This window comes from Caryophanon latum (assembly GCF_001700325.1).
GTDB lineage: Bacteria > Bacillota > Bacilli > Bacillales_A > Planococcaceae > Caryophanon > Caryophanon latum.
Genome location: NZ_MATO01000005.1, coordinates 1 through 47,024, shown reverse-complemented (window position 1 = coordinate 47,024; position 47,024 = coordinate 1). Strand labels below are relative to the sequence as shown.

The 47,024-nt window shown below is 42.3% G+C and carries 26 protein-coding genes; 17 read left to right on the top strand and 9 right to left on the bottom strand.

What is annotated here, in order from left to right:
- The first annotated feature begins 568 nt into the window (after positions 1-568).
- The 4 genes from A6K76_RS01565 to A6K76_RS01550 all read left to right on the top strand — a co-directional run bounded on the left by A6K76_RS01565 (position 569) and on the right by A6K76_RS01550 (position 5,262).
- Complete coding sequence (locus A6K76_RS01565) at positions 569-886, top strand: sigma-70 family RNA polymerase sigma factor (protein WP_066461418.1); 318 nt, start codon at positions 569-571, stop codon at positions 884-886.
- 1 nt (position 887) lies between these two features.
- Complete coding sequence (locus A6K76_RS01560) at positions 888-2,384, top strand: YcdB/YcdC domain-containing protein (RefSeq protein ID WP_066461416.1); 1,497 nt, start codon at positions 888-890, stop codon at positions 2,382-2,384.
- A gap of 182 nt (positions 2,385-2,566) precedes the next feature.
- Positions 2,567-3,409: a DMT family transporter gene (locus A6K76_RS01555; protein ID WP_066461414.1), complete on the top strand. Its 843-nt coding sequence runs from the start codon at positions 2,567-2,569 to the stop codon at positions 3,407-3,409.
- A 551-nt stretch (positions 3,410-3,960) separates the two neighbouring features.
- Positions 3,961-5,262, top strand: coding sequence for an NCS2 family permease (locus A6K76_RS01550; RefSeq protein WP_066461412.1), 1,302 nt, complete (start codon positions 3,961-3,963; stop codon positions 5,260-5,262).
- 49 nt (positions 5,263-5,311) lie between these two features.
- On the opposite strand, the gene A6K76_RS01545 is transcribed toward A6K76_RS01550, so the two are convergent.
- The gene (locus A6K76_RS01545; protein WP_066461409.1) at positions 5,312-5,926 is read right to left on the bottom strand and encodes a hypothetical protein; all 615 of its coding nucleotides are present in this window, start codon (positions 5,924-5,926) and stop codon (positions 5,312-5,314) included.
- Between the two features lie 424 nt (positions 5,927-6,350).
- Between A6K76_RS01545 and A6K76_RS01540 the strand changes: the two genes are divergently transcribed.
- Both A6K76_RS01540 and A6K76_RS01535 read left to right on the top strand, forming a co-directional pair.
- Entirely contained in the window at positions 6,351-7,205 is an 855-nt protein-coding gene (locus A6K76_RS01540; RefSeq protein WP_066461406.1) for a DegV family protein, read from the top strand.
- A 274-nt stretch (positions 7,206-7,479) separates the two neighbouring features.
- Positions 7,480-8,043 carry a 3D domain-containing protein gene (locus A6K76_RS01535; protein WP_066461421.1) on the top strand — a complete coding sequence of 188 codons (564 nt, stop codon included), beginning with the start codon at positions 7,480-7,482 and terminating at the stop codon, positions 8,041-8,043.
- Between the two features lie 59 nt (positions 8,044-8,102).
- Here A6K76_RS01535 and A6K76_RS01530 read toward each other — a convergent pair whose 3' ends face one another.
- Together A6K76_RS01530 and A6K76_RS01525 are read right to left on the bottom strand one after the other, a co-directional pair.
- Positions 8,103-9,851, bottom strand: a complete 1,749-nt coding sequence (locus A6K76_RS01530; protein WP_083995174.1) for a methyl-accepting chemotaxis protein — start codon at positions 9,849-9,851, stop codon at positions 8,103-8,105.
- A gap of 947 nt (positions 9,852-10,798) precedes the next feature.
- A complete protein-coding gene (locus A6K76_RS01525; protein ID WP_066461402.1) occupies positions 10,799-12,547 on the bottom strand; it encodes a methyl-accepting chemotaxis protein in 1,749 nt (582 codons plus the stop codon).
- 395 nt (positions 12,548-12,942) lie between these two features.
- Between A6K76_RS01525 and A6K76_RS01520 the strand changes: the two genes are divergently transcribed.
- On the top strand, positions 12,943-13,419 hold the full coding sequence (locus A6K76_RS01520; RefSeq protein ID WP_066461401.1) for a hypothetical protein: 477 nt from the start codon (positions 12,943-12,945) through the stop codon (positions 13,417-13,419).
- 44 nt (positions 13,420-13,463) lie between these two features.
- Here the strand turns inward: A6K76_RS01520 and A6K76_RS01515 are convergent, their stop codons facing one another.
- Complete coding sequence (locus A6K76_RS01515) at positions 13,464-14,654, bottom strand: trypsin-like peptidase domain-containing protein (RefSeq protein ID WP_066461399.1); 1,191 nt, start codon at positions 14,652-14,654, stop codon at positions 13,464-13,466.
- A gap of 60 nt (positions 14,655-14,714) precedes the next feature.
- A complete protein-coding gene (locus A6K76_RS01510; RefSeq protein ID WP_066461398.1) occupies positions 14,715-15,221 on the bottom strand; it encodes a DUF4085 family protein in 507 nt (168 codons plus the stop codon).
- 240 nt (positions 15,222-15,461) lie between these two features.
- Between A6K76_RS01510 and A6K76_RS01505 the strand changes: the two genes are divergently transcribed.
- Complete coding sequence (locus tag A6K76_RS01505) at positions 15,462-17,171, top strand: ABC transporter ATP-binding protein (RefSeq protein WP_066461396.1); 1,710 nt, start codon at positions 15,462-15,464, stop codon at positions 17,169-17,171.
- A gap of 294 nt (positions 17,172-17,465) precedes the next feature.
- Here A6K76_RS01505 and A6K76_RS01500 read toward each other — a convergent pair whose 3' ends face one another.
- Positions 17,466-17,858, bottom strand: coding sequence for a hypothetical protein (locus A6K76_RS01500; RefSeq protein ID WP_066461394.1), 393 nt, complete (start codon positions 17,856-17,858; stop codon positions 17,466-17,468).
- A gap of 816 nt (positions 17,859-18,674) precedes the next feature.
- Between A6K76_RS01500 and A6K76_RS01495 the strand changes: the two genes are divergently transcribed.
- The 5 genes from A6K76_RS01495 to A6K76_RS01475 all read left to right on the top strand — a co-directional run bounded on the left by A6K76_RS01495 (position 18,675) and on the right by A6K76_RS01475 (position 24,603).
- Complete coding sequence (locus tag A6K76_RS01495) at positions 18,675-20,231, top strand: GGDEF domain-containing protein (protein ID WP_066461393.1); 1,557 nt, start codon at positions 18,675-18,677, stop codon at positions 20,229-20,231.
- Positions 20,232-20,866: 635 nt separating this feature from the next.
- Positions 20,867-21,439, top strand: coding sequence for a LemA family protein (locus A6K76_RS01490; protein WP_066461386.1), 573 nt, complete (start codon positions 20,867-20,869; stop codon positions 21,437-21,439).
- Between the two features lies 1 nt (position 21,440).
- Positions 21,441-22,274 carry a TPM domain-containing protein gene (locus A6K76_RS01485; protein ID WP_066461385.1) on the top strand — a complete coding sequence of 278 codons (834 nt, stop codon included), beginning with the start codon at positions 21,441-21,443 and terminating at the stop codon, positions 22,272-22,274.
- A 273-nt stretch (positions 22,275-22,547) separates the two neighbouring features.
- Positions 22,548-23,177, top strand: a complete 630-nt coding sequence (locus A6K76_RS01480; protein WP_211271717.1) for a DedA family protein — start codon at positions 22,548-22,550, stop codon at positions 23,175-23,177.
- A 247-nt stretch (positions 23,178-23,424) separates the two neighbouring features.
- Positions 23,425-24,603 (top strand): lysophospholipid acyltransferase family protein, encoded by a 1,179-nt coding sequence (locus tag A6K76_RS01475; protein WP_066461383.1) that lies wholly within the window; start codon positions 23,425-23,427, stop codon positions 24,601-24,603.
- 51 nt (positions 24,604-24,654) lie between these two features.
- Here the strand turns inward: A6K76_RS01475 and A6K76_RS01470 are convergent, their stop codons facing one another.
- Positions 24,655-25,566: a DUF4145 domain-containing protein gene (locus tag A6K76_RS01470; RefSeq protein ID WP_066461381.1), complete on the bottom strand. Its 912-nt coding sequence runs from the start codon at positions 25,564-25,566 to the stop codon at positions 24,655-24,657.
- A 15-nt stretch (positions 25,567-25,581) separates the two neighbouring features.
- Positions 25,582-26,295, bottom strand: coding sequence for a TcaA NTF2-like domain-containing protein (locus tag A6K76_RS01465; RefSeq protein ID WP_066461379.1), 714 nt, complete (start codon positions 26,293-26,295; stop codon positions 25,582-25,584).
- A gap of 200 nt (positions 26,296-26,495) precedes the next feature.
- Between A6K76_RS01465 and A6K76_RS01460 the strand changes: the two genes are divergently transcribed.
- Positions 26,496-27,113 (top strand): LysE family translocator, encoded by a 618-nt coding sequence (locus A6K76_RS01460; RefSeq protein ID WP_066461377.1) that lies wholly within the window; start codon positions 26,496-26,498, stop codon positions 27,111-27,113.
- Positions 27,114-27,233: 120 nt separating this feature from the next.
- Here A6K76_RS01460 and A6K76_RS01455 read toward each other — a convergent pair whose 3' ends face one another.
- Complete coding sequence (locus tag A6K76_RS01455; RefSeq protein WP_066461375.1) at positions 27,234-29,192, bottom strand: S-layer homology domain-containing protein; 1,959 nt, start codon at positions 29,190-29,192, stop codon at positions 27,234-27,236.
- Positions 29,193-29,716: 524 nt separating this feature from the next.
- On the opposite strand from A6K76_RS01455, the gene A6K76_RS01445 reads away from it, so the two are divergent.
- From A6K76_RS01445 to A6K76_RS01435, 3 genes are all read left to right on the top strand, one after another.
- Positions 29,717-31,564 (top strand): SLC13 family permease, encoded by a 1,848-nt coding sequence (locus tag A6K76_RS01445; protein WP_066461370.1) that lies wholly within the window; start codon positions 29,717-29,719, stop codon positions 31,562-31,564.
- Positions 31,565-31,716: 152 nt separating this feature from the next.
- Positions 31,717-33,408, top strand: a complete 1,692-nt coding sequence (locus A6K76_RS01440; protein ID WP_066461368.1) for a methyl-accepting chemotaxis protein — start codon at positions 31,717-31,719, stop codon at positions 33,406-33,408.
- A 975-nt stretch (positions 33,409-34,383) separates the two neighbouring features.
- On the top strand, positions 34,384-47,024 hold a 12,641-nt coding region (locus A6K76_RS01435; protein WP_083995172.1), incomplete at its 3' end, for a collagen binding domain-containing protein.

Below are 47,024 nucleotides of genomic sequence, written 5' to 3'. Positions count from 1 at the left end.
AACTGGCATTTCGCGTATGGTGGCTCGCTTTCCTGGGGCTCGGCTCAAGCCTCCGCGCCTCTCCTATGTGGATGCTTACGGGGTCTTGAGGCACGAGCTATTCCCCAAGGAGTCTCGCCACCCGCTCCATGCCACAAAAATGCAGCGTTCATCTCCGTCTTGCTACTAAAAACAAGCAATTCAGCTGTATAAAAATAGCTAATCAACAGACCTGCTATTCCTACAAAAGTTTCGGCGCACACGCTAGCCATGACAAAATCGCTTTGATCTCCGTTTTGCAGCTGAAACAACCGATTCAGCTTTAGAAACACGGCGTATTAACACACTTAGTAATATATATAAATATTTACATACTAAAATATATGTATATAAATATATGTATATATCTCGAGTGCATCGTTTCTTTCGATGCGCTTTTTTTCGCAAATTTTTGGCGAAACGAAACCTTTTATCGTGTTGGCATGCTCTAATAAGTAGAGGAGGTGAGCGCATGGCAACGATCGTTCAACGTGCGTGCGATGGAGACGAGCGAGCGTTTGAGGAGCTGCTTCAGTTGCACTGAGCGAAATTGATTGCGACGGCATGTTCCTATACGAAAGATTATATGGCAGCGCAGGACGTTGTGCAGGAGACGAGCATGAAAGCTTATAGCGCATTGTATCAATTAAAGGAGCCGGCGTATTTTGCAACGTGGCTATATAAAATACTTATTCGTGAATGTTTGCATTACATGAAGAAGGAAAAGCGAGCGGCGCAGATTGTTGTCGAGCTACAGCAATTGCAGCATGACGAGCCGACGCCGCAGTTTCATGCGCTATACGATGCATTAGGCGAGCTGAAGGAGAACTATCGCAGCGTGCTACTACTCCATTATTTTTACGATTAACATGATTGGCAAGCCGTTAAATACAGTGAAAACGCAGCTGCATCGTGCGCGACTACAGCTGAAGGCGAAATTAGAAGGAAGCATGCAGCGCACAATTCAACAACAGGAGGTAAATGGAATGTTTCAACAAATGGCATTACAATACGTATCGGTTCCTGCTTCGTTTTCGTTAGCGATTGAACATATCGATGAAAATGAGGCGACGTTCGTTTGGAAACAGAATGATATAGAAGAGGGGTATTACATTAAAGTGAATCGACAAGGTAAGCTATTGTCGCTATCGCAGCCAGTACAGTTAACCGAGGAACGTAAATCAACAGACGAGCTACAGATGATTGCCGAGCAGTTTATGACGACGCAATACGCAGACGCGCTCGATTATTTTACGCTACAGGAAGTGAAAGCGAAGGAGACGAGTGATCGATTTTATTATAAGCAGCTCGTTGCCAGTGTGCCGTTACTCGGTTCGTGGTGTACGATTGAAGTGGCGCATGACGGACAGCTAATAAATTTTGAATATCGTCCGTATGTCGTGACGCCGCCGCACGTACCAGCGACGCTTGCAGAAACAGCACCGATACTTCAGCAGCTACATAATGCCAATTGGACGACCGAGCTACAGTACATATCGAGCAATTATTATGACGTGGCGCAATCAGGCTTATACGTCGTGTATCATAGTACGTTTTTGTATCATTCATTCGACGCACAAACGGGTAATGATTTATCGCATCACGATGAGGAAATAGAAGAAATCGAGGAAACGTACGTGCCGCTTCGAGTCGTTGCGTGTGATGAGCGTCATACAACGCTTGAAAATATAATCGGTGTGCCGCCATCGATGGTGCGCATTCGTGAGACTGATATCGACGACGATTGTATCGGCATCGTATGGCGCGATGAAACGTATGAGCAGCCTACGGATAAATCGATGGAGCAATTTTTGTTTGACCGCTTCGAGGAGACGTTGAAGGCAACGGTGCATAAAGAAACAGGTGAGCTGCGCGGCTTCGTTTGGTTTAAAGAGCGTGCTGGCAACTTATCGCTTCATTACGCGCAATGTGAGGACATCGCACTTCGCTTCATTCAAACGTATTACGCGCCGTTCGTACCGTATTTGCGCATGGAAGTGAAGGAGTCGACGGTGGAACGACGTCATGCCTTTTTCCATTTTGCGTTGTTTGTTGATGAGACAATTGTGCAAGGTGAGTTTTTCCGATTGTCGGTGAATAAAAAGACGGGATTCGTTGATATGCTTATGGCGCCGAGATTGTCAGCGAGCGTGTTGCATGCATTTTGTAAGCAGCCACTTATGCCATTAGAAGAAGCGAAACACGCATTGTGCGACGTGGAAGCTCAGCTTGAATGGGATAAGCGTTATGAATTGGACGATCCAGTCGATATGCTCATTTATCGCTTCAAGCATCGCGGAAGTGGCAATCGTGTGCAGTGCATCGATGCGGTGTCCGGGCAGCTGATCGTATCGACGGAATGGTAGTTTACACATATTCATAGTTTAATATGTAAATATTTTTGTATATTCATATATGTATATGTCGTTCATAAGGACAAATAATTGCTACAATAATATAAAATTGTGCTAATAAATGTGAAAACGATGCTAAAAGACGTCAATGTCCATTACAATAAGTAAGATTTTTTTAGAGAGAAGGTAGCAGGATGTGGGCGTTGGCGGCAGTTGTCACGATGATGTGTTTTGGCATTAACAATTTTATTTTTAAACTGACAGCAGGGAAAAATGTTTCGAAAGTACATATGCAATTTTTCTTTTATGTTGTCGCATTTTTACTGATGCTGACGTATGGGCTTATGACGTCGATCGGTACAGTGCAGCTCGTGCCGGTGTTGATTGGAGCAATGATTGGTATTTTAAATGCAAACGGTAACATTCAAATGGCAAAAGCGTTTGAGAAAGGACCGGCGAGCTTAACGTCTCCACTCATTAGCACGAATGCGATTGTGCCGATTTTGAGCGCGGCGATTATTTTTCATGAGGAAATTACGCTCTTGCAATGGGGCGGCATTTTGCTCATGATGTTTTCAGCAGTCGTTATTCAATACACACCAGCGGCAGCAAAAGGCGCGGCGGTGCAATATAAGTCGTGGCTATTTCATGTTGCGCTGTCGTTTAGCTCATTCGGTGTGCTCGGTATTTTAATGAAAACATCGACGCATCATCATTATGATACGATCGTTGTGTTAATGAGTATGTATGCAGGTGGGGCGATCTATTTATTTATAATGAGCTTGCTGCAAAAGGAGGAGTGGCATGCGCTTGAGGCAAAATGGGGGGCGGTCATCGGTACGATTAGCGTCGTCGGTTATAGCAGCTACTTTTTTGCGCTTAGCACAGGTATTGCGAGCATCGTCTTTCCGATTGTGAGTTTAAGCTGTCTTGTCGTCGTTGTGGCGAGTTGCTACGTATATAAAGAGCGGCTGAAGTTTTATCAGCTCGCTGGTATTATGGCAGCGATTGTTGGCATTGTGCTGACGAAAATATGAAGATGAACGGAAACTGTGCTAAAGGTCGAAATGGACGATTAGCACAGTTTTTTGACGTTAACGTGACCGAGATTCGGTTTGTTCATACGCTACTTTTCTATAGCACAATCGGTTGTTTTCAGCAGCAAAATAGAAACTAATAGGAGCGTGCGGCGAGACTTTTAACGGAATAACTCGTGCCTCAAGAACGGCAGACGCGAGGAGGCTTGAGGAAGGCAATAAGCGCCACTACACAATATAACAATTCCTCTTCATGACCAACATCGTGTTCGCCGCCTAGCGATAGAAGATGGATCTGTCTCGAGTAATCGTAGAGGTAAAACGAGCTGCAATACGTGAATTGTCTAGCGCCCACACACTCGTGAGAAGTCCATAGCTAATCAACATTGTTGGTTAAAGATGTATGAATGCATGAATTTTTAAGTTGTGCATAAATTCCGATAATAAAGACTTTTTTATTTTCGTGAAAAATAGTTGCAACGACGGATTAAAACGAATAATATGTTTAATGTTCTTGAAAATGTTCGTGTTTTATAGGGGGAGTGCAACTAATGTTTCAATTACAGCAAAATGGAACGACTGTGAAGCGAGAAGTGCTAGCAGGTATTACGACATTTTTAACGATGGTGTACGTCGTCATCGTCAATCCGACTATTTTAGCAGAAGCAGGTGTACCGGTCGACCAAGTGTTCATTGCGACAATCATTGCGGCAGTGTTTGGGACGCTTTGGATGGGACTAGTGGCGAACTATCCGATTGCGGTCGCGCCAGGAATGGGCTTGAATGCGTATTTTACGTATACAGTCGTGCTAACGTCAAATGGTGAAATTGATTATTTAACGGCGTTTGGTGCAGTATTTGTTGCTGGTTTAATTTTTATGATTATTAGCTTAACGCCGTTTCGTGAAAAACTCATTGCGGTCATTCCGAACAATTTAAAGCTTGCGATTACAGCAGGGATTGGGCTGTTTATCGCCTTTATCGGATTGCGCATGTCGAAAGTGATTGTGGCGAACGAGGCGAATTTAGTTGGCTTAGGTGATTTACGTTCGGCAAGCGTGCTGCTAACGGTGTTCGGTTTAGCGGTAACGGTATTGTTAATGGCGCGCCGTGTACCGGGGGGCATTTTTATCGGCATGCTCATTACAGGTATTGTAGCGGCGATGACAGGTCAGCTAAAGGTGACGGACGTTGTACAAACGCCGCACATTCCAGAAGGCATTTTAGTATGGAATCCGATTCAAGCAATTGGAGATGTCATGACGTACGGCTTATACGGTGTCGTGTTTTCGTTCATTTTAGTGACGCTTTTCGATACGACGGGGACGTTAATCGGGGTAGCGAAGCAAGCAGGTTTAATGAAAGACGATGAATTGCCGCGTGCGCGTAAAGCATTGCTAGCGGATTCGATTGCGACGACGACAGGGGCAATGGTTGGAACGAGCCCATCGACAGCGTATATCGAATCGTCAGCAGGCGTTGCAATCGGTGGACGTACGGGCTTAACGGCAGTTGTCGTTGCAGTGCTGTTTATCGTGGCGTCATTTTTCAGTCCGCTTGTCGGCGCAGTATCAGGAGTTGCGGCCATTACTGCACCTGCGTTAATCATCGTCGGTAGCTTAATGATCGGTGCGGTGAAGGACATTAACTGGGCGGATATGGACGAAGCGTTTCCTGCATTTTTAGTCGTGCTTGCAATGCCGCTGACGTCGAGCATTTCAACAGGTATTGCGGTCGGCTTCATTAGCTATCCGTTATTAAAGCTTGTTGTCGGAAAGCATAAAGAGGTGCATCCACTTATGTATGCGTTTGCGATTTTGTTTGCGCTACAGCTCGTGTTTTTACCGCATTAATGAAAAAAGGACGTGCAACGAACAGCACGTCCTTTTTCTGTTTCTTCTATTATATATGTACATTCAGTTTATGATGCGTATCGCGAATGGCATTGTTGATTGCCTTTTGGAAGTCATCTGTTTGTTTAGCGTTCACAATCATCGTCTGCAAATACATACGCTGCATGCGCTGGTGCTCATCTTCGTGCTGTATATCCATGTTTTTATTAAAGTTTGCTTCTTCTAAATAGTAAATAACGCTTTCGTTTTCATCGACTGTTTCCATCACACGTACAACCCAGTCCATCACATAATAGCTTAAATAGTATGCGAGAATTATCAGTGTGTCGTCGGTCGTACTTTCGCGCTTTACGAACGCACTAATGATGCGATTACGTTCAATATATTCGAGCTGAAAAATGGCCGCACTGTACGCAAAGCGCTTCGTTTCATCGATAAAAAATCGTTTGTGAGAGGGGCTGTCATGTGTTTTTAGTGCAAACCATATATTGGCCGTCGTAATGAATGGATTTAATAGATCGAGCTTTTCGTGCAAATGAATTGTTGGAAATTGCTGTGCATATGCAAGTTGTTTGAATTGTTGAAGGTGGCTAGTATCGATTGTATATAAAATCATTGGCTCTGTAACGGCATTAATTTGTGCGAAACGTCGTATAACAAACACTCCAATTCAATTATTTTGATAAACTAGGTTCTGTCTAAAAATGATTTTATAACCGTCTGGACTTTGTTCGTCACTACAAATTGGGATTGACACATAAACGTTGCTTGAAACGAGAGCAGGACATTTACGTGAAAAGCTATCCTAAGTTATAGGTGAGAACCATTATTTTACTTTATTATATGCTGTTTGATTTAACTAAGCAACAACTGATTTTATCATCGGAAGCGCCAAAACAAAACATGTACATCAAAAATATAGTGTGGTGAACAAATTAAAATGCCTATATAATCCTTTTACATAACTCATGTCAAAATTATGTCGAACATCGTAATTATTATACTGAATATGACATTTGTCACTATATGAATGACAGTGAATCTATTACGATTTTTACAGAAATATTGTTACATGAAGGAGAATTTTCTTGAGTAAAAAAGTAGCATGGGTAACAGATACAGCAGCCCTATTAACACGAGATTTTATTGCACAGCATAACGTTCACGTATTACCATTAGTAATGGTTTTTGAGGATGGTTCATTTAAAGAGACGGTCGATTTCACACATGAGACGTTTTACGATAAATTACGTAATGCGAAGTCACACCCGAAAACGTCACAGCCGAGCTTCGGTGAACATGTTGCATTGTATGAAAAGTTGAAAGCTGAAGGGTACGATTACGCGATTGCGGTACACGTATCCGGTCAGCAGTCAGGTACAGTAGCATCATCACCTATGGCAGCCGAGCAAGCAGGGTTTAAAGTGTACGCAATCGATTCACGCATCGGCTCATATACGATGCAAAAAATGCTTGAGCATGCAATCGATTTACATGCACAAGGTGTTGAGCCAGAGGAAATTGTAAAGTCGGCGAACGCATTGCGCGATCGTGCTTCATTATCGTTCATTCCAGCAAGTCTTTCACAGTTGCACAAAAGTGGTCGCGTATCAGGAACAGCGATGTTTATTAGTAATTTATTGAACATTAAGCTCGTTATTTCATATGACGATGCAGGTGTTTGCTTCGTAGAAAAAAAGGTGCGTGCGGATAAACGTGCGCGTAAAGAAATTATTGATTTATTCGAAAAAGATGTAAAAGCAAACGGTGTAGACGAAGCGGCAGTCATTAACTGTAACGATGAGAAAACAGCGAACGAGTGGAAAGCGGAATTAGCAGCACAATACCCGAATACGAAATTTATTACAATTCCGTTATCAGCAGCAGTTGGTGTACATGCTGGTGAAGGAACAATCGGTTTAACATGGGTGCGTAACCCGTAAAGAAGTGGCAAGCATGCGGCAGTTGTCGTATGCTTGCTTTTTTTATTGAATAGTCAGATTGTTTTAATGGGATTTAATCCCTTTAATATCCATTAGTTGGATTTTTTAAGGCTTCTATGTTACAAACGATGTCCTATAACTGTAATGTAACAAATAACGTAATACTTTTGTAACATAGTTAACGCAGCTTTGTTACACAATTGAAACATAGGAACGGTAACATAGTAACTGTGGAATGAAAAAACAACGAAAATAACGGAGGAACTTCATGCCGATCCAAAAACTATTCACTTTTCTTAGTGCCGCATTAATTGCTTTAACACTTTTTGCTGCACCGACAGAAGCAGCTACGTACCAAGTCGTAAAAGGTGAGACTTTATCGACAATTGCACAAAAGCACGGTACATCTGTAGCAAAATTAAAAACGACAAATAACTTAAAATCAAATACAGTGCAAGTAGGTCAAAAATTAATTGTACCGTCAGCGAAGGCGTCAACAGCTACTTCAAAGCCTGCGACAGCACAAAAACCTGCGGACACACGTAAATTCAAAACGTTACGTGTAACAGCAACAGCGTATACTGCATATTGTGCAGGCTGCTCAGGCGTAACAGCAACAGGTATTAATTTACGTAAAAATCCGAACAAAAAAGTTATTGCTGTAGACCCACGTATCATTCCATTAGGCTCGAAAGTATGGGTTGAAGGGTACGGGGAAGCAATCGCTGGTGATACTGGTGGTGCAATTAAAGGGAACAAAATCGATTTATTTATGAAATCGAAAAGTTCAGCATACAAATGGGGTCGTCGTACAGTGACGATCAAAGTGTATCAATAAAAAAAGGTGTGTAGCAAGTCAACTGTTGACTTGCTACACACTTTTTTGTTTCAAGTAAGTTAATCTAAGTTATATTTCTTCAACATACGCTCTAAATTCGTTACAATTTTCGCCATTTCGGCAACGGAAAGCGTTAAGCCAGCAACTGCTTCGTCTTGTACTTGTGCCGTTTCACCGATTTGCTCTGAACGTTGTAAAATTTGCGTCGTAATGTCGTACGTTTGCTGAATCGAATCGTTTACTAAATCTGCTTGTGAACGAATCGCTGTTGAGCTGCTTGCAACGGACTCGACATTTGTCATGACGCGCTTTGATGATTGCAAAACGTTGTGTAGCTCGGTTTGGATATTTTTTACGAGTTGTGCGCCGTCTTGCACTTCGCCTGTACTTGCGTTAATTTGCGTTAGCACAAGCTCCGTTACTTTTTTAAACTGCTCAATTTCTTCGCGAATATGTTCAGCGGAGCGATGCGTTAGCTCAGATAAGCTTTTTACTTCGTCAGCTACGACCGCAAAGCCTTTTCCTGCGTCGCCTGCACGAGCTGCTTCGACGGACGCGTTAAGCGAAAGTAAGCTCGTTTGCTCGGCAATTTGTTGAATGACGCCAACCATATCTTCAATTTTGCCGTATTTCGTCGCGAGCAATGTCACGTCGTTTGCTGTTTTTTCAGCAGACTGTGCCATTTGCTCAACTTTTGTGCTAACGAAGCTTGCATTTTCGGCATTTTGCTCAATGAGTGAAGTCGTTTCTGATAAGCTGTCGATGACTGAATCAACATGTGTATGAATGTGATCGAGCTGCGTTTCCATTTGCTCGAAATTGCTATTTGCGGTTTTTACGAGCGATTGCTGCTCGCGAATGTTTTCATCGATTGATACGATCGATTGTTTCAGCGCGACGTTAGACGTTTTGACCTTTTGTGATACGTCTTGAATTTCATCTGATGTGCTAAGTAATGTCTTTAAAAATTTGCTTAAGTTGTCAATCATGCGCGTGAACGATTGTAACGTCGAACGGAATGCACGAGCAAAATTGACGATTGCAGATTTTTTCGTCATGTCGATTTGCTGAATGATGCGTGATGCATCCATTAGCTCGCCATCATTCATAGCAAGTGTTGCGTGGCGCAGTAAAATAACTGGACGGAACATGTAATACGAATAAATTGCAGCTGTTGCGACGATAATAGCGCTTAATAAAACAATGGTCGTTAAAAACAACGGCAACGTATCTTTTAATGCACGCTCTTGGATGACACCGAGCAAATTGAATTCATCATCGACACCGAAAATCGCAAAAATGTCACCTTGGTCATTTTTGAGCGGCACGTATGACGTAATTAAGTTGCCGAAATCCTCTGTTTCCTCGTATTCAGAATAGGAGCCATCTTTTTGAAGCGCTTGAAGTACTAAATCGTAATGTACGCCTTCCATCGTTTCACCGAGCGCGTACACGTCACCTGTTGAAAAATCGCCGCCATCAACGAGCGTCATCGCATCTTCTTGCCCATTAACGGGTGGTACGACAATGTACATATATGTTAACGGGTTTAGCTCAAGTAATTTTGTGAGCTGCTCTTGAAGCTCTGTATAGACGTCATTTTCTTCAGGGTTGTTCACAAGCTGTTGCACTTTGTTAATGTCGAGTTGCTCAACTAAAAATTCAGCTGACAATGTTGACTTCTCCATATAGGATGTTTTGACAATGCTTTGTGTAGCGATAAAAAAGGCAAAGCCAATTGCGACCGTAAAAACCAAAACAATGGCAAAAAATCCAAGTGCTAATTTTTTAAATAGCCAATTTCTCATAATATTCGCTCCCTTTAGGAAAAGAAATAATTACCAATGGATTACTACTGAGGAAAGAAAATAGTTAGTTTTATACTATTTCTCTCTATATTAAACTAAAAAATGGTAAAGTGGTATAAAAATAATGATAGAATAGACGGAAATAGTCCATTTAGTCTTTTTACTGAAAATAAAGCATAGTCAAGTTTACTAACGATCGTTCGTTAATTATGAAAAAAGCGTGTTGATTCGCAGGAGCGTAGTGCGGCTCGCTTGATGCGAATTCCTATCACTTGGCGGTGAACACGATGTTTGTTTTGAATGTGGTGGCTCGTGTAATGACATTGATCGCCCTGCTCAAGCATCCTCTACGTTTTGACACACGATCTTTTCCTCAAGGAGTCTCGCCGCGCTCACAATGTCGCATTAATTTCCTTGTTAATGCTGAAAACAACCGATAGGATCAACCGATTTGAAAAAAGATGAAACCTTTCGTCGTGAAATGCGTATAATATTATATCAAGTGATAAAGGGGAAATGAATCGTTGGATCATTGAAGGAAAGTTGTTTTGTTTTTATTATATTTTATGATGTTGTTTGATAGTTACTCAGCGACATTGTTAACATTGGAGGTGAAAGCACCGTCACAGCAAGCGTTTACGCAAGCTGTTGTGCCAGCTACACACCTCGTTACTGAACTGCGGTAGCAAAACACGTCGTAAAGTAAAACAAAAGCAAAATAAATGGCCGGTTGATGCGACAAAAAAGGCGCGCACGATTGACGTTTTGAAAGTTGTTGAACAACGTATACGAAACTGTTTGCGTATGCGCTGCCATTTGCTCGTGCAAGCACCATCTGCTAATTGAAGCAGGTGGTGTTTTTTTTGCTCGATGTAGGAAAGGCATTATTCGCTACATAATTATAAAATAGGCTGTTCGACATATAATGTGCCGAGCAGCCTGTTTTGTTAGTCTATTTGATAACGTTTAAGTAAATCGTCTAAATTGTCAACGACTGTTGTGAGATCTTGTACAGATGTTGTTAAGTCGAGCACAGCGTCGTCTTGAACGTGAGCGGTTTTGCTAATCGTTTCGGAGCCGTGTAAAATTTTGTTCGTAATAGTGTACGTTTGTTGAATCGAATCATTTACGAGCTGAGCTGTCGAGCGAATCGTATTTGAGCTTTCTGAAACTGATTCGACATTTGTCATAACGAGCTTGGATGATTGAAGTACTGTTTGTAGCTCGGCTTGAATATTTTTCACAAGCGTTGCGCCAGCTTGAACGTCGCTTGTGCTCACTGTAATTTGTGCTAGCACATGCTCTGTCACTTTCTTGAACTGCTCGATTTCAGCACGAATATGTTCAGCGGAATGTTGCGTCATCGTCGATAGCTTTTTCACTTCGTCTGCTACGACAGCGAAACCTTTACCTGATTCACCCGCGCGCGCCGCTTCGATCGACGCATTGAGTGACAGCAAGTTCGTTTGCTCGGCAATTTGTTGAATGACGCCGACCATTTCCTCAATGCTGTTATATTTCGTCGCAAGCAGCGTTACTTCGTCTGCAGTTTGTGCCGCAGTTTGTGCCATTTGTTCGACTTTTGTGCTGACGAAGCTTGCGTTTTCAGCGTTTTGCTCAATAAGTGATGTCGTCGCCGATAAGCTATCGATTACTGTGTGAACATGTCCATGAATATGCTCAATTTGCGTTTCCATGTGCTTAAAGTTGGAGTTCGCTGTTTCGACGATCGATTGCTGCTCGCGAATGCCGTCGTTAATTTCGATAATCGATTCCTTTAGCGAGACGCTCGATTGTTTGACGTTGTGCGATACAATGTTAATTTCTTGTGACGTGCTAACGAGCGTTTTTAAAAATTTGCTGACATTTCCAACGAGCCGTGTAAATGATTGCAACGTCGAGCGGAAATCGCGAGCGAAGTTGATGACTGCTGATGTTTTCGTCATGTCGATTTGTTGAATGACGCGTGTCGCATCGATTAGTTGTCCTTCATTCATCGCAAGTGTCGCCTCGCGCAGTGAAATGATTGGCTTAAACATACGATAAAGTGAAAATGCGGCAACTGTAACGATGATGGCACTTAATACAATAATCGTCATTAAAAATAGCGGTAACGTGTCGTTTAACGCGCGCTCTTGAATGGTACCGAGTAAGTTGAATTCATCGTCGACGCCGAAAATGGCGAAAATATTGCCGTGCTCATCTTTTAGCGGTACGTATGAGGCGATTAAATTACCGAAATCTTCAGTTTCTTGATATTGTGAGAATGAGCCGTTTTTTTCAAGCCCTTCTAATACGACGTTGTATTCGATTCCTTCAATTGTTTCACCAATTTTGTATACTTCACCAGTGGAGAAGTCACCGCCATCGACAAGCGTCGTCGCCTCTGTTTCACCAGGAAGCGGTGGGACGATAATGTACATGTACGTTAATGGGTTCAGCTCTAATAAGTCGGTTAGCTGCTGCTGAAGCTCTGTATATATTTCGTTTTCGACTGGATTGCTCGCGAGCTGTTGTACTTTATTAACGTCGATTTGATCTACTAAAAACTCTGCAGATAACGTTGATTTTTCCATATACGATGTTTGGACGATACTTTTCGTCGCAAAGAAAAATGCAAAACCAATTGCGATTGTAAATACGATAATGATACCTAAAAAACCGATAAATAATTTTTGTAATAGCCAGTTTTTCATGAAAATGGTTACTCCTTTATAAGTAAATGTAATATCGCTCGGTATATGAACTGCCGAGTGTTCGTAATTAAACAAAATGCTTTACTTATTATACATGTTTTATATAGAATAAACGCATATATTACTAAATATTTACTAAACGTGTAACTTTTCAGCTAATCAAACGCATCATATTATAGTAATATATAAACGAGAAATCCATTGTTTTTGTTAAATAGAAGTGGTCGAAATGACTTGAAATTATTGTGAGATGTGGAAAGTATAAGGTTCATCACCGTAATCTGGGGTTGACGTGAAAAGCAACCCCAAGTTATGGTGAAGAGCCAAGTATAATGTAAATGTTTGGAGTGACATAGTCGATAATGCTATGCTTATCGGAAAGGGGAAGTTTTTCATTGAGCTACTGTACATTTATTGCGACTAATTGTGAACTACCTGAGGTGAAGGGGAACGAAACATACATAACGGTGCGCGAGGCAATCGCACGTAATATGACAGCGCATGAATTTTTACCGTGGGAGGACATGGATCCGGAGGCACAGCTGCTCGTCATTGAGAATGAAGAAGATTTGTATGAGCTGACGATTACAGAAGGTACATATTATGACGTGAGCGATTACACGAAGCAGCCGTTCATTTACGAGTTGAGCTTTCGCTACACAGCCGAGCGCGTGCAGCAGCTATTTGACTACATAAAAGCGCATCAGCAAAGCGGGCAAGTGATTGAGTTACAACAAGTGTGGCTTGACGAATATGATGTGCCGACAACGACGCTGCATGCGGATGATTTGACGCTTGCACATTTACAGCAACTATATGATGACGCGCACGAGCAGCACGCCCCAGTGTATCGTTTAATAATAGAAAAATAAAAAGGTGTACGATGAGTCGCAACAGAACTCGTCGTACACTTTTTTCAGTTAGAAATGCCAATGCTTGCAATACGGAACGCGCCGTACTCATCGATTATGAGCGTGTACGTCGTGTTTTGGTTAAAATATTGGCTCTCTCCATGAAGCGGGTATAAATAAAACGTTTCATTCGTGTTGACATAATACATATTGTTGTCATACGTGACGTTTAGCACGTCGTTTGATAAAAATTCAAACACGTGCCCACCGTACGCTAAATCGAAAATGTAGTTATTAATTTCGGTATAAGCGGAGCCCGTTAGCAGCGCACTCACTAATGAAAAATCGCTATTGTTTAACGCTTGTTCGTAGGATGAACGAAATGATTGCACGAACTGACTAGCGAGCTGCTCGTTCGTCTCAGCTTGTGCAACAGTGTATTGTACGTATGCGCCACCTGCTTGCAATACAGCATCGCGTGACATCGGCTGCTTGATCCATTCATCGAAATACGGCATCATCGTATAAAGCGGAATGGCAAAGCTGAAATTTGTACTCGTTTCGGACGTGTATAAAAGTGAGTTAATGCCAATTACTTTACCAGTCGTCACATCGACGAGCGCGCCACCACTGCTGCCTTTATCGATTTGTGCGTCTACTTGATACACTTGCTCGTAAATGAAGTGCTCGAATGAAAAGTCGCGGTTATGCCCTGTAATGTAGCCGATCGATGCGCTATTTTCGAAGCCTTGTGGTGTGCCAAACGCGATTACCTCTAAGCCAATAGGAGATTCTGCTGTTTCGACGACGAGTGGTTCATGCTCGGTATAATGCGGCACGTGTAGCAGCGCAATGTCGTAAGCATCTGAAATGCCAATGACAGTCGCGTTATGTTGCTCGCCGTCTGAGTTGCGCACCGTTACATCGACGACACCTTTTACGACATGTGCGTTCGTCACGACGTAGCCACCGCTTGCATACAAAAAGCCAGAGCCTTGACCAGTTGGCGTCTCGACGGTGAAAATGCCGCGCTGAATTTTTTGAATGAGGGAGACGCGATCGGTAGTATGAGTTGCGGTTTCAACGTTCGGCTCATTGTTCGACGTTGCGTAATACGTACTGCTAATCGCAACAAGTACAATAAGCGCAATGCCCCATTTCCAGCTAAACAATTTTTTCGTCACGAGCCGCTCGCTACATTCGGCACAGAAGCGGCTCGTTTCGCTATTTTTTGCGCCGCATCGTTGACAATACATAAGCTGCACCTCCGTTAAATTTTACATCTGTTGGCATCATTATACATGAAAAATCGTCATTTATTCTATTGGCGTCATCGTGACACCGTGATTCGGGAAGTGTATTAAAATGTTCGCACTAGACGACAGCAGCACTTCAAACGATAATGTGTTGTCATCAATCGGCAAAAACTCCTCGTAAAGCCAGTCGTCCATTTCGAGCTGGAGAACGGATGCATCGTTACGTGCGTTCAAATGCTGAAATTGAAAATGTGATACGTCTTGAAACGACAGTCGCGACAGCTTTTCGTCCTTTTTACGTGCGGCAGCGTTCGAAATGGTCAAATGCACATGTAAACGTAAAAAGCTCGTTTGCTCAAACTCAATGTTGATGATGCGCGAGTCGTGAAAGCCCCAGCCGCTAAAGTGCTGCACGATCGAAGTCGGCAATCGATCGTGAATGCTTGTAAATACATGTTCATACGCCGCAACATTTTCCTCCCACTGCGCGTCGACTTTCACTAACGCCTCACCGACAACGTCATCGCGGTTTTGTGCCTCAAAAAGCTCATATAAAAAATAACGCAAAGAAATACCCCCTTATTTTCATCATAGCATATGAATTCGTGATGTAATGAAATCGGTCAAATGTGTATGTCGATTTTGCTAAATTTTTGTTATGATAAGTTTATTCGTTTTGCGAAATAATAAAAGGGAGAAGTATTGATTCATTTTTTGGCATATTAGTTACTTTATGCGGTTTAAGTTTCCGCGCTCCTGACTATGCTAATGATGTGAATCGATACACCTTAACAAAAGGAGTTTGCTATGATTCGTCAATTTATACCGTATTACAAGCCGCATCAACGCTTGTTTTGGGTCGATTTTTTAAGCGCGATTTTTGTTGCGCTGCTTGAGCTGGCATTTCCGCTCGCGGTGCAATGGTTTATTGACAAGCTGCTGCCAACAGGTCAATGGGGCACGATCATGAAAGTCGGCGTGCTGCTGCTGCTCATCTACATTCTGAGTTCAGCGATGCACTTCGTCGTCAACTATTTAGGGCATAAGCTCGGCGTTAAAATCGAGGCGGATATGCGTGAGGAGCTGTTTACGCACATTCAAAAGCAGCCAGTCGAGTTTTTCGACAACACGAAAACAGGGCATTTAATGAGCCGCATTACGAACGATTTAATGGATATCGGGGAATTTGCGCATCACGGCCCAGAAGATTTTTTCATTGCGATCATGACGTTTTTAGGGGCGTTTGTCATTATGTTCAACGTCAACGCGCAGCTAGCATTAACGGTGCTCGTCATTTTACCGTTTTTAGCGGCCATTATGATTTACAGTAACCGTAAAATGAAAGGCGCGTGGAAAGACACGTACAGCAAGCTTGCGGACATTAACGGGCGCGTTGAAGATTCAATGTCAGGCATTCGCGTCGTGAAGTCATTTACGAACGAGGAGCATGAAGTAGCTCAGTTTAACGCACATAATGAGCGCTTTAAAGAAACGAAATTTAAGGCGTACAAAGTGATGGGTGTGACGTTATCGAGCGTCTACATTTTAACGCGCTTGCTGACGTTAATCGTGCTCGTTGGCGGTGCGTGGCTAAGCGTTAACGGCAAAATGTCGTACGGGGAACTTGTAAGCTTCGTTTTATACATGAACGTACTTATTAAGCCGATTGATAAAATTACCGCACTGCTTGAAATGTATCCTAAAGGTATGACAGGGTTTAAAAACTTTAAAGAGCTACTCAATACGAAGCCGACGATCGAGGACGCGCCTGATGCAATCGATGTGTCGGAGCTTCACGGTGACATTTCGTTAAACAACGTAACATTTGCGTACGATCAGCAGCCGACGCTCACGAACATTTCGATGAGCATTCGTGCAGGCGAAAGCGTCGCATTAGTCGGTCCATCGGGGGCAGGGAAGACGACGATTACGTCACTCATTCCACGCTTTTACGATGTTGATGGCGGCTCGATTACGATTGACGGCATCGACATTCGCAGCATGACGCAAAGTTCGCTTCGTAAACAAATTGGTGTCGTGCAGCAAGACGTATTTTTATTTGCAGGTACGGTGCGTGAAAATATTGAATACGGTAAGCTCGGCGCGTCGTTTGAAGACATTCAGCAGGCGGCAAAACGCGCGAACTTGCATGACTTTATCGAATCGCTTCCAAACGGCTACAATACCGAAATTGGCGAGCGTGGCTTGAAGCTGTCAGGTGGGCAAAAGCAGCGTTTATCGATCGCTCGCATGTTTTTAAAAAACCCGCCGATTTTAATTTTAGATGAGGCAACGTCCGCGCTTGATACTGAAAATGAACGCATCATTCAAGCGGCGTTAGAGGAATTAGCACAAAACCGTACGACGATCATTATTGCGCACCGTTTAGCGACCGTTCGCAATACGGACCGCGTGTACGTCGTGACGAAAAATGGCATCGAGGAGCAAGGCACGTATGATGAGCTCGTTGAAAAGGGCGGCATTTTTGCGAACTTGCATAAAGTACAAGTGATTTAAAAAAATAGACTGGACATAAGTACATTTCAAATGTTCAGCGAATGAAGTTTATGATAACGAATTTGATGGCGGAGCGTGTGAAGCGGCGACTCCTAGGGGAATAGAACGTGCTTTAGCAAGGCTCGAGTACGGCGGTTTCGCCACGTCCATGTGGCACCGCCCGCATGACCAACATCGTGTTCGCCGCCGTTCCCCATGGAAAGCATCCGCGTAATGAAGCGTAGTCAAAAAGCAAACAAGTGCCATCAGGGAAATTTCCTGATGGCACTTGTTTTGTTTTACGATCGCTTCTTTTTATTGCGGCACGCGCACTTCTAAAATGCTTTCTAAACTGCGCTTTGACAGCAAATAGGCGTTTTTAAATTCATTATATCGATTTGATAAGCGGTAGACGTTCATATTGCGATGTACCATGAGCTCATCAAACGATACTTTGACGTTTTTGTAGGCGACTAAAATTTTTTCAAAGTCGCTGTCGCGTAAATCGTGTGTACTAATGTAAATGTGGGCGTGCGTGTAGCTGTTATGTGCGAGACTTAAATAACTTGCGGCTAATGGGTATTGGAGCTCATTGTCGCTAAAGTTAATTAAAATGTCATATGTATTACATACGTTCGCATACATATCTTGATAAAGTTCGAGCAGCAATGTTAAATCATCAACTAGTTTTCTTCCTTCTTTTCTCATATAGAAGCCTCTTTTCTTTAAAATAGAGTGGAAATGCGAAGTAGTGATTTGCGTATTGAGTTAGAGCTTTATACATGCTACATGCGCACAACTATATGTATTCGTTCATTGTGTGCGTAACATAGCAAATTTTTTTAAGACAAAAAGACTATGTGTTTTGATTTTTTAGTTTAATTTAATGAATTATACTCCTTTCGTTATAGTTAAGTGTAGTTCAATAGAAATGAAAACGCAATAATATAATTTTGCGATGTACGTTCACAACTACAATACAAGTGAAAGCGTGTTAATGAGCTGTTTTTATACAGCTTTTTGTAGTTTTATGGCTCTTCCCGATAACTTGGGGTTGCTTTTCCCGCTGGAGTCCGCCTCTCGTTTCAAGCAACTTTTATACGTCAACCCCAGCTTACGGTGATGAACCAGTTTTATTCCAAAATCGGTGCTTGCAATATGTAAATGTATGTTCTGAAATGCAAGCGGCGAAAAAGCGAGCGCCGAAAATGTAAGGAACAAAGGCTAATTTCGTCGCGTCCATGCGACAATGCCTTTGTGACGAACATCATGTTGCCTTCTGCGAAAAGCGAGCCATCATATACGTTCAGTCATTACTACATACGTCAGGTGTTTTTTTACTTATTTTAGGGTATAGACGTGCATCACCGTAAGCTGAGGTTGTCGAATAAAGGAGGAAGATAGTATTTGTAACATCGATGTGACACCGTCTTCACCTCCACACTTGCTGAAAAGCGTGTCTCGAAACGAAAAGAAAATTCAAGTTATGGTGAAGAGCTTATATACGTAAAGGTGGTGTAATCGATGGAATTAACAGAGCACGCTTACATATTTTATTATGGTATTCCGATTGTCATTTTGCTTATTTTATCAACCGTTACATTAAAAAATAACGGACGCGCGCTTGAAAATCAGCTGTTAGCGGGAAGCTTCATATTATTTAGTACTTTATTTGGCGTGGAATGGTATCGTCACTTAGCACCGCTCGCCGTATCGCCATTTTTAACGAACTGGGTCATCGGTATTGCGACGATGCTGTCACTTAGCATGCTTATGCACGTTTGTTTAAAGCTATGCGAGAAGCATACGAAAAAGCGCATAGCTGTGCCGATGTGGCTGCTGTATAGCGGTGTGCTTGTCCATGTAATAATTATGCTAACACCGATCGCGCCGACGCTTGCTGACTTTTCGCGCAACGGCATTTGGATTGAGCGTGAGGCTCCGATTTATTTCGCGTGGATTGTATCGTTCGTCACGCTGGCGTTAACGGTTGATTTTATTATTTGTTTATATGCGTACATGAAAACGAAGGGTAAAAAAGCATCGCGTCATTTATTTATGTTTTTAATGACGATGCTGCCGTTCATTATCGTGCTGTATGTCATGTGCGTGTTGTTCGTGCCGACGACGTATATGCCGTCCATTTCAACGATTTACATGGTCGTATTTTTGGCGATGTTTTTAATGATCGGCATGCAGCGCTACAATTTATTTCCGCAATATGCAAGACGCTATGCAACGATGTTTGAACGCAGTCCGATTTGTAAGTTTATGTTAAACGAGCGCTTTGAAATTCAAGAAGCGAACGAGCAAACGATGAAATATTTAGGTGGCGCCTTTGAGAAAGCGAATTTCGTCGAGTTAATGGAGCGAAGTGGCAACATGGCACACGTGCAACGTTTATTAGACATTGTCGATGAACAAGGCGAGGTCGCTAACGAAATTGTCGCGCTCAACAATATTCATACGGGGAACGTTATGTATTTAGTCGTCAATGCGATTAAAATTCAAGACGACGGCGAAGTGTTTTATTACGTCATGTTTCGCGATAAGACGATTGAGCGACAACAGCAAGAACGCATTCGTGAGCTGGCATTTTATGACGGGCTAACGAAGCTGCCAAATCGTACGGCGTTTATGACACAAGCGGAGGAAGCGTTCATGCATCGTGACGGAAGCGGCATCGTGTTGTTTGATTTAAATTATTTTAAACGCATTAACGATAATTTCGGGCATGCGGCAGGAGATGAAGTACTGCGTGCAACAGCAGACGTGTTAAAAGCGTTCGTTACAGCACCGAACATGCCAGCGCGTCTTGGCGGCGATGAATTTGTCGTGTATGTCGATGAATCGACGCTTGATGTGCCTGTAACGCATTACGTACAACAGCTGCGCCACGCATTGGAGACGAAGCAGCTAAATTTTGAAGGGCATACGCTGCGCATTTCGCCGAGCATTGGCTACTGCAGTAAAACGGAGGTGGCGACGTTTGATGAAGCGTTGCAAGAAGCGGACAAACGTATGTATGATGACAAATCACGTATTAAACAACAAACAATCATAAAGGGGAGTATGCGATGAATTTCATTGTGTCATTAATGACGCTTAGTTTAGCGCTCTTACCAATTGTAATTAGCGTATATGTTTATAAAGGTCGTGCGCGTAAAAGCACACGTATGTAGAAGAAGTGCGTTATATGTTTTAGCGGGCATTGTATACTGGCTTTCAGAAATGAATAAAGTTAAGCGTGTTGATTCGCCATTCAACTGGCAGTTCGCGTAGTGCGGCTCGCTTTGCCTGTGCGGTTACTCGAAGTAAATCAATTCCTTAGGCTCAGTGACGAATAAAATGTTGGTCATGAAGGCGATGACTCGTGTAGTAGCGCTTATCACCTTCTTCCAGCTTCCGCACCGGGCTTACGGGGGAGCGTATTCCTTAACGAGTCTCGCTGCACGCGCCATGCCACAATCATGCCGTTTTGCTACTGGAAACAACTAATTCAGCTGTATAAAATTGGCGTATTAATAGACTTGGAATCAAATAATTCATTACAGTAAGATCAGTTTGACATGTAAAAGTTATTCGAAGCGTTTTCCTGCTGGAGTGCGCCTCTCGTTTTAAGCAACCGTTATGCGTCAATTTTAGCTTACGGTGATGACACTATTTAATAAATATTTTAGTGTATAATAGTTATAAAACGTATGGGAGGCGAACGAATGGGGAAATCTAAAGTGATGCTCGGTGGGGTTGCGGTGATCGTCGTTATTTTGGCGATCATGTGCATTTCGACGTATAACGGGCTCGTAACGAGTGAGGAAAATATTGATAGTCAGTGGGCGCAAGTGGAAAACCAACTGCAACGCCGCTTCGATTTAATTCCGAATTTAGTAAGTACGGTTGAAGGGTATATGACGCATGAGCGTGAAATTTTTGAAAACTTAGCGGCGGCACGTACAGCTTACGGTGATGCAACGAACGTTGAGGAGCAGGCGGTGGCAAATGATGCGCTGTCAGAAACATTGTCACAGCTACTAGTCGTTGTCGAAAACTACCCGACGCTCAAGGCAGATGCGCAGTTTACGCGTTTAATGGACGAATTAGCAGGGACGGAAAACCGTTTAGCTGTTGCACGAAAAGATTATAATGAAGCGGTGCAAGATTATAACGAAGATGTGCGCCGTTTCCCAGGATCGCTTATGGCAAGTATGTTTGGCTTTGAGAAGCGCAACTATTTTGAAGGTGAAGAAGGTGTAGAAGAAAATCCAGCAGTCGATTTCGGAGGCGAATGATATGAAACAAATGCTATTGATCGTGTTGCTTTGTTTACTTTCGGCGACGACTGCGGCAGCGGCAATACTTGAGCGACCGACGACGGCAGGCTTTGTGTTTGATTATTCAAACGTTATCGATGAGGATGTCGAAGCGGAGTTAAATGATTTTGCGCTTGCATTGCAGCAATCTGGCAAGCTTGAAATTTTCTTTATAACGGTTGGCACGATTGGTGATTATGAGCCGTACGAATACGGTATGGAAATTTTTAGAACGTGGGGCATTGGCGATCCGGAAAAGAATAACGGCATTCTCATTTATGTGACGACCGATATGCCAGATGAGGAAAATACGGTGCGCTTTGCAACAGGTGCCGGCGCAGGGATAAATTATCCAGATGGTCGTACAGGTGAGCTAATCGATACGTACATGATGCCATCGCTTGAAATTAACGACTATACGACGGCGTTTGCGCAAGTTGCCGAGGCAATACGACAGCAAGAGGAGCTCGCATTCGATTGGGAAAATACCGAGAAATTTACACCTGAAGATGACACAGATTATAGCGTATATTTCGTTTTCGGAGTGATTGCGCTGTTCTTCATATATAGCTGGATTAAAAAGCTCGTGCGCGGCATTCAAGGTCGTTACTATGCGCGTCACTTAAAAAAAACAGGCAAGGATATTCGCTCGCCTAGCTATATTAAATACGAGGAGGAACGTAAAGCCGCCGCGGCAGCTGCCATCGCTACGAGCTACGATTCGAACGACTACAACGATTACAGTAGCTCGAACGATTCGTATTCGGGCAGTGGCGGCGATTCAGACGGTGGCGGCTCGGATCGTCATTTTTAAATGGAATGGGGATGTGCTAAATTTAGTGCATCTCCTTTTTTGTTTGGAAAAGCATGCTATCAACATTTCCGGCATTGCCTGTTAACATTTATTTCGTAGCCGTTGTTCCAATTATTATCGAAACTGCCACAAAGTCCGTCACGTATACGAAATAAGTATTTTTTATAGCGCATGCACGCAACAAAACGTTATAATGAAAAAATGGAATGAGGAACTAAAGGTTGCGTAGTGCGTCCTACGTAGCGAGTATATAAAAGTTGGAGTTGATTTCGTTTGTTAGATACAATCATTTTGTCAATGGTTGAGTTTTTCAAAGGCTTTGGATATTTTGGGGTACTGCTTGCGCTTTGCTTCGAATTTATCCCAGCGGAAGTTGTGTTACCGCTTGCAGGCTATTGGATTTCTCAAGGTGAGTTTCAATACGTGTTAATGGTCATTGCCGGAACGGTTGGTGGCACGATCGGACCGTTAACGTTATATGCGGTCGGTCGTTACGGTGGTCGCCCAATCGTTATTAAGTACGGGAAGTTTTTCTTAGTAAACGAAAAGCAAATCGATGCAGCAGACCGTTTCTTCGCGAAGTACGGTGCAGGTGTCGCGTTTTTCGGGCGATTTTTACCAGTCGTGCGCACAGCGATTTCTGTACCATGTGGCATGACGAAAATGAACGTCGTGAAGTTTTCAATTTATACGTTTAGTGCGATGCTGCCAATTACGGCGCTTTATGTGTATTTAGGTATGAAGCTTGGCGAAAATTGGGAGCAAGCAGGCGATTTGTTTAAAGAATATTTACAACCGTTCGTTATCGTGCTTGCCATTGCCATTGTAATTTATGCAATTTATAAATACCGCATTTACTTGCTTGAGCGTAAGTTACGCATGAACGAGGAAAAAGAGAAATAAAATCGTAACCATTCAGTCGCACGTCGATTGAATGGTTTTTTGTTATGTGGACATTTCCGTCAGTTATACATATTCACAATACAATGTGTTAAAAATTATTGAAATGGCGTTGCGTATAATGAAAAAAAGATTATAAAATAACTTCATTATTGTTATAATATCAAGCGAGATAAGTAGACGGTATTTTACAGCGTGCAAGCCGTATTATAAGGCGGCAATTGCATAGCATTTAGAAAGTAGTGAAAACATGAGCATTGAAAGAAGGCTAAGCGATTTTGAAAAAAACTTGCTGTTAACGCCGATTCGAGCATATATTGAAGCAACGTATAATGTCGAGGTAGTGCGCAACGATACGATTGGCATGAAGCCACCATACATTATCGTCGGCAACCATGTGACGAACTGGGATCCGTTTTTCATTAATTGTTACGTTGAGGAACCGATTTGCTTCGTCGCCGCAGCTCCAGCGTTTCGAAATCCGATCATGAAGCGAGTGCTGGATTACGCAGGTGCTATTTCAAAAACGAAATCGCGCGCCGATAGTTCGACGGTGCGTGGATTAGTGCGAGCAAAGAAGGCAAATCGTGTCATTGGGCTGTTTCCAGAGGGTAATCGTACGTGGAACGGTCGCACTGAGCCGCTCGTCTATACGACGGCAAAGCTTGTGCAATCGTTAAATGTGCCTATCGTCGTGGCAAAAATTCGCGGCGGCTACTTAAGTCATCCGCGTTGGGCAACGTCAGTACGCAAAGGGAAGGTAACAGTTTCACTAGAGCGTTTGTTTGACGGTCAAGATGTGAAAGCGTTATCAACAGACGCGGTGCATGAAGCGTTAACGGATGCACTGACACTCGATGACTTTGCGTGGCAGCGTGAAACTGGCTTGACGTATCCAGGCAAAGAATTGGCGCATCATTTAGAGCGTTATTTATTTGCATGCCCACATTGTGAAACGGTCGGCAAGCTTCATTCACATGACGATCGTCTTACGTGCCAAGCGTGTAACTACGAAGTGCGCTACACAGTGGAGGGGCTCTTTGCACAAGTGAACGAGCCGCTTCATTTTACGCGCATCGACGACTGGAATGCGTGGCAGCAACAGTTTTTACAGCGCGCTGCCAATGACCGACAGCTTTTTCGTGACGCGCTATGCGATGACGTGACGCTACTGCAAGAAGTAGACGGACAGCTTATGAAGCAAGGCAAGGCGAGCATGACGTGTGATGGCAACGAGCTCATACTACAGCTTGCCGATCGCGAGCTACGTTTAGCGCTTGCGAACATTCAAAACATTAGTATTCATAAGCATCATAAAATTGATTTTTATTACGACGGTGCGTTATATCACGTGAAATTTACGAACAAGCGAGCGAGCGTGTACATGTGGTATTCGTACGTTAACGTAATGCAAAATAAAATTATATAGCGAAATAGGCTGTGCTACAAGTGAATGTCACTTGAGCGCAGCCTATTTATGTTAAAACAGCTTTTGCCAAAGTTGGATAACGGAAATAAGTGCATGATGAATGATCGATAATTTAAAAATAAGTAATACGGCTGTATGCGATTGTACTTTTATATAATGGTGTTTCAGCTCGCGCAGTAAAAACATCGCAACGAACGATAATAAAATTGCAGCAACCGGCAAAATGAAAATGAGCGGCGCAAAAATATATTGTCCTGTATCGATTACTAAAAAGCTATTTGTAAAATCGATAATGGCGCTGTTACCGAAGTTGCTGTTGTAATGCTGTTGAATAAATAAACGGCCGTAAAATTCTACATATGTGAGTATTAATACGATGAGGCTTACTGTAATAAACTGTGATTTTGTCTTTTCTCTTGCCTCGATTTCGTTTCTTGTTAGACGTTTTTCTTGTGGCGCTTCTGTCTTTTTATGCTTGTTTCGATTGCGATGTTTTTGCTTTTTTTGTGATGCTTGTGAAGATGTAGTTGGAACAGATTTTTGTTTTTGAGGAGGCTTTTGTTTAGCGACGGGCTGTAGCTTATATTGTACGATAAGCCATTCGCTTACTTCACTTGCTAAATGAAGTGCTTTATGTGCTGTTGGGACGTTCCCAAAGCTCGTTTCATGGGCAGCTTTATTCCCCATTTTACGAATTTGATGTAGCTTTTCATTGACGATTTCTGGAATGAGGTGATGTACATAAAGCTGTTTAATTTTCAATTCTTGCGTGAGTTCATTTCCTTCCTCTGATAATGGAAATGTAAAGTTTTCACGAGCAGCAACGAGCTTAACATAATCCTCTCCAAATTGACGTATTTTAATGAGTGCGATATTCGGATCATCTTGATAAAATTTTTGAGCTGATTCGCCGAGCTCTTTTAGCTTTATAAATGGACCGTGTAATTTTGAAAAATGATACATTGTTTCACCTCTTTGTTATCTGAAATATAGCTGTAACGATTCAATGCGTGGCCCATTTTCATGAAATAGGACGTTGTAAATAGAGTATTCATAGTATGTGGAACGTCTAATTTCATTTGGCCAATAACGGTGATATTTCACGATAACAATAGGCCAATATGTATTTCCATGACGCAATACATCGAGCACTCGGAAATCGACAATGCGTATTTTTCGCTCGTCTTGGCGCATCTTTTCAATTGTACCGATTTCATATTCATACATCGCTGAGCTTGTATTATAAAACGTGGCAAGGTCGCTACTATTTAATGTTTCATAGGAGTTTTGCAGCGTCGAGAGCAGCTTTTCGGTAAACTGCATAACCTCTTCCTTTTTCGCATCGGGGTTAGCTGTAATTTCATATACGTCATTTGCGCTAATCCACGTATATTGTGCAACTGCATTTTCACTTGTAACAATTTGGTAAGCTCCATTTTCAAATTTTACGAAAGGATGCATGGCACTTACTTTATTTGTAATGTTGCGCTCTGTTGTAAAATCATTCGTGCTTCGTGAAAATGCTACTTCCTCCTTCGTATGAACGATACCTGTAACGGTTGGAATGAATTGTTGTAGCTCTTGCCATTCGGTAGAAGTAATCGTAAAATCGCTACTGTCATTGCGGTTAAACATGACAAATGCGATGAGCAGTATGATGATCAGCGTGGTGCTAGCTATTATTTTTTTCAATGATTGTCCTCCTTTCTACCTTTAAGGGAATTTTAACAAATATGAAATGTATTTACTATACAATGGAACTTATTGTTTTCAGCAACCAAACTGAAATCAGGCGTGTTGTAGCTGGCAATTGACTAGCTAATGAACAGATTTGAGATGGAATAATCGAAATATGGTATAATCAACAAAATTTATTCCGAGGAGTGAACGATATGACAAATATTACGCTGTTTATGATCGCTTGTGTGTTGCTCATCATCTTGCCGGGGCCAGACACCGCCATCGTGACGAAAAATACGATTGTGTACGGCAAAAAGGCGGGCTTTCAAACGATGATTGGCTCATGCTGTGGCTTAGTCATTCATACAGTGGCGGCAGTAGCAGGCTTATCCGCGTTAATTGTGCAATCGGCGGTCGCGTTTACGATTTTAAAATATGTCGGAGCGGCGTATTTATGTTATTTAGGGGTGCGTACATTGATGAACATGCGCGCGAAAAAAGTGACAAACGAGGAGCAACTAGTCGAGGCGAAAGGGAAATCGGCGTTTATGCAAGGATTCATTACGAACGTGACAAATCCGAAAGTTGCGGTGTTCTTTTTAACGTTTTTACCGCAGTTTTTAGCGCCCGATGCGAATGTGTTTCTCGCGTTTTTAGCGATGGGTAGCATTTACAGTGGCATGACGCTCGTCTGGTTTATTTTTTACGTGTACTTGCTCAATTCGATTCGCAACTTTATGCAGCGACCAGCAACTGCCGCGATTATTGAGGCGATGACGGGCATCGTGCTGATTGGCTTTGGCATAAAGCTTGCTTTCGAACAGCGATAACGTTATTCATTATTAGCGCACATGGTTAAGAGAAAAAAGTGTTAGCGGCAATCTTTCCGCTAACACTTTTTTTGGGTAGATAAGTTAAGAATGATAAATGTTTGCCGCACGAGGCGACGATTATTTCGACGTATTTTCTAGCGCACGCATAATGAACGTCGCAAATTGAGCGCGCGTTACGTTATCATACGGTGCGTAAAGTGAAGCGGTTGTACCTGTCGTAATGCGGTGGTGATAAAGCGTTGCGATGTTGTTGTACTGAGCGTACGTATCCGGTTTACCGATATCCGTAAACTTCATGTCAGCTGTTCCTTGTAGCCCGAAGCCTTTTACAAGTGCTTGTGCCATTTCGCCGCGCTTCATAACGCCGTTTGCATTAATTTTGTTATCTTGAATGTTAATTAAGCCGCGCGTGTACGCTGTAGCAAGTACATCGTAACCGTACGCACCTTTTTTAATATCCGTTACTGTTGCAGGAAGTGCTGCGCTTGCAGACGGTTGGACGCCCATTGCACGAAGCATCATCATCATCGCATTAATACGTGAAACGCTTGCACCTGGTTTGAATGTGCCGTTTTCGTAGCCTGTAATGATGCCGATTTCTGCTGCGTTGTTAATGTTCTTTAAATGTGAGCCTTGTCCAACATCTTTAAAGCCTGCGAACGGTTTAATCGTACTGTTATTGCCTTTTTTCACGATTGTGTACATTTTACCGCGTGTGACGAAGCCTGATTTTAGACGGTCGTGACGCGCTTCATTGAATGTAATTTTGAGCTTGTATGTGCCGTCAGCGATATTGCCAGGCATCATCATTTCAAACTTCTCCGCAAACGAGTTGTAATCTAAGTTGTGCGGTGCAAGCCCTGTAATAATTTTACGGTATTCACCGATTGATTTGTTGTTTTGGTTAAGCACTTGTACGACCATTTCACCGCGTACAGGCACTTTCCCCGTATTTTTCATCGTCACTGTACCACGGAACGCGAATTTCTTTTGTGGCGTTACGTAAGCAGATAAACGATCTGTCGTTAACGTTAAATCGTACTCGCGCTGTGCGAATGCGTTATGACGTTCCATTAACCAGTCAAGAGAAGCGGCTAATACAGCTTTTGCGTCCTCTTCACCTTCTGTATTTGTATCTTTTTGGTTTACTGATTTTGTGCCATGCCATTCGTAATCCGCATAGTCTACCGTGAAGTAATCATAAATTTTAAATGATGAGTACACGATGCGACCTGCGCCGTATTGTGCAGATAATAACGCTGGTGTTTCACCTTTTGTAATGTAGTTGCTCTTATACTCTTGTTGTGCGGCATTATAGTTTTTTAACGAATAATCTGCATACGTTAAAATCGGCTGCACGTTCGCACTTGGCCAAAGCGCAAGTGTTTCAACCCACTCCACACCGTTTTCTTTTAACGTAATGTTATTTTTACCTAAACGTTTATACGCATTCAATAAAATTGGGTGCGTGCTGTTTGGTACGTTTTTAATTTGCATGTTCGTTAATGCCATATCGTCGCGGAACGTTGATTGGAATACTTCTGTTAAGTTGTCCCACTCCCAAATGTACGTTAACGTGTCGTAAATTAATGGAGATAAATCCATTTTCGTTCGGTCTGGCTGGAAATCGTCCCATTCGTTACGTGCTGTTGCGAAAATAAACTGCGCATTCCCGCCACCGTAAATGTAGTGACGAATGTTTTCACGCTGTTTATGGTTCAGCATCACTGTGTACGGTAACACAATAACTTCAAACTGATTTAAGCGAGATAAGTCGTTTAAATCTTCATCGTACAGCTTTGCGACGTTATAGCCTTGTGAACGGTATAGCTCATACAGCTTGTTCGATTTGTTTTTCGCTGAGCTGTAGGCGATTTTCGGATCGACGTTTTTTTCATCGGTAAATAACGGTGGCGTATATTTACCAGCAACGTTTTCAGCGAACATAAACTTTTCGTTTTGCTCTGAATATAGTACGCCGACTTTGCCTGTGTTTGCACTTGCTGTCCAAGATGGTAGCACGAACGATAACGCTACGAAAAATGCGAGCAACGCGGTAATGCGTAAATGCTTCATTAAAAAGCCTCCTCAAATTAGTATGTCTTACATTTTTAGTATATCGAAATTTTGGTGCATGCGGTTGAGAAAATTGGAAATACGTAAAAATGTGCATCATTTTACAGTAATTCATACAAATATCGTAGGGAATAACAGACGAGATATAGGAAAACGATTGCACATATTGCATTCATTTGCCCATACGTGAAAATTCAGGTCTGTTGATTAGCCATTTATATACAGTGAAATCGGTTGTTTTTAGCAACCATCTGGAAATAAATGCTGCATATTAATGGCAGTAAGCGTGCGGCGAGACTCCTTGGGGAAAAGCTCGTGCCTCAAGACCCCGTAAAGCGCGACGCAGGAGCGGTGCGGAGGCTTGAGCCGAGCCCCAGGAAAGCGAGCCGCAATACGCTTCTGCCAATTGATTGGCTAATCAACACGCTTGGTGAAAATCTTGTGAATAAAATAATAAAGAAAATTATGACATTAGACTTTCTTTCCCGCCTATGTGTATAATCGAATGGAAAGGACGTGAAAACATGGCTTTAACGGTAACGTTTATTATTTTAACGTTAACGATTCTTTTATTTATGACGAACCGTGTGCGCGGCGATTTAGTGGCGCTGATCGCATTGCTTGCCTTTGTGATTTTTGGCATTTTAACGCCAGCTGAAGCACTTGCGGGATTCTCGAATTCAGTTGTCATTATGATCGCCGGGCTGTTCGTTATCGGTGCAGGTATTTTGCGCACAGGGCTTGCGGCAATGGCAGGCAATTTATTACTGAAATGGTCGGGTGAAAGTGAGCTGCGACTGTTCATCTTACTGCTCGTCATCGTTGCCACAGTCGGCGCATTTATGAGCAATACAGGAACGGTCGCGCTTATGTTACCGATTGTTGTCAGCATTGCACTGAGCATTAACGTTAGCTCTTCGAAGTTTTTATTGCCGCTTTCATATATTGCGTCGATGTCTGGGCTTATGACGCTCATCGCATCACCGCCAAACTTGATCGTTAGCCAGCTGCTCGTTGACGAAGGGTACGAAAAGCTCGGTTTCTTTACAATTACGCCAATTGGCATTATTGCCGCGTTTATTGCAATCGTCTATTTAGTGCTCGTACGCAATACGTTGCTGCCAAAAGATGCATCGCGCAATGAAGGAAGCGGTGGCTATAAATTGTCACCGGAAAAGTTGGCGAAAACGTACGCACTTGACGATAAGCTGTTTCGCATTCGCGTATCGGAGCAGTCACCAATCGTCAGCATGCCACTTGCTACATTGAAGCTACCGGCGCAGTTTCACATTTACGTCATGAAAATCGAACGTCGCGCAACAGAAGGCATTCATTTATTGCCGATGACGTATCAAGAAATGGCAGGGCCGACGAGCATTATTCAGCAAGGCGATGTGCTGTACGTGCAAGGGTTACAAGAAGATGTGGAGCGCTTTGCATCGGTTTATTATTTAAACTTAGAAACAGAGCGCGATACGGATGTTGAGCATTTAATTTCAAAAAAAATCGGGGTTGCCGAAGTGCTGCTCACACCGTCATCGAGCTTAATTGGTGAAACGGTTGAAAAAATCGGCTTCCGAAAAAAGTACAACTTAAACATTTTAGGTATTAATCGAAAAGGGACGTATTTAATGAAAAATATGGCCGAGCAAAAGCTACGATTCGGTGACGCCATTTTAGTGCAAGGAACGTGGGACGAAATTGAGCAGCTGTCGCGCGAGACGCAAGATGTTGTCGTCGTCGGTCAGCCAAAAGAGCAAGCAGGTGTTGCGGCCGCAAGCGGTAAAGCGTGGCTTGCCGGCATCATTATGGCGTTCGTCGTAGCGCTCATGGTGTTTGAAGTGTTTGACGCCGTTATTGCAGTGTTAATCGGTGCAGTGCTCATGATTGCGACAGGCTGCTTGCGCAATATGGATGATGCGTATAGCAAAATGAACTTTGAAAGTATCGTGCTCGTTGCGGCGATGCTTCCGATGGCGACCGCGCTGCAAAAAACGGGTGGCATGACGCTCCTCGCCGATAGCATCATTTCTGTGCTCGGGCAATACGGTGCGTTCGGTGTACTCGTCGGCGTCTATTTACTGACGGTCGTGTTCGGACAATTTGTAAGCAATACTGCAACAGCTGTATTGTTTGCGCCAATTGCGATGACAGCGGCACAAACGATGGACGCGAATCCGTACACGTTTATGATTGCCGTTGCGGTCGCTGCAGGTATGGCGTTTGCGACACCGATCGCCTCACCGACGAACTCGCTCGTTATGACGGCAGGTGGCTATAAGTTTAGTGATTTTGTAAAGGTAGGCGTGCCGCTTCAGCTCATTATGTTCGTTGCGATGATGTTTATTATTCCGTTATTTTTCCCATTGTAAATAAGTTAAATACGTAAAAGGTGCACGAAAGTTATCAGTGCATCTTTTTTCGTTTTACGTAGTGTATAGACAACGAACTAGATAAAAGGTATTATGTATAGTTAATGGAAAGAAGTTAGAAATACCTAATTAAATAAGTGGAGTGTACATACATGAAATTTAAAACGATTAAGATGCGTGTAGTTAGTGGTTTTTTGTTGTTAATTGCGATCTTTTCTTTATTTGTTGTTTACAATTATGTAACGAATCGATCGGTCGAGGAGCAAACGCAGGAGCTCATTCAGCACGAATTAGCGTTGCTGAAATCGAACCAAACGTTAGCAACTTCGATTACGACGCGAGTAGCAGCGGCAACGAGCTATATTGCGACAGGACAAGAACAATACTTACAAATGTTTTCGGAATATTCAACGATTGCGGATGAGCAAATTAAGCTGTTAAATACGCTCGACCCAGAAGGCATCGACAAACGTTCAGCTTACGTTGAGAAAGGTATCGCATGGCGTGATGCAGTGCAAAAAGATGTACTAGACGTTTTGCAAGTAGGTAATCTTGAGCTTGCGATTGAAAATTTAACGGTGTTAACAGCGGAAGCAACCGTTGTACGTAAAGGTTACGATGAATTAGTGAATGCTAATTCAGATCGCATTGATGAACTAGGCGATGAAATTATTGCGTCGACGAAATCATCCCGAACAATCGGAGGTATTGCCGGTCTTTGTATTATTGCCGTGAGCGTATTGTCTGCACAGTTTATCGTACGCAGCATTGTGAAACCGATTCAAGATGTGGCACAGCGCATCGGTAAGCTAGCAGACGGTGATTTAACAGACGCGCCGATGAATGCACAGCGCGAGGATGAAATTGGCTATTTAATGGCATCATCAAACAAGCTATCAACGAGTTTACAAAACGTAATCGGCTCGCTGCAGCACGTATCTGAAAACGTCGCGGCGAATTCAGAAGAAGTTGCGCAATCAGCGAACGAAGTAAAAGAAGGCTCAAATAAAGTAGCAATCGCCATGCAAGACATTACAGACGGCATGGCACTACAAGATGCACGCACGACGAATTTAGTAGACGTGCTAAGCGAATTTAAAGTTGGCGTTGAAGCTTCTACAGCAGGTGGGCAGCAACTCGCAACGCTAGCGACCGATGTACAGCGCTTAACGACGAACGGTCAGCACCAAATGACGACGACGCTCGGACAAATGAATACGATTGACCGCATTGTGAATGACGCTGTGTACAAAGTCGAAAACTTACGCGAAAAATCAACCGAAATTACATCGCTCGTTTCGGTCATTAGCGACATTGCCGACCAAACGAACTTGCTTGCATTAAACGCCGCAATTGAAGCGGCACGCGCAGGCGAGGCAGGAAAAGGCTTCTCGGTCGTAGCAGATGAAGTACGCAAGCTTGCTGAACAAGTAAGCCACTCAGTTACTGAAATTACGACGATTGTTGAGACGATTCAACACGAGACGAACGCCGCAACGCATTCATTGCAAGCAGGTTACGAGGAAGTGAAAAAAGGTTCACAAGAAATGACGACGACGAATGAAACGTTTGGCGAAATTTTCAACGCCGTTCATACGATGCATGCGAACATTGATGAAATTGCGAACAATTTAACGATGATTGATACGCGTACCGAAACGATTAATGCAGTCGTTGCTGATATTGCTAGCGTTACGCAGCAATCGACATTAAACGTCCAAAATGCCACAGCGACAATTGAAGAAACATCAAGCACGATGGAAGAAGTGGCAGGCAGCACTGCCCAACTTGCCGAAATGGTTGAAGAGCTAAATGCACAAGTACGACAATTTAAGCTTGTGTAATAAAACTAGCTGACATAAGAAAAGTGCTATCAGGAAATGTTGAATTTTCTGGTAGCACTTTTTTATTTTTACTGTTGTATCACGTCTTTTAACATTCCGAGGATCCAGCTTTTACCCGAGTCTTTTCATGCTGTAATATGCGTGTCGGTAAACGAAACATACGTTATTTAAGAGGTCATATAAACTATTTCAAGAAACCTATTAATTTCTTTTTAATTGATTCATATTACCTTTGTTATTTCATATTTTTTTAACAATAAAAATATTTAATAGAAAAAAATAGTTAATTGTAGGTAGAAAAAACTATAAATTATAGTACAATGTACGATAACAATAAAAAGCAAAGACTATGCTTCACAATGTGTTGTACTTGGAGGTGAAATTTTGTAATCCAAAGGGCGGTTTTTCAAATCGTTAACGAATAAACACATCTAGCATAGTTTATTTCTTTTTATGGATCTTCACCATAACTTGGGGTTGCTTTCCACGTCGAGGCAGGCTTTCCGCGGGCGCGGAGGCGAACACGATGTTTGTCATGAAGGTGATGCCACATGGACGTGGCGTTTATCACCTTCCTCAAGCCTCCTCGTCGTTCGTGCCTCACGACTGCGGGGTCTCGAGGCTCGCGCTTTTCCCGCAGGAGTCCGCCTCTCGTTTCAAGCAACCTTTATGCGTCAACCCCAGCTTACGGTGATGAACCCTTTTTATGTAATTTTCGTTCAGCCTGTAACGTTTCTATAAAGCAGTCACGAACGAATAAATGGAAAATATTTCTTTGTTATCTCTTGAATAAAAAGAAATATTCGTTATACTCTTATCATAAACCCTTTTTATCCCAAATGATATTGTTGTTTGTTATATATTTCTTTTAGGAGGCGGATCAAAAATAAGCAAAGAGGAAAATGAGCATAAAAATATTTCACTCATTTTCAAGTGTATGTTAGCAACTTATATCAAAGGAGAAAGGGGAACATAATGTTTAAGAAGATTAATGTATTTGTGCTTCTGTTCTTCTTATTCGTACAAAGTTTTGTCATGCCAGTTTCAGCATCGGCAGCTTCGTTCGATTCCGTTTCGTTAGCAGCGGCAATTGCAGCTACACAAGCGAACGACGATGAAGAAGGCAGTACACCAACTGGAACAACACAGCCTGCGACAACAGCAGCCGCAACAGAGCCATTGATTGACTTGAGCTTTGATAAGTTAGTACATAATGGCGACAAAGTTACAGATCAAGACGATGCGGATGATTTAGAGCCAAAAGCAGGCGATAAAGTAGAGCTTCACTATACGTTTGAAGTAGTAAAGGATATGAAAGTAGATGATACTTTTACGTTCAAATTGCCACAGCAGCTCCTTTTATATAACGAGGAAGCATTGAAAGGCAATATTGAAATACTCAATGACGAAGGAAAAAAAGAACTATATTTCACGTATAGAACGAATAAAGACACACGCGAAGTAACGATTACTGCACTGAAAGCAGTTGAAGCAATTCAAGGACTAGAAGGGGAGATTTTCTTCACAGCTACGTTCGGGAATTTTGAGACACAAGAGTTAGAACAAACGTTAGTAATTGAGGATTCAGATTCATCAGCTCCAAATCCTTTAACTTTAACATTTAAATTTGAGCCATTAGTTGATATTGATGACGCAACAATTGTTAAAGACGGTACAGTGCGTGATGATAAAGGTGTTAAATATATCGATTGGCAAGTTGCTTTTAACTTAGAAGGTGAAGAGCTTGGAGAGTCAATCACATTTAATGACACACTTGGCGAAGGTCACGAATTAGTACCGGGTAGTGTAAACGTATCACTCGTTAAAATGAAAGCAACGTTACAAAGCGTTCAGCCTGATTCAGAGGGAGAGCCTATCGTTCTTCTGACAGATGGGAGCGAGCTTAATTTCGAAATTGAGAGCGGTAATAATGAATCCGATTTTGTTTTCAACAAAGAAATATATGCCGTACAAGTAACGTATACGACAGAAATTACGCGTATTCCTGACAGCGCAGAAGAGATTTTCGAAAATGTCGTTAAAGCTAGCTCAGGAAAAGCAGAGTGGGAAGCTGAAGCAGCAGTACCAGTAACGTACGGCACACCATTATCGAAAACATTCGTAGGCGGCAATAAGTACAAAGCGAACTGGAAAATCGAGTTTAATAAACTAGGTCAGACTGTTACGCCAGGTATGCAAATTACCGATACGGTTAGTGAAGAACACAAAATTTTGGCGGATACGATTAAAGTAACAAAATATGAGCAAGTAGATGGTCAATGGGTAAATCCTGAAGATATTACAAATCCTTCATTGATTTCTGACGAAGGTGAGCAGAGTTTTAAAATTCTATTAATAGATAACGGGACTTATGCTTATGATATTGAATACTCAACAGCTTCTGTTGACGACCTCATTACATCAAGCGGTACAATTGAAAATACGGTAACATCACCGTTTAAAGATGCTAATGATGAGCCATATACAGCAACAGATTCATTCATTTACTCATCAGGTGTCGGTGTAAAGGAACTTCGGAGCATCGACTATACAAACCGTACTGTAGAATGGTATGTATCATTTACTTCAGAAGGTCAACAAATACCGAACTTCAACTTAACGGATCAATTACCATCAGGGCTTACGTTAAAGCCGTATGACGATGGTAAAGATTTTAACCTACTAAAAGGTGAGGTTTCTGGTGCTAATTCTAACGTTAATTTGAAGCATGAGAATGGTATAATTTCAGCTTCAGTAGCAGATACAGCTACAGTAGATTTAGCGTTTACGTATCAAACGACATACGATACATTACCAGCGCCTGGAGCAAACGGTAAAGTTGAATTCTCTAATACTGCTAACTTTACATGGAAGAATAAAGATGGAACACCAGATAAGTTAGATAAATCTGCTGTATTCGAGCCAATTTTGGCACACGTTGCAAATGCTGAAAAATCAGGAACGTACAATTATGCAACACGTACATTCCATTGGACAGCAGGCGTAAACTTAGACAGAAAAGCGATTACCAATATTACTGATACGTTAGGTACAGGTCATAAGCTTGTAGCTGATTCTGTAAAAGTATATAACGCAAAAATTGGTACAGACGGTTCTGTAACAAAGGGCGAAGCAACAGATGACTTTACCATTACGAAAACAGACACAAGCTTTACGTTAACACCAAAATCAGCTACATCTAAGCCGTACTACATCGAGTATGAAACAAAAGATGCTGATCATATTATTGGTCAAGAAGATGGCAGTGGCTTATATGAAAACAAAATTGTTGTGAATAATGGTGTAGAAACAACAGCAAGTGTCACAATCGACCGACCGAATGAGCTTGTGACGAAAACGGGCAATCCAATTGTAGCGAACAATACGATTGATTGGATAGTAGATGTCAATCGATCAGGCTCACTATTAGAGAATGCGGTATTAACCGATACGTTAGCAGCAAATACGGACGCAGGATATGAGCATTTCTTATTGCCGGACACAGTGAAAATTCAACCATTAAAGTTTACAAAAAACGGAATCGAAAATGATGGTAATCCGAAAACGTTAGATCAAGCAATTGAAGCAGGTTGGTTAACAGCTTTGCCAATGGAGCCAGAGATTCGAAAAAATACGTCATTTAAGCTTACATTTGGTGATTTGACTGATGACGAAGGTCCACAGGCGTTCCGCATCACATATAGCACGTATTACGATGGTAAATATAATGAAGAAGGTGCATACGGTAACAAAGCCGTTCTTACATCAGGTTCACAAACATTACCAGAGGAAAATGCAAGTGCAGGTGTGGAGCTAAAAGACGGTAAATATATCAATAACGATTCAGGTGCATCAGCAGATTTCAAACGTGCAAATGTCAGCATTACGAAATTAGGTGTCAATAACGATACAGGCGAGGAACGTCCACTTCCAAATGTCACATTTGAGCTATATAACAAATCAGGTACAATCTTACTTCAAACAGTGACAACAGTGCTAGACGGAAAAGAAGCAAAAGCAACGTTTGAAAAAGTCGGCTACGGCATATACATCCTTAAAGAAGTCACGGCATTAGACGGCTATAAAAAAGTATCTGAGCTTAAATTGACACTGTCAGCGAACCCAACGATTACGGATAAGAATGGTAAGAACGTTGAGGCAGTTGAAATAATAGCGGGAACGCAACCAGCAGAAGGTCTGATTGAGCATACGATTAAAGTTAAAAATGAAGAAATCGTTAACTCAATTGAAATGACGAAAACGTTCGAAGGTGTAGCAGCAGATGCAGATGATAAGTTGTTAGAACAAGTGAAGTTTGCGCTGTTTAAAGAAGATGGCACACGCGTTACAACGACGAAAAAAGCAGAGTATGATAAAAAAAATGGTACTCGTACACTAGTTGAGGATCAATCTTCAGCTGATTTAACGTTTACACCAGATGCGGACGGTAAAGTTTATGTGCCGTATTTAGATAATGGTAGATATTACTTCCAAGAGGTTGAAACAGCACTAGGGTATCAGTTAGATAACACGAAGTTTGAAGGCTTTATTAATAGTGATAGCGTAAAGAAAACAAATACGTGGTATTCCCCAGTGAACAAACCACTCGAAGTAACAGTTACAAACGTTGAAGGTGATCCAGATGATGAAACACCTCCAACAAATACAGATCCTAAAATTAAAGGGTCAACATTTGAAGTATATGCTGTAACAGAAAATGTATGTGAAGGTCCAGGTAAAGCGTTTACGCCTACTGAAGGACAAACACCAGTGAAAATTGACGGTGCTGATTTCTTCACAACAGATGAAAACGGTCAAGTAACGATTGATTTCTCAAAAATCGACGAAAATCAAACAGCGAAGCAATATGTCATTGTGCAAAAGCATGTTGTAGGTGAAGGGGAAGGCAGCGAATACAAAGAATCATACTTCGTAGACCGACCATTCACGATTGTAGAATGTATTGATTTCACAAAGCCAGATCAGCCAACAAATCCGATTTTTGAAAATGAACGTATAGCAGATGTAACATTGGAAATCGTGAAAACAGATGCAGATTCTGGTGAAGCGATGCAAGGTATCGTATTTACAATTACAGCACCAGAAGCACATATCGGTTCGTTTGTAGGGAAAACGGACGCTGACGGTAAAGTAACAAAGTGGTTTAAAGGAACGACATATCCAGAAGATGATTCGACTGGAGCAGTGAACCCACCACGTGCGAAATACGCATTAGCAGAAGAACTCCCAGCAGGCTATGAAAATTTAGTTGTCGTAGGTAGTGAAGAAGACATCATTAACTTCACGAAAGATACAACTTCATTTGAAGCAACGAACGAAAAAATCAAACGTGACATTAACGTCTTTGATACATGTACTTTAGGTGAGCGTGTGTATGAAATTCATACAGCAGACGGTCAGCAAGCATTGCAAAAAGACGGCACGTTAAAAGCGACAGTAGCATATGAAGACAACAAAGAGAACGAAGACGTTGTACGCTTTGTCATTCCAGCAGGTAAAACATTTGATGAAGCAGTAAATAAAGGCGACTTAGTAATCCCAGAAGGCTCATATGAAATTGTACAAGTATATACAGAGCAAGAAGAATGTAAGCAAGACTCACGACCATTCACGGTAACACCAGATGATCCAACACCAACGAATGAAACGTTCGGTGATAATGTTGCGATTATTCAGTTTAAAACGTGCGGTGAAGGCGAATTAGCTGAATCGTATGTATTTGAAAAAGATGGTCAGCAATATACAGCAACGCTAGATGAAAACGGTCAAGCAATCGTGAAAATGCCAGTAAGCGCTAGTGACACAGATTACTATACGCTAACAATTGGTAATAAAACGATTAAAGTAATTGTTCCGGAGTTAAGTGGCGACGCACAGCCAATTACGATTTATACGGAAGACTGCTCTAGCGAAGTAGAAGTAGAATTAGAAGCAATTGATGGCAAGGGCTGTTTAGAAAACGGTGCAGAAGTAACGGTAACGCTACAAGATGCACAAGGCAAAGCCATTCAAACGCTTACAGCAGCAAACGGTCAAACATATGCTGTATACAACAATGAAGTCATCATTAATAACCAGTTATTTAACGTGAATCTTTCAAAAGATGCAACGACAGTAACGGTAAACGGTACTAGCTACACAGTGAGTGAGCTGGCACCGAAAACAATTACAAAAGGTACAGAGCCAACAACGGCATTATTCGACAATTTAATGCCAGGTGACTACAAAGTTGTTGTAACAGGCGGCGATTGTTTATCAGCGCCACCGACAGTAACCGTACCACCAGGTGAGAAGACGAACGTGCCAGTAGAAGAAGTGCCAGGTGAGCCAGGAAACTTAGACGTACCGATTCAATTCGTTGGTGGCTTAGGCTGCTTAACAGATAGCTCGGTAACTGTTTCATTACGTTCAAACGGCGAGCCAGTACAACAAATTACAATTGGTGATAAAACATATGGTGTATTAAAAGGCAAAGTAATTGTAAATGAACAGTTTTACAGCGCGGCTGCAGACGGTACCTTTACAATTGATGGCGAAACGTATATACCAGCGTTATACGAGCAAACAATTACAAAACCAGGCTTTGCGAAAGTGGAGGCAAACTTCACAAACTTAATGCCAGGTGAGTATGAAGTGATCGTATCAGTTGTAGAATGTATCGTGCCAGCTGAGCCGACACCACCACCGACAGTAACCGTACCACCAGGGGATAAAACAGAAGTACCATTTGAAGAAAAACCGAAGCAACCAGGAACATTAGAGGTGAAAGTTGACTTCATCGGCGGTGCAGGCTGTTTAGAAGATGGTGAGGCAGTAGCATTAACATTATTCTCAATTGATTCTGACGGTAATGAAACAGCGGTAAACTACGTAGAAATTGATGGCACGAAATACGGTGTGCTAAATAACGAAGTATTAATCGGTGACGAAGCATATGAAATTGTGGAAGGTAGCGTAACAATCGAAGGTCAAGCAACAGCTGTTGAAGCAAAACCGTACATTGTCACTGTTACAAAACCAGGTCTAAATGAACCAACTGCTGTATTTACAAACTTAGTACCAGGAAAATATGTTGTAAAAGTAATCGATAACGAATGTATTACAACAGACGAGCCAACTGTTGACGTACCACCAGGTGTTCAAACACCACCAACAGTTGAATTTGACGAAAAGCCAAAGCAACCAGGTTCTCTTGAAGTACCAGTTCAATTTGCAGGCGGTCAAGGCTGTACAGAAAATGGCGACATTACAGTTACATTACAAGATGCAAACGGTAAAGACGTACAAGCTGTAACAATCGACGGCAAGCAATACGGTATTTCAAACGACCAAATTATCGTTGACGGCGCAGCATATGTAGTTGTTTCAGTAGAAGGGGAAGAAGCGGTAACGTTTACGAACTTAGCGACTGGTCAACAGCTTGAAAAAGACGGAGAAGCTGTAACATCGACGAAAACAGTTTACACACAAACGGTGACGAAAGATGGCGCGAATAAAGCGACAGCGACATTCGAAAATTTAATCCCAGGTGACTACACAGTTAAAGTAACAGAAAGTGAGTGTATCGTGCCAACTGAGCCGACAACACCACCGACAGTAACTGTACCACCAGGTGATAAAGAAGAAATTCCATTTGAAGAAACACCAAACACACCAGGCGATGCGAATGTAATCGTTCAATTCGCAGGAGGACAAGGCTGTCTTGAAAATGGCGACGTAACGCTAGCACTTCAATATGAAGGAAAAGCGGTACAAGCGATTACAATTGACGGCGAAACATACGGCATCTTAAACGATGAAGTAATCGTGGAAGGTCAAGTGTATAAAGTTACGAGTAACAAAGTAACGATTCAAGATAAAGAGTATGAAGTAGCACCGTACGAAGTGACAGTGAAGAAAACAGGCGCAAATGAAGCAACTGCACAATTCACAAACTTAGTACCTGGCGACAAGTACACAGTCGTTGCAAAAGACGAAAACTGTAACGTAAGCTCAGAGCCATTTACACCAGGAACAGGTGAAGAAGTACCAGCTGTTCCAGTGAATGAGACACCAAACACACCAGGCGATGCGGACGTAACCGTTCAATTTGCAGGAGGACAAGGCTGTCTTGAAAATGGCGACGTAACGTTAGCACTTCAATATGAAGGAAAAGCGGTACAAGCTATTACAATCGGCGACGAAACATACGGCATCTTAAACGGTGAAGTGATCGTAGACGGTCAAGTGTATGTAGTTGTAACGAATGAAGAAACAAACGCACAAACTGTTACAATTAACGGCGAAACGTATACACCAGCGCCATATGAAGTAACGGTGAGCAAGTCAGGTGCGAACAAAGCAGAAGCGACGTTCACAAACTTAGTACCTGGCGACAAGTACACAGTCGTTGCAAAAGACGGAAACTGTAACGTAAGCTCAGAGCCATTTACACCAGGAACAGGTGAAGAAGTACCAACTGTTCCAGTGAATGAGACACCAAACACACCAGGCGATGCGGACGTAACTGTTCAATTTGCAGGAGGACAAGGCTGTCTTGAAAATGGCGACGTAACGTTAGCACTTCAATATGAAGGAAAAGCGGTACAAGCGATTACAATCGGCGACGAAACATACGGCATCTTAAACGGTGAAGTGATCGTAAACGGTCAAGTGTATGTAGTTGTAACGAACGAAGAAACAAACGCACAAACCGTTACAATTAACGGTGAAACGTATAACGCGAAGCCATATGAAGTAACGGTGAGCAAGTCAGGTACGAACAAAGCAGAAGCGACGTTCACAAACCTATTACCTGGCGACAAATACACAGTCGTTGCAAAAGACGAAAACTGTAACGTAAGCTCAGAGCCATTTACACCAGGAACAGGTGAAGAAGTACCAGCTGTTCCAGTGAATGAAACACCAACAACACCAGGTAATGTAGAAGTAGCAGTTGAATTTATCGAAGGTGTTGGCTGCTTAGAAGATGGTACAGCCGTAACTGCGACGCTACAACATAACAGCGAAACAGTGAAAGCAATTACAATTGGCGGCACAACGTACGGCATTTTAAATAATGAAGTCATTGTGGACGGTCAAGTGTATGAGGTAATCGAAGGCAAAGTAACGATTGCAGGTCAAACATATGACGCAGCAGCTTACACAGTAACGATTACAGAAGAAACACCAACAGCACAGTTTACAAACTTAGTGCCAGGTGAGTATACAGTTCATGTAACAAATGAAAACTGTATCGTACCAACAAACTTTGAAGATCCAACGACACCACCAAGCGTGAACGTGCCTCCAGGTAAAACACCATCAGTACCATTTGAAGAAACAGCAAAAGTTTGTACGGAAACAGTAATTAAAGCCATTTCAAACTTACCAGAAACAGCGAAAACAGTTGTCATTGGTGAAAACGAAGTAGCGATTACAGAAATTCCAACAACGACAGCACCAGGCACATACGATGTGAAAAATGAAGCAGGCAACAAAATTGGTAGCCTTATTGTGAAAGAAGGCAATGAAGCTGAACCATGTGTGACAGCAACATTTGAAGCATTAACGTGCGAAAACGAGTTTGTAGAAATTACAAACGCACCGGAAACGGCAACAACAGTTGTGATTGAAGGAAAAGAAGTAGCGATTACAGAAATTCCAACAACAACAGCACCAGGCACATATGATGTGAAAAATGAAGCGGGCAACGTGATTGGTCAACTTGTAGTCGAAGCAGGCACAGAAGAGCAACCATGTGTGACAGCGACATTCGAAGCATTAACGTGCGAAAACGAGTTTGTAGAAGTACCACCAAATTTACCAGAAACGGCAACAACAGTAACAATCGATGGCGAAGAAGTACCGGTGAGTGACATTCCAATGGGTACACCACCAGGCACATACCCAGTGAAAGACAAGGACGGCAACGAAATTGGTGAGATTGAAATTATTGAACCAACAGAAGAAGAGCCATGTCCAACAGCAGAGTTTAAGCCAGCACCGACACCAGAACCATTAGTATGTACAACATTCACGTTACAAGTAAATATTGATGGTAAGCTTGTTCCAACTACAACTGAAGTGAAGCTTGTTTCAACAACAAACCCAACTGTATTTGTATTAGGAACAGCAAATGAAGAAGGTATCGTGACATACAACGATCCATTTACATTAGTACCAGGTCAATATGAAGTAGTCATTAATGATGTTGTGTATGGCACAGTAGAGGTTGCGTACGGTGAAGAGCCATGTGAAGCGAAAATTTTCGATGGTAAAACACCAGAAGAATTACCAGAAACACCAACGCCACCAACAACATGTACTGAAGAGTTTGTGAAAGTACCAGAAAATGTACCGAGCGACAGCACAGTAATAATCGATGGTGAAGAAGTATCGGTGAGTGACATTCCGATGGGTACACCACCAGGCACATATCCAGTGAAAGACAAGGACGGCAACGAAATTGGTGAAATTACAATTGTTGAGCCAACAGAAGACGATCTATGTCCAACAGCAGAGTTTAAGCCAGCACCAACACCAGAACCACCATCATGTACAGAAGAATTCGTGAAAGTACCAGAAAATGTACCGAGCGACAGTAAAGTAACAATCGATGGTGAAGAAGTATCGGTGAGTGACATTCCAATGAATACACCACCAGGCACATACCCAGTGAAAGACAAGGACGGCAACGAAATTGGTGAGATTGAAATTATTGAACCAACAGAAGACGAGCCATGTCCAACAGCAGTGTTTGAGCCAGCACCAACACCAGAACCACCATCATGTACAGAAGAATTCGTGAAAGTACCAGAAAACGTACCGAGCGATAGTAAAGTAACAATCGATGGTGAAGAAGTACCGGTGAGTGACATTCCAATGAATACACCACCAGGCACATACCCAGTGAAAGACAAGGACGGCAACGAAATTGGTGAGATTACAATTGTTGAACCAACAGAAGACGAGCCATGTCCATCAGCTGAATATGAGCCAACACCAGAGTTACCACCGACACAACCATCTTGTGAAAAAGATGTAGTTGTACCAGTAACACCAGGCGTATCAATCGTTGTAGACGGTCAAACATACGATGATAACGACGGCGACGGTAACGTAACAGTACCGACGACAGCGTTAGAAAAAGATGTTCAGTATACAATCGAAACAGTAACAGGTGAAAAGATTGGTACGATTGAAGTGGATGAAGACTGCGCAGCGACGATCATTTACACAAGCTGTATGGCAGGCGAGTTCACAGCACCAGAATTAGCAGGTCAAACAATTACGTTAACAAATGATCAAGGCAAAGCAGTAACGGTAACAGTAGGTCAAGATGGTAAAGCAACAGTACCATTCATTAACGGTACATTTACGGTAACAAATGCAGCAGGTGAAGAAATCGGCACAATTGTTTTAAAAGATTGTGAAGGTGAATTCACACTGTCGCAAGAAAACGTAGCATGTACAGCAGCAACAATTTCATTACCAGGTTATGAGGCTGGTACAACAGTGACAGCATCAAATGGTAGTGAAACTGTAACATTAACCGTTTCAGAAGAGTTAACCGTAACAGTACCATTCACAGAAGGCGATGTAACGTTAACAATCGATGGCAAAGTAATCGGTTCAGTAACATTAGTTGACTGTGAAGGAGAATTTGTACCGACAATTAACGCATGTGAGTTTGTCGAAGCACAGCTTGATGTGAAATATGCAGGTCAAACTGTAACGTTAACATTCGGTGACGTAACAGCAGAAGTTGTTGTAGCAGCAGATGGCACAGTAACAGTTCCATTAGATGGTACATTTGATGGAGCAAACGAAAATGGTGAAAAAATTTCTGTCATGGTAGAAGGTAATAAAGTAGCGGATATTACAATTGAAGACTGTAAAGCATTTGTTCAAAACGTTGTACCGCAAAAACCTTTAGTACCAATAATTCCAATTAAGCCTATCAACCCTCCAGGCGGCGTGAAGCCACCAACAGTTGAGGTGACACCAGAGCCAGAAAATCCAGAACAACCGGAGCAACCTGTAGGCGAAGTATGTAACAAAGCATTCTTACCAATTACAGGTGACAAAGCTCCAAAAAATAGTTTCGCAAACATTTATGGCGGCAAAGTATCGTTAGACGCGATCAAAGCGGATACAGATGCAGGTACGTATGATGTAGTGGACGAAGAAGGAAATAAAATCGGTACGTTAACAGTTGTTGAAAGTGCTGACGGTAAAGCTTGTTCGACTGCAACATTTACAAAAGTAGAGCCGGAGCCGGAACAAAAGCCGGAACCAGAGCTACCGAAGTACCCAGTCGTTATTGATCCAACACCATCAGGAGCATGTACAGAAATTACGAACATTTCGTATGAAGTAAAAGACGAAAATGGTGTTGTAGTAGAAAAAGTAACAAATGGTAATACGAACAATGACAAATCATTAAACTTACTAGCTGGTACGTATACAATCGTATCAGAAGGTAAAGTGTTAAAAGAATTTACGGTAACAGACTCGAACAAAGATCAAAAAGTTACAGTAGAATTCGAATGTTCAAGCTTAGTTTTATCGGTAACAGCAAGTAGCCTATTTGGTTCAACGCCACCACCGAAATTAAACATCGTACCAATCATTGACGGTTATCCGAAATGTGATGAAGTATTAGGTGAAGTGACGTTAAAAGATGCAAATGATAAAGCAGTAGTGGACGTTTCGAAATTAGGTAAAGGTGACTATGCGTTAGTCTCTGCGGATGAATGTACGCCAGAGAAGAAACCTGAGGACATTAAGCCAATTACAACGTTCCCAGTAGAAGAAGTAACAAATAGTACACCACCGAAAGTAATTGAGGTAGTTGTAGAGCCTGAAAAAGATCCTACACCTACACCTACGCCGACACCATCAGTACCGTCATACCCAGCAATGCCATCAGTACCTGTGACGAATTACGCGGTGGAATTAAACCCAGCGTGTGACAAAGCAGCAACGTTTGTATATGAAATTTACAATATGAACAATTCACTTGTAACAACAGTGAAGCAAGATGGCAACGGTAAAATTCAATTTACGATTGCAGCGGGTACGTACAAAGTGGTGAAGCAAGGCAATCCAACGACACAGTTTGATAGCATTACAGTAACAGGCACGAAGCCAGTAGAATCGTTCACGTTAACGAATGCTTCAGATTGTACGGAAGAAGATGTTGATTCACCGACACCACCGCCAACAACGCCGACACCGACACCAGATAAAGGTGTAGAAATTGTCGAAATTAAAGAAAATGGCGTGTGTGAAGCGAACCAAACGTATGGCGTTTACACGAAAGACGGCAAGTTCGTACAAAATGTAAAAACGAATAACGAAGGTGTCGCAATCGCATTTTTAGCAACAGGCGAGTACGTATTAAAAGATGCAAATGGCAATGAAATTACAACATTTACAGTGGTGAAAGATAGCACAAATAAATTTGAAATTTCATCAACATGTATCGAAATGCCAAATACGGACAACCCAAATAGTGGTGGCACGAATACACAAACACCACCACCAATCATTACACCAGGTGGAAATGAGCCAGGAACGACACCAGGCACACCAACAACACCAGGTGAAAC

What these genes read in the sequence shown, in the direction of transcription:
- A6K76_RS01455 (WP_066461375.1), bottom strand. Translation starts at nt 29,192, where the DNA reads ATGAAGCATTTACGCATTACCGCGTTGCTCGCATTTTTCGTAGCGTTA.
- A6K76_RS01440 (WP_066461368.1), top strand. Translation starts at nt 31,717, where the DNA reads ATGAAATTTAAAACGATTAAGATGCGTGTAGTTAGTGGTTTTTTGTTG.
- A6K76_RS01525 (WP_066461402.1), bottom strand. Translation starts at nt 12,547, where the DNA reads ATGAAAAACTGGCTATTACAAAAATTATTTATCGGTTTTTTAGGTATC.
- A6K76_RS01490 (WP_066461386.1), top strand. Translation starts at nt 20,867, where the DNA reads ATGGGGAAATCTAAAGTGATGCTCGGTGGGGTTGCGGTGATCGTCGTT.
- A6K76_RS01560 (WP_066461416.1), top strand. Translation starts at nt 888, where the DNA reads ATGATTGGCAAGCCGTTAAATACAGTGAAAACGCAGCTGCATCGTGCG.
- A6K76_RS01495 (WP_066461393.1), top strand. Translation starts at nt 18,675, where the DNA reads ATGGAATTAACAGAGCACGCTTACATATTTTATTATGGTATTCCGATT.
- A6K76_RS01550 (WP_066461412.1), top strand. Translation starts at nt 3,961, where the DNA reads ATGTTTCAATTACAGCAAAATGGAACGACTGTGAAGCGAGAAGTGCTA.
- A6K76_RS01515 (WP_066461399.1), bottom strand. Translation starts at nt 14,654, where the DNA reads ATGTATTGTCAACGATGCGGCGCAAAAAATAGCGAAACGAGCCGCTTC.
- A6K76_RS01485 (WP_066461385.1), top strand. Translation starts at nt 21,441, where the DNA reads ATGAAACAAATGCTATTGATCGTGTTGCTTTGTTTACTTTCGGCGACG.
- A6K76_RS01530 (WP_083995174.1), bottom strand. Translation starts at nt 9,851, where the DNA reads ATGAGAAATTGGCTATTTAAAAAATTAGCACTTGGATTTTTTGCCATT.
- A6K76_RS01460 (WP_066461377.1), top strand. Translation starts at nt 26,496, where the DNA reads ATGACAAATATTACGCTGTTTATGATCGCTTGTGTGTTGCTCATCATC.
- A6K76_RS01500 (WP_066461394.1), bottom strand. Translation starts at nt 17,858, where the DNA reads ATGAGAAAAGAAGGAAGAAAACTAGTTGATGATTTAACATTGCTGCTC.
- A6K76_RS01555 (WP_066461414.1), top strand. Translation starts at nt 2,567, where the DNA reads ATGTGGGCGTTGGCGGCAGTTGTCACGATGATGTGTTTTGGCATTAAC.
- A6K76_RS01505 (WP_066461396.1), top strand. Translation starts at nt 15,462, where the DNA reads ATGATTCGTCAATTTATACCGTATTACAAGCCGCATCAACGCTTGTTT.
- A6K76_RS01445 (WP_066461370.1), top strand. Translation starts at nt 29,717, where the DNA reads ATGGCTTTAACGGTAACGTTTATTATTTTAACGTTAACGATTCTTTTA.
- A6K76_RS01470 (WP_066461381.1), bottom strand. Translation starts at nt 25,566, where the DNA reads ATGTATCATTTTTCAAAATTACACGGTCCATTTATAAAGCTAAAAGAG.
- A6K76_RS01475 (WP_066461383.1), top strand. Translation starts at nt 23,425, where the DNA reads ATGAGCATTGAAAGAAGGCTAAGCGATTTTGAAAAAAACTTGCTGTTA.